Here is a 57,671-nt window from a genome sequence, read left to right on the forward strand (position 1 = left end):
CGCGCGTGTGGTGACCGCCCCTCCCGAGGCGGTCTTCCACGCGCTCGCCGAGGACGTGTCCGGCTGGAGCGAGTGGTTCTCGGCCGTGACGCTCGCCCGGCCGACCCAGGACGGCGCCGGGCGCGAGGTCCGGCTCAAGGGCGGCACACGCTTCGAGGAGACGGTCCTGGTGGCCAAAGCTTCCGAGGTGTACGCGTACCGGGTGGACGTCACGAACGCGCCCGGGGCCCGCGCTCTGGTCGAGGAGTGGCGGCTCACGCCCGACGGGACGGGCACGCGGGTGCAATGGACCTTCACCGCCGACGGGACGACCCTCTTCCGGGCGGCCCTCACACTCGGTCGGGCAGGATTGGGCCGCGCCTTCCGTGACGCGGTGACGGCGCTGGACCGACGACTGGCGTCGACGACGGCCTGAAGCCGGGCCGGGCCTTTGGCCATTGGCCTCCATTGGCCTCCATTGGCCTTTGGCCTTTTGGACGGGTGAACGGCGCCGTTCAGGCGTCCGACTCAGGACCACGCAACAGGCGGAGGCAGGGCCCTAGTCCGGCCACACCCCGGTCTCCAGCAGGGAGTTGATCGCCGCCGTGTACGGCGCGATGTCCAGGCCCTGTTCGGCCAGCCACGTGTCCGAGTAGTACTTGTCGAGATAGCGGTCCCCGGGGTCGCAGAGCAGCGTCACCACGCTTCCCGTACGCCCGTGGGCCACCATCTCGGCGACGATCTTCAGCGCGCTCCACAGGCCGGTGCCGGTCGAGCCGCCCGCCTTGCGGCCGATGGCCTGTTCCAGGGCGCGTACGGCGGCGACGCTCGCCGCGTCCGGCACCTTCATCATCCGGTCGATGGCGCCGGGTACGAAGCTCGGCTCCATGCGCGGTCGGCCGATGCCCTCGATGCGCGAGCCGCAGTCGCAGGTGACGTCCGGATCGCCGGTGGTCCAGCCCTCGAAGAAACAGGAATTCTCCGGGTCGGCGACACAGATGCGGGTGTCGTACTGCATGTAGTGGACGTAGCGCGCGAGCGTCGCCGAGGTGCCGCCGGTGCCGGCCGTGGCGACGATCCACGCGGGTTCCGGGAAACGCTCCAACTCCAGTTGGCGGAAGATGGATTCGGCGATGTTGTTGTTTCCGCGCCAGTCCGTGGCCCGTTCCGCGTAGGTGAACTGGTCCATGTAGTGGCCGCCCGTCTCGACCGCGAGGGCGGCGGACTCCTCGTACATCTTGCGCGAGTCGTCCACGAAGTGGCACTGCCCGCCGTGGAACTCGATCAGGCGGCACTTCTCGGCGCTCGTCGTGCGCGGCATGACCGCGATGAAGGGCACGCCGATGAGCCCCGCGAAGTAGGCCTCGGAGACTGCCGTCGAGCCGCTGGACGCCTCGATGACGGGGCGGCCCGGCCGGATCCAGCCATTGCACAGCCCGTACAGGAAGAGGGAGCGGGCGAGGCGGTGCTTGAGGCTGCCGGTGGGGTGGGTCGACTCGTCCTTCAGGTACAGGTCGATGCCCCACTTCTCGGGCAGCGGGAAGCGCAGCAGATGCGTGTCGGCCGAGCGGTTGGCGTCGGCCTGGACCTTGCGGACGGCTTCTTTGAGCCAGGCGCGGTACTCCGCGTCGCTGTGGTCGACGTCGAGGGTTTCGCCGGCCCGGGTCTGTTGAGGGGTGCTCACGGCGGGGCTCCTTACGCATCGCGCCGACGCCGGTTCACATGGTCGGACGCCTCGATCATAAACACCTTCCGCACGCTTCTCACCTGCATAAACACAGCTTTGAGCAGCCCAAAGGCAGCCCTGGGGGTCGGCTCGGCGAGGGGCCGGGGGGCGCATCCGGTCGTGTGCTCCCACCCGGGCCGCCACCTCGTCATGCGCACTGGTGCTCCTCGCTGCCTGCGGGCAGACTGCACCGCACAGGACGTGTCCCGCGTGCCGACCGCATCGCGATCGCACGGGAACGGCGGTCGGAACGGGTGCACACTGGATCACGGCCCGACGCGGGTTCACGACGGAGCACAGCCGAAGCGCACAAGGGGGCGGGGCATCATGGCGGAGCCGGAGTTCACGGCCACGGGCGTGCGGATCGGGAAGAGGCTGCGCTCGCTCACCCGGGCCGGACAGGTCCGGATCAGCGACGGCAGGCTGCAATTGCTCACCAGTTACGGCAGCGAGATCGACAGCGCGCCGGTGCAGGCGGTGCGCGCGTCGAAGCCCTGGTTCGCCCACGAGGACCGGGCGTTGGCGGACGTCAACGGCACGCGCTACTCCCTCACCCTCGGCGAACACGACCCCGCGCCCGGCAAACCAGGGCCGCCCTCGGCGCGCCGCTTCATCGAGGCGGTACGCAAGGCGGCGGGACGCGGTGCCTGAAGCCGTACGCGGGGCAGCGGGGCGCACCAGCTGAAGCGATACGGCCAGGCAGCAGGACGCGACAGCCGAAGCCATACGCCATGCAAGCGGGAGGCAACGGCTGAAGCCATCGCGAGGCAGCGGGGCGCAGCGGCGAAAGCACGGCCGCAGCGGCTGAAAGTGCCGCGAGTTGCAGGACCGCACCCCCTGCGTCACGCTGGTCTCACGTCACTCTGGGTTTACCGGCGATAACGCTGCGAACCAGCCCGCCGGCCACGACAGCAGGCGGCCGTTCCACTCAGCCACACTGCTGGATCCGATCTCCGTCTTCTTCCGGACCTCAATTCGGGGAGTCGCAGCCGTGATCAGCCAGCCAAGCAGGCATTGCACGGTGGAGCTCCAAGCCCTGCCGTCGCGGATCGGCCAGGTCCGCAGAATCGTCTCTGCGCAGTTGCGCTACTGGCATCTGGACCCCTTGATAGACCGGGCCGCGCTCGGCGTGACCGAGCTGCTGACCAACGTCCACCGGCACGCCCAGCCCGACAAGACGTGCACCGTGGAGATCGAGCTGCTGCTGGACCGACTCACGGTCTCGGTGCACGACCACGACCCCCGCCTTCCCGAGGTGCGGGACGCGGACCCCACCTCCACCGGCGGACGCGGCCTCGCGATGGTCGCCGCGGTGAGCGAGAGCTGGGGCGTGCGTCCCGACGGCGAGTCGGGCAAGGTCGTGTGGTTCACGCTTCCGGCGCCGACGAACGCGGTGACGGCGCCCGTCCTCCCGCCGTACGGCACGGCGCGCGAGACCACGCGCAGGCAACCCCTCGACGGCCGCGACGGCCTCCGGCCCGAACACGCTCCCGCCCGGTCCGCCGTTGCCGGCTGACCGGGCGGTGACCCCCACCTCGTACGCCATTCAATGGCGAAGGGCGTACGTCCCTCGGTGGCTCACTCGGTGGCGATGGCGCGCAGCACGTCCAGGCGCGCCGCCCGCCGGGCCGGGCGCAGGCCCGCGAGGCCCCCGGCCGCGAGGCCCACCAGCGCCACCACGACCAGCTGCACGGGCGGCACCGCGAAGGCGAAGGCGCTGTCCGACGCGCCGTCGGAGGCCTTGACGAGCACCCAGCCGAGGAAGGCGCCCAGGGCGAGGCCGCCCGCCGTGCCGAAGGCGGCCACGAGGACCGACTCCCAGCGGACCATGGCGCGCAGCTGCGCCCGGGTCTGTCCGACGGCCCGGAGCAGACCGAGCTCACGGGTGCGCTCGTGGATCGCGAGCGTGAGCGTGTTGGCGATGCCGAGCAGGGCGATGAGGACCGCGAGGGCGAGCAGCGCGTAGACCAGGGTCAGCATCATGTCGATGCCGCCGGCCGAGGACTGCGCGTATTCGTCGCGGGTCTGCACCTCGGGGTTGCCGTACTGTTCGGCGACCTTCCGCACCGCGGTCTTGCCGTCGGCGGTGCTCACACCGTCCTTGAAGGAGACGGCGACGAGCGTGTCGGAGTCCTGGGTGCGGTGCGGGGCCCAGGCGGCTCGGGTGATGACGTAGTCGCCCGCGAGTTCCGACTGACCGTAGACCGCGCGGACCGTGAAGCTCTCCTTCTTGCCGTCGGTGAAGGTGAGTTGAGCCGTGTCGCCGGTCTTGAGGTGCTGTTTGTCGGCCTCCTTCTTGGTGATGGCGATGCCGTTGGTGCCAAGGTCGTCCAGCGAGCCGTGTACCTCGCCGAGGTCGAAGACCTTGCCGAGGGTCACCGGGTCGGTGACGGTCAACGCGCGTCCCTTGCCGTCGACTTCGGCGACACCGCGGCCCAGGCCCACGGCGTTCTCGACGGACGGCTGCCGCGCGATCGCGGGGGCCAGCTTCGGGCTGAGCCCGCTGCCGCCCGCGCCGAACGAGGGGGTGCTGACGGCGACGTCGCCCGCGAAGGACCGGGACACCGTCTGGTCCATGGTGGCCTTGAGCGAGGCGCCGAAGACCGTGAACAGGGAGACGACGGCGACGCCGATCATCAGGGCGCTCGCGGTGGCGGCGGTCCGCTTCGGGCTGCGCAGCGCGTTGCGCCGGGCGAGCCCGCCCGTGACACCGCGCAGCTTGTCGAGAGGGCCGCCGAGGACGCGTACGGCTGTCGAGGAGGCGACGGGGCCGAGGACCACGAAGGCGGCGAGGGCGAGCACGGCGCCGAGCCCGGCGAGCCACAGGGACGGATTCGCCAGTACGCCGGTCAGGGTGATGCCGACCGCCAGTGCGGTCAGGCCGCAACCGACGATCGCACGCCCGCGCGAGGCCCCGGACTGGTCGACGGCCGTCTCGCGCAGCGCGGCCAGCGGTGCGGTGCGTCCGGCACGTACGGCGGGCAGCAGCGCGGAGCCGAGGCAGACCACGATGCCGACCGCGAGCGGCAGCAGCATGGACAGGCCGCTGATCACCAAGTTGCCCTCGGGGAACGGGAATCCGATGGCTGGGAAGAGCGCCTGCAGGCCGGCCGCGATGCCGATGCCGCCCGCGAGCCCCGCGGCCGAGGCGGTCACGGCGACCACGCTCGCCTCGACGAGGGTCGAGGCGGTGACCTGACGGCGGGAGGCGCCGAGGGCGCGCAACAGGGCGTTCTCTCGGGTGCGTTGGGCCACGACGATCGCGAAGGTGTTGTGGATGGAGAAGGTCGCGACCAACAGCGCGATTCCGGAGAACACGAGCAGGAAGGTCGTGAAGATGGTCAGGAACTGGCTGGAGATCATGTCGGTGTTCTCCTGGGCCGACTCCTGGCCAGTGATGGCCTCGACTCCCTTGGGCAGGACGGGAGTCAGAGCGGAGACGAGCTGCTGCTCACCGACACCGGGGCCGGCCCGCACGCGGATGCTCGCGGCCTCGCCGGGCTTCGCGGTGAGGTACTTCTCGGCGTCGGCCTGGGTCATTCCGGTGAACGTCACCTGTGCCATGCCGTCCTCGCCGCCGAAGGTCGCGAGGCCCACGATGGTCACCTTGACGGGATCGGGTGTGCGCAGGGTCGTCGTGTCGCCGATCTTCAGGTCGCCCTTCTTGGCGGCGCCCCGATTGACGATGACCTCGCCGGACTTCGACGGGACGCGGCCTTCGGCGAGTTGATACGCGTTGAGCTGGGGATCCTCGATCCAGTTGCCCGCGAGGGTGGGAGGGCCCTGGCCGCCGATGGGCTTGCCGTTGGCGCCGACGAGCTGGCCCGCGCCCTGGATGTCGGGCGCGGCGGCCGCGACTGAGGGGGTCTGCTCGATCGTCTTCACCAGGTCGGTGTCGACGGGCCGGCGCACGCCCTGGCTCTCGCCGGGCGTGGTGATGGTGTCGGCGCTGCGGACGACGGCGTCGGTGCCCTTCGTCGCGTTGCCGAACATCGTGTCGAAGCTGGCGCGCAGCGTGTCGCCCATGACCAGCGTTCCGGCCAGGAAGGCGACGCCGAGGAGCACCGCCAGGAACGTACCGGCGAAGCGTCGTTTGTGGGCGCGCAGGGAGGAGACGCTGATGCGAATCGAGGCGTTCATGACGGCCCTCCCTTTCCGTCGAAGGCCTTCATCCGGTCGAGGACCTTGTCGGCCGTCGGGGATTCCATCCGGTCGACAAGGCGTCCGTCGGCGAGGAAGACGACCTCGTCGGCGTGCGCGGCAGCCACCGGGTCGTGGGTGACCATGACGACCGTACGGTCCATCTGGCGCACCGCCCTGCCGAGGAGGTTCAGGACCTCCTCGCCGGAGCGGGAGTCGAGGTTGCCGGTGGGTTCGTCGGCGAAGACGACGTCGGGCTGCCCGGCGAACGCCCGTGCCACGGCGACGCGTTGCTGCTGTCCACCCGAGAGCTCGCTGGGACGGTGGTGGAGCCGGTCGCGCAGGCCGACGACGTCGACGAGGGCGTCGATCCAGTCGCGTGAGCCCTCGGATCCGGCGAGGTCCATCGGCAGGGTGATGTTCTCCGCGACGGTCAGCGTCGGGACCAGGTTGAACGCCTGGAAGACGAAGCCGATGCGGTCGCGGCGCAGCAGCGTCAGTCGACGGTCGTCGAGCGTGCCCAGTTCGGTGTCGCCGATGAACGCGGCTCCGGAGGTGAGCGTGTCGAGGCCCGCCGCGCAATGCATCAGGGTGGACTTGCCGGAGCCCGAGGGCCCCATGATCGCGGTGAAGCGACCGGCCGGAAAGCCGACGCTCACCCCGTCCAGGGCCCTCACGGCGGTGTCTCCGCTGCCGTACACCTTGACGGCGTCGGTGACACCCGCGGCATGACGCGTCGTGATCACGGTGGTCATGCCGCTCCCCCCTTGCCCGTACGCCCGAACTGCTCGTCCAGGACGGAGAGCCGGCGCCAGTACTCGTCCTCGTCGATCTCTCCGGAGGCGAAGCGGCGGCCGAGCACCGCGATCGGCGAGTCACCCGCCGGGCGGGTGTCGCCGCCGGGGCCGAAGCCGCCCATCGCGCGCCACGGACCGAGACGACCACGCCGGCCGGTGCGGCGCAGGACGGTCACGACGCCGATCACGACGACGGCCCAGATCAGCGGGAAGAAGAGGATCCACGGGCCGGGCCCGCCGTCCCAGTTCGCCAGGGTCTGCATCTCGAGTCATCTCCTCGGTGGGATCTGTTGCGATGCTTCGAGATTGGCTGCGAAAGGGGGTCCCGGTCGTCGTACGGCCAGCGGCCGTACGCGTACCTCCGTGGGAGTACGCGGAGCTTCCTGGGCTGCTCCTTGAAGACCTCGACTTCTGTACCTACTAGTATGTACATTGGCTTCATGAGCACTCCGGACCGGCTGATCGAGTCCACCCGCGAGCTGTTGTGGGAGCGCGGTTACGTGGGCACCAGCCCCAAGGCGATCCAGCAGCACGCCGGTGCGGGCCAGGGCAGCATGTACCACCACTTCAAGGGCAAGCCCGATCTGGCCCTCGCCGCGATCCGCCGCACCGCCGAGGAGCTGCGCGCTACCGCCGAGGGCGTACTGAGCGCGCCCGGATCGCCGTACGCGCGCATCGAGGCGTATCTGCGCCGCGAGCGCGACGTCCTGCGCGGCTGCCCTGTCGGGCGGCTGACGATGGACCCGGAGGTCATCGCGAGCGACGAGCTGCGCGCGCCCGTCGACGAGACGCTCGACTGGCTGCGCGAGCGCCTCGCCGGAATCGTCGAAGAGGGCAAGGAACAGGGTCAGTTCGCGCCCACGCTCGACGCGGAGGAGATCGCCGCGACGATCCTCGCGACCGTCCAGGGCGGTTATGTACTGGCCCGCGCGTCCGGCTCACCCGCCGCCTTCGACACGGGAGTTCGCGGACTGCTCGCCCTTCTCACGCCTCTCCGATAAGGGAGTTTCCGCCAGATGCACGCCATGCAGTACGAGCTCACCTTCCCCGCCGACTACGACATGGACATCATCCGCGGGCGTGTCTCCCGTATCGGGCACCTGCTCGACGACTGGGAGGGGCTCGGATTCAAGACATATCTCATGCGTGAGCGCGGGGTGGACGGTTCGCCGGTCAACCAGTACGCGCCGTTCTACCTGTGGAACACGTCGGAGGGCATGAACTCCTTCCTCTGGGGCGGCGCGTTCCAGGGGCTCGTCAACGACTTCGGGCGACCCGTGGTGCAGCACTGGACCGGTCTCGCCTACGAGGAGGGCGGCGCCGCCGGCTCGCCCGCCAAGGTCGCGGTACGGCGGCGGCAGCCCGTTCCCGATGGAATGGAGCTGTCCGAGGTGATGGAGGAGGCCGTGCGCGAGGCCGGGCGGCTGGCCGCGCTGGACGGCGCGGTCTGCGCGGCCGCAGCCGTCGATCCGCGGCACTGGGAGCTGGTGCACTTCTCGCTCTGGGACCACGACTCTCCCAAGGCTTCGGGCGAGGTCTTCCGGGTGCTGCACATGTCGGCGCCGGAACGCGACCGGCTGCCGCGGGGCCGGCAGTGGTGAACACGGTTCGTCGAACTCGCCCTGGGAAAGGACCTGGTGGAGCGCGTCTTCACCGAGAACCCCGCGCGCGCCTTCGCCGTGGACTGGCGTGAGTGAGCAGCGGCGCTGCCCAACCCACCGGAACCCGTTGACCATTTCTCCGAGGGGACAACACTGACATGCCCTTTGTCCGCATAGACGCGCTGGGGACCGATCGTGACCGGCTCGACGCGCTCGGCCGCGCCGTGCACGACGCCCTGGTGGAAACCATCGGCATCCCACCCGACGACCGGTTCCAGGTCCTGGTCGGCCACGACGGCTTCAGCAGCACGCTGCGTTACGACGACTATCTCGGCGTGCGCCGCGACGACGGCATCGTGTACGTCGCGATCACGCTGCGCTCCGGCCGCACGCCCGCGCAGAAGCGGGAGCTCTACCGGCGTATCGCCGAACTCGCCCACGCCTACGCCGGGACGGAGCCGCGCAACGTGTTCGTCACCCTGACCGAGAACGAGTCGATCGACTGGTCACTCGGCGACGGGGTGGCGCAGTACGCCCTGACCTCCGATGCAGCCGATCCGTCGTCGGCGGTTACCCGGAACTAAGCCACCGAGGTGTTCACCGACGGCCGGAGCTTCTCCGCCGCCGTGAGGGCCTCGTGCGCGTCGAAGGCCGCCAACAGCGCCTCGTCCGCAGGGTGTTCGCACGCGCGGAAGGCGATCTGCTCGTACTGCTGGCGCCCTTCCGGCGGCGCGTCCGCAAGTCCGCCTGGGTCTGCGGACGGGTGACGCGGCCGCCGCGCTGACCCGGCTCGACGAGCGCTCGTCGCTGCGCTGTGGAGTCTGACCGGTTCCTGACCTTCAGAACTCGGCCAGAGCCCCTCATACCTCGGCCAGCGCCGCCGGCGGGTCGTCGAGCACGGGCTGCCATGCCAACTCGGCCGCCCCCACGAGGCTGTTGTGGTCCAGCGTGCAGGCGAGGATCGGTACGCCGCCGCTCTGCCCCCACAGGCTGCGGTCGGCGACGACGGCGCGCAGCCGGTCCGGGTCGGCGTCGAGCAGGGTGCGGTGCAGCCCGCCGAGGATGATCCGGTCCGGGTTGAGGATGTTGACGAGACCGGCGAGTCCGAGGCCGAGCCGGTCGATCAGCGCCTCGGTGGCCATGCGGACGCCCGGGTCGGCGTACTGGCCGCGGATCAGGTCGTTGGCCTGCTGGAGCAGCGACACCTCGGGGCCGGGGTCGCGGCCCGCCGCGGTGAGGAAGGCCAGCGGGTCGGCCTCGACGTCGAGACAGCCGCGGCTGCCGCAGTAGCAGGGGCGGCCCTCGGGGTTGACGGTGAGGTGGCCGACTTCGAGGGCGAGCCCCGAACTGCCCGTGTGCAGACGCCCGTCGAGCACGAGCGCGCCACCGACGCCCCGGTGCCCCGTGGCCACGCACAGCAGGTCACGGGAGCCGCGGCCCGCGCCATGGCGGTGCTCGGCGAGGGCGGCGAGATTCACGTCGTTGGCCGCGAACGCGGGTCCCTGGATGCCGGCCGCGCGCACCCGCTCGGCGAAGATCTGCCGCACGGGGGCGCCCGCGGGCCAGGCCAGGTGCAACGGGTTGAGGGCGAGCCCCTCGGGTTCGGCGACGGCGGACGGCACGGCGAGTCCGGCGCCCACGCAGCGCCGCCCGGTCTCGCGGAGCAGCTCGGCGCCCGCCTCGACGACCGAGCCGAGCACCTTCGCAGGATCGGCGTCGACGGTCTCGCAACCGGGCGCCGTCGCGACGATCCGGCCGCCGAGGCCGACCAGTGCGGCACGGAACCCGTCGGCGTGCACCTGCGCGGCCAGCGCGACGGGCCCGTCCTCGGCGACCTCGAGGCGGTGCGAGGGTCGCCCCTGCGAACCGGCCGCCGCCCCGGGCCGCGCGTCGACCCGGATCAGCCCCAGCGCCTCCAGCTCCGCGGCCACCGCGCCCGCCGTCGCCCGGGTGACCCCCAGCTCGGCGGTGAGCACGGCACGCGTCGGAGCACGCCCGGTGTGCACGAGCTCCAGCGCCGGCCCGAGCGCTCCGCGCCCCCGGTCCAGCCGCGTCCGCGTGTTCCCTTCCCCCGCCGCCCGGGGGCCCGCCTTGCCGTTCATGAGGGGGAGTCTCCCATGATCCGCTCGTCCGGTGGCATGTCCGGTGGCCCAGCGCCTGATTCACCGCACGGACCCTGGAAGCCGCTCACCCGCAGAGTGACGTTGAGTCGGCCGGTGAGCCCCAACTCCGGCGGCGCCGTTCCCGCGTACACCCGCGGCACCCCGTGATAGGCGAGCCGCGACGCCCCGCCGAACACGAAGAGATCGCCGCTGCGCAGCTCGACATCCGTGTACGGCCGTGTGCGGGTCTCCGTGTTCCCGAACCGGAAGACGCAGGTGTCGCCGAGGCTCAGCGACACCACCGGCGCGTCCGACTTCTCGTCGCTGTCGCGGTGCATGCCCATGCGGGCGTCGGCGTCGTAGAAGTTGATCAGTGCGATGTCGTACGCGGCGGTCGCCGCACGGGCTCCGAGGGCGTCCGTGACCGCGCGTCGGCCGAGCTCGTCGAGCCATCGCGGGAAGGGTTTCACGGGGGCGCCGTCGGCGACCGTACGTGCGTACCGGTACGGGTACCAGTGCCAGCCCAGGCAGACCTGCCGGGAGGTCATCGTGCCACCACCGGGGGTGCGCACCGTGCGAAGGCCGGCCGGTGGGCGGGCCCAGGCGCGGCAGGCCTCCAGGAGCTCCCGCTGGCTGTCCGCGTCCAGCCAGTCCGGGACGTGCACCTCGTCGGGCGCGATCTCCGTCCGGCTCCGGGGGAACAGCTCGGCGTCCATGGACATGGCTCCATCCTCGCGCACCCGGCCCGACCGGGGCTGAGCTGCGGCTCGGTCGAGCGGCACCGGGGAGTGCGGGCGGCGTGGGGGCGTGCCCGGGCCTCCCCGGGGTCGCTTAGCCTTGACCCACGATGAACGACCGGATGAGCACACCCTGGGGCGAGTACACACTCGCCCGCTTCCCCGAGGACCCGCGCGAGCAGCTGCGTGCCTGGGACGCCGCCGACACGTATCTGCTGCGGCACCTCGCGGAGAGCGGGACCCCCCTGACCGGATCGGTCGTGATCGTCGGCGACCGCTGGGGCGCGCTCGCCACGGCGCTGGCGGCGCACCGGCCGACGCAGATCACCGACTCCTTCCTCGCACACGAGGCGACTCGGGCGAACCTGGCGCGGGCCGGTGCCGAGGAAGCCGCCGTACAGCTCCTCACCACGCAGGACACCCCTCCGGAGCGCATCGACGTGCTGCTCGTCCGGGTGCCGAAGAGCCTCGCCCTGCTGGAGGACCAGCTGCACCGGGTGGCGCCCGGTGTGCACGAGGGGACGGTCGTCGTCGGCACCGGAATGGTCAAGGAGATCCACACCTCGACGCTGAAGCTCTTCGAGCGGATCCTCGGCCCGACCCGCACCTCGCTGGCCGAGAAGAAGGCCCGGCTCATCTTCTGCACCCCGTACCCGGGCATCGCGCGGGACACCAACCCGTGGCCGTACAGCTACGAGCTCCCCGACGGCATCGGTCCGGTCTCCGGGCGCACGGTGGTCAATCACGCGGGCGTCTTCTGCGCCGACCGTCTCGACATCGGCACCCGATTCTTCCTCCAGCACCTTCCGCGCAGCCGCGGTGCCGAGCGGGTCGTGGACCTGGGCTGCGGAAACGGGGTCGTCGGTACGGCGATCGCGCTGGCCAATCCCGAGGCCGAGGTGTTGTTCGTCGACGAGTCCTACCAGGCCGTGGCCTCGGCCGAGGCGACCTACCGGGCGAATGCCGACGGGAGCGCGGAGTTCCGCGTCGATGACGGGCTGGCGGGTGTACCCGCCGCAAGCGTCGACCTCGTGCTCAACAATCCGCCGTTCCACTCGCATCAGGCGACGACGGACACGACGGCCTGGCGGATGTTCTCGGGGGCACGGCACGCGCTGCGGCCGGGCGGCGAGCTGTGGGTGATCGGCAATCGTCACCTCGGCTACCACCTGAAGCTGCGCCGCCTCTTCGGCAACAGTGAACTCGTCGCCGGCGACGCGAAGTTCGTGATCCTCAGGGCCGTCAAGAAGTAGCGCCGCGCAGTACGCGCGGTGAGGCTCCGAGTTCGCGACGGCACGCCTTGTTGAAGGCCTGCAGATCGGGGATGCCGACGGAGGCGGCCACGGCCGGGATGGAGAGCGTCGAGGCGCGCAGCAGGTGGTGGGCGCGCTCCAGTCTGCGGCGGCGGATGTAGGCCACGACCGTGGTGCCCGTCTCGGTGCGGAAGAGCCGGGTGAGGTGGTTGTGGGAGACCCCGGCGGCGCGGGCGATCTCGGGAATGGCGAGCGGGTCGGCGAGGTGGGCCTCGATATGGGCGATCGCCGTGCTGACCGCGGGGTGGGGGCCCGGGCCGGTGACGGCGGGCGGGGTCAGATGGGCGATGCGCCACAGCGCGGTCCAGATCTCCGCCCGGGTGCGCTCGGGTGCGCCGGGGGCCGCCGCGATCGCATGGAGCAACAGGTCGAAGAAGGTGGGGAGTTCGGGTCCCGCGTCCTGCATGACGGGGACGGTGCGGGGCGGGCCGACCGGGGCGATGCGCAGGTGGGCGTAGAGGTGTTCGGAACGGCCCTGGTAGCGGTAGCGGACCGTGGTGCCGGGCGGTACGAGGCTCACCCGGCCGGGGCGGATGAGGTGCGCCGTACCGTCGACGGTCAGCTCGGCGTCGTACTGGTAGAGGTGCAGCTGCCACAGCTCCGGCAGCCGGAAGACGTCCGTGGGGCTCGCGACGCCGTGCACGCCGACGCCGATGTTGACGACGGCGGGTGGCTCGCCCAGGTGCAGCTCGGTCTCCCGCATGGTGAAAAACTACCAGCAGTGGTGAGTGGGGCCAACGCGCCGACCTGGGGCGCCGCCCTACGTTGGGGCACATGACCAACACGTTGGAGCACACGACCGGCGGCCCGCTGTTGAGTTCCGTGCGGATGGCGCACTTCGTGGCCCACGGCTCACTGCGGCTGGACGCCGTGGTGCCGCCCGAGATGAATGCCGAGGGGATGGAGGTGCTGCGCGATGGCCTGCCCGAGGTGCCCTACGGCAGCCCTGTGCCGGACGCCTACCCGGAGGGGTCCTTCGCCCGCCGACTCCTCGAACTCCCCTTGGTGGCGGGAGCGTTGCGCAGTCTCGTCGGACCCGGCCCCGCCGTCGACCATCACGCCGTCCACATCCGCCGCCCCCGCGAGGGACGGGCGCAACCGCTGCACGGAGACGCGATCATCGATGTGCGCACCGACGCCTTCGACGTCCAGTTGATGTACTACCCGCAGGACGTCACCCTCGACATGGGCGGCACCCTGAGCGTGCCGGGCAGTCATCTGCGGCGCACCAACGAGTCGGACACCGGGCGCTACCAGAACCTGCGCGGGCAGAGCCGACTGGTCTGCCCGGCCGGTACCGTGGTGTTTCTGCACCATGGGCTGTGGCACGGCGGCCGGCGCAACGACAGCGACACGGTCCGCTATATGTTCAAGATCCGCTTCAATCCGACGGTGCGGCAGCGGCGGCTGTGGGACACCTCGGACCTCGGGGACCCTCGCGTCGCCGAGGAACTGTCCACCAGCTTCCCTTGGTACGAGCCGGCCACCGGCCGCCTCGAGATCTACAACCGCGTCCTGATGTGGCGCGCGCTCACCGGGGACGACTCCTTCGACCTCGACCATTGGGTGACCCGGGTCTCCAACCGCCCCCAGGGAGACCTCGCATGAGCATCCGTCAGCAAGTTCTGGTCCTCTACCTCGCCACCTCCGCGCTGGACTCGGACGTGGTGGGCTGGTCGGTCTACGACGGCACCGGCCGCACGTCGCCCACGACCGGGGACAGCGACGAACCCCCGTACACGTCAGGCGTGCACGCCCTGGAGGACGGCTGGCGGCTGTTCCAGGCGGCGCAGCTGATCCCGCCGTATCCAGGGCATGAGTACGACGTGTCGTTCCTCAAGCACGAGTTCTTCTTCGAGAAGCTGGTCGAGACCGGGGCCGGGGCCGGGACCGGAGCCGAGGCCCGGGCCGGGGCCGGGGCAGCCTGAGGTCAGCCCCGTAGGACGCCGATGAGCCGTGCCACCGCCCGCGCCATCGCCTCCCGCCCCACGCTGAGGTACTTCCGGGAGTCCACGGCCTCGGGGTGGGCGGCGAGGAACTCCCGGATGGCGCCGGTCATCGCGATGTTCAGCGCGGTGCCGACGTTGACCTTGGCGATGCCGCCCATGACGGCCGCTGCCAGCTCGTCGTCCGGCACTCCGGAGGAGCCGTGCAGGACGAGCGGCACGCCGAGCGTCGCCGTCAATCGCTTGAGGAGGCCGTGGTCGAGGGTGGCGGTGCGCGTGGTCATCGCGTGCGAGCTGCCGATCGCCACGGCCAGGGCGTCCACGCCGGAGTCGGCCACGAAGGCGCGGGCCTCGGCGGGGTCGGTACGGGCTCCGGGGGCGTGCGCGTCGAGCGGCGGCTCACCGTGCTTGCCACCGACCTCCCCCAACTCGGCCTCGATCCACAGGCCTTGTGCGTGTGCCCAGTCCGCGGCAGCCCGGGTGGCGGCAAGATTCTGCTCGTACGGCAGACGTGCCGCGTCGTACATCACGGAGCTGAACCCGGCGCCGGGCGCCTGCCTCAGCAGGTCGTCGCTCTGGACGTGGTCCAGGTGCAACGCGACGGGCACCGAGGCACGTTCGGCCGCAGCGGTCGCGGCGCGGGCCAGCGGAAGCAGCCGTCCGTAGCGGAACTTCACCGCGTTCTCGCTGACTTGGAGAACGACCGGAGCGTCGACGGACTCGGCTCCCGCGATGACAGCCTCGACGTGTTCGAGGGTGATGATGTTGAACGCGGCGACGGCGGTCCGCGCCTGGGCGGCCGCGACGACCAGGTCACCGGTTGCTGCGAGGGGCACAACTCCTCCTTCTCGGCGGGTGGTCGAGCCGGTTCAGTGGGCGGCCGGGCTGAGGATCACCGAGCGGGTGAGGTGGCGAGGCTGGTCGGGGTCGAGTCCGCGGGCCGCGGCGACGGCGACCGCCAGCCGCTGGGCGCGGACGAGTTCGGCGAGCGGGTCAAGAGCGCCGGCCACCCACAACCCGCCGGTCTCCCGTACCTGTTCGGCCAGCCCTTCGGGCGCCTTGCCGAGCATCCAGGTGGCGGTGCCCCGGGTAGTGATGCTGATGGGGCCGTGCCGGTACTCCATCGCCGGGTAGGCCTCGGTCCAGGCGAGCGAGGCCTCACGCATCTTGAGCCCGGCCTCGTTGGCGAGCCCGACGGTCCAGCCGCGACCGAGGAAGGTGAACTGCGTACAGTCGACCAGCCCTTCGGGCAGCGGAGTCTCCAGTGCGGTGCGCGCGTCGGCGACGACGGCGTCGGTGTGCAGCCCGAGGTGGGCCCGGAGCAGCGTGAGCGCGGTGGTCGCGAACCGCGTCTGCACCACGGACCGCTCGTCGGCGAAGTCGAGCACGACGATGTCGTCCGCGGACTCCATCACGGGGGTCTCGGGGTCGGCGGTGATGGCGGTCGTACGCGTACGTCCCCGAAGGTGCCCGAGGAGTTCGAGCACCTCGGTGGTGGTGCCGGAGCGGGTGAGGGCGACGACGCGGTCGTACGAGCGGCCGTGCGGGAACTCCGACGCAGCGAAGGCGTCCGTCTCGCCGTGCCCGGACTGCTCGCGCAGCGCGGCCACGGACTGCGCCATGAAGAACGAGGTGCCGCACCCCACGATCGCGACCCGCTCCCCCGCCGCGGGCAGCGCGGCTGCGTGCGCGACGGCCTGCTCGGCGGCGCGGTTCCAGCACTCGGGCTGACTGTTCAGCTCGTTCTCGACATGGGTCATGCCGTACCCCTCCCACATTTGCTTGTTCCTGCAAGATATAGCGAGCTTTCGAGCACAATCAAGCATTCTGCTGGGAATGGGGTGCGCTAAGGTCGCGGAAGATCGAGGAATGGAGAGTGCGGATGTCGCGCGACGCCCGCTGGAAGGCGCTGCTGGAACTGCTCGTGGAGCGGGGCCGGTTGGATGTCGAGGAGGCCGCGGCCCAGCTCGAGGTGTCGGCCGCGACGATCCGGCGCGACTTCGACCAGCTCGCCGAGCAGCAGATGCTCGTACGCACCCGGGGCGGCGCGGTCGTCCACGGCGTCTCGTACGAACTGCCCCTGCGCTACAAGACCGCCCGCCACGCCTCCGAGAAGCAGCGCATCGCGAAGGCGGTGGCCGACCTCATCGCCCCGGGCGAGGCGGTGGGCCTGACGGGCGGCACCACGACGACCGAGGTGGCCCGCGCCCTGGCCGTCCGCCCCGATCTGGCGTCCGGCTCCCCCGCGCTGACCGTCGTCACCAATGCGCTGAACATCGCCAACGAGCTGGCCGTGCGCCCCCAGTTCAAGATCGTGGTGACGGGTGGGGTGGCGCGCCCGCAGTCGTACGAGCTCATCGGTCCCCTCGCGGACGGCGTGCTCGGCCAGATCACCATCGACGTCGCCGTGCTCGGCGTGGTCGCCTTCGACGCCACGCACGGCGCTGCCGCCCATGACGAGGCGGAGGCCGCGATCAACCGCCTCCTGTGCGAGCGCGCCGAGCGCGTGATCGTCGCCGCCGACTCCAGCAAGCTGGGGCAGCGCGCGTTCGCCCGGATCTGCCCGGCGGAGTCGGTGGACACGCTGGTCACGGATGCGGCGGTGGGGTCGGAGATGGTGCGGCGGTTCGAGGAGGCGGGGGTGGGCGTTGTCGCCGTGTGACGGCTGACAACTCGGTTCACGGCTGAGCAGTTGACTGCCGGGTCACGACCTGAGGGGGACAACTCGGTTCAACAGCAGCCGTTGGCTGCCGGGGTCACAGCCTGAGCGGCGACAACTCGGTTCACAACCGGGGGCCTTCCCCTGGGCCGACAGCAGCCCCATGGCTGGGCACCCGCCCGGACCGACGGCCCGCGCCTGCCGGGCGCCGCCCGGCCTGCTCCCCGACCGTGCCGGGCCGACGACCGCGGGCCCGTGACGGCCGCGCGGACACCACCTCCCGCTGCCGCAATCATGAGAAAATGTGCGAAATCGGCAACGAGGTGGCGGCGCCATGACGGACGCGGGGATCGACTACGCGGCGGTGTTCCGAGCCCTGCCCGGCATGGTGGCCCTGCTGACGCCCCAGCTCGTGTACGCGGATGCCAACGAGGAGTTTCTGCGCATGTCCGGGCGCACAAGGGAGCAGCTGATCGGCCGCCACCTTTTCGACGTCTTCCCGGACAACCCGAACGACCCCACCGCGACGGGTATGCGCAACCTGGAGGCCTCGCTGACCCGGGTGCTGGCCACCGGCGAGCGCGACTCGATGGCCCTGCAGCGGTACGACGTCCAATCCGTCGAGCAGCCCGGGCAGTGGGAGCAGCGCTTCTGGAGCCCCATCAACGCGCCGGTGCACGACCCGGACGGGAAGGTGGTGCTGCTGGTGCACCGGGTCGAGGAGGTCACCGAGCTGATCCAGGCCCGCGGCGGCCCGAGCGGGAGCCGGTCCCGAGTGCTGGAGGCCGAGCTGTACACGCGCGCCCGCGAGCTGCAGGAGGTCAACGAACGTCTGCGCCTGGCGCACGCGCGCGAGCGCGAGGTGGGGCTGGCCCTGCAGAAGGCGATGCTTCCCGCGCCTCGCCAGCTGGAACACCGCCGTGTCGCCGTGCGCTACCGACCCGCGGTCGGCTCGCTGAACGTATGCGGCGACTGGTACGACCTGGTCGACCTGGTGGGCGGCAACCGCATCGGCGTGGCCGTGGGCGACGTGGTCGGCCACGGGCTGGAGGCCGCCGGTGTCATGGGCCAGCTGCGCAGCGCGCTCACCGCCGCCTCCCGTGTCGCCGAGGGCCCCGCTCAGGCCCTGGACGTGCTGGGACGTTATGCCCACGTGGTGGACGGCGCCGAATCGGCCACCGCGGTCACGACCTTCATCGACTTCGACCACCACACCATCGCCTACAGCAGCGCCGGCCATCCCCCGCCCGTGCTGGTCCACGCCGACGGTCGCGTGGAGTTCCTCGATCAGGCCACCGACCCGCCGCTCGACGCCCGCCCCGACCCGATCCCGAGGCCACAAGCCGGCACCACGTTCACCGACGGCGCCACCGTCGTGCTGTACACCGACGGCCTGATCGAACGGCGGGGTGAAGACATCGACACCGGGCTCGACCGCCTCGCCACTTCCCTGGTCCGCCACAAGGAGGCCGACCCCGAGACCCTCGCGGACGCCGTCCTCCACGAGCTGCTCCCGCCGGGGGGCGCCACCGACGACACCGCGCTGATCATCGTGAGGTTGTGACGCGTACGGGGGGTGGGCGTAGCCGACGTCGAATGGATGCATACCGGGCTGCTACGCCATGCGGGGGATCGGCCGGGACATACAGTAATCGGGTGGTGACGTCGAGGCATCCTGCCTGTTGAGTGGTGCCGACCTCCCTGCCGACTACGGCAATCAGACGCCCCGGCTACTGCTTTGGCCCGGCGCTTTCCCGCCCGCCGCAAGGGCATCGCGTGTCCGTCCCGACAGAACAGGAGCCCGGCATGCTCATCACCCACCTCGCCCTCGTGTCCGAGACCGACCAGATCACCCCGTCCCAGCTCACCCGGGTCGCCGCCGCACTGCAGAAACAGGCCACCCGGGACTTCGACCCGATCTGGAAGATCCCCGCCACCGTGGACGCCTTCGACAGGCTCAAAGACGTTCCGGTCGGCTACTGGCCCATGATCGTCCGGGACGACATCCAGCAGTCCGGAGCGGCCGGCGTCCACCTCGACAACAACGGCCAGCCGTTCTCACTGATCGAGTACAGCGACAGCTGGTCGCTGACCGCCAGCCACGAAATGCTGGAAATGCTCGGCGACCCCGGCGGCAATCGGCTGGTCGCGGGCCAGTCCCCCAAGGCTGACCAGGGCGTGGTGGAGTTCCTGGTGGAGGTCGCGGACCCGTCGGAGGCGCCGGAGAACGGCTACACCATCAACGGCCTGCTGATGTCGGACTTCTTCACCCCGCACTTCTACGACCCGGTCGCCGCCCCCGGTGTGCGCTACAGCTTCACCGGCAAACTGGACGGCCCCCGAAAGATCCTGCCCGGCGGCTACATCAGCTGGCACGACCCGGTCACCGACCACTGGTGGCAGCAGATCTGGTTCGACACCGACCAGCCTCGCTTCCGTAACCTGGGCCGTCTGACGGCCCGCGCGGGCAGCCTGCGCTCGGCCATCGACTCCCGGACGGGGACGATCAAGCGCATCGCCACCAGCGGCCCGCGGTCCGATCGCTTCGCCGCCGCCCGCACCCTGACCGCCGCGGTGAAGGAGTCCACCGCCTCCCGCGCCGACGCGTGGCGCATCCAGATCGACGAATTGCAGGCCGGCCCCGTCATCGAAGGCGCCTGGGAGGGCGGCGAGCACGACAATGAGTAGGACTAGCCCACTCGGACCGCCCGGGAAGGAGGTGCGCTGTGGCAGACGAGAAGAAGGGCAGCGAGGACCGCGCCGACCACCTGCATGCGGTGATCGATCGCCTCACGGCAGGACCAGCACCGGAATCGGCCGCCGTTGTCCCCAAGGGGCCCGGTGGTATGAGCCTGCGTGAGGCCATCCAACGCCGGATGCAAGAACTCGATGCCTCCGAAGGCGACTCCCCGCCCACGGAGCAGACGGCGAAGCCGGATGCCGAAACGTCCTGAGCCCACCGACCCCATCGACGCATGCCGTCTCGAGGCTGTGTCGGCGACACACCGGTCACGCACGCGGCGGTGGGGCTGGAGGCCGTCCGGTGCCCCGGCACCGGACGGGTGGCCGGGCACCTACGGGTGGCCCACGGGAGGTTCCCTGCCTCGGCAACACGGGCGGTGGATGCACGGGGCAGACGGCTTGGACAGCGGCCCGGTTGGACAGCGGCCCGGCGGCCGGGCGTCTCAGGGCCGGCCGGTCACGAACCAGTCGAGTGCCGAGGTCAGTTCCGCCGGCTTCTCCACCGGCAGTTCGTGGCCGGCGTCCACGATCCGCACCACGGCGTCCGGGTAGGCCTTCGCCATCCGCAGCATCTGTGAGATGGGCAGTTGGATGTCGTGGTAGCCGTGCACCAGCAGGGTGGGCGTGCGGATCTCGCCGACCCGGTCGAGGACGTCGAAGGCCCGCATGGCGCCGTAGAGCGTCATGACCACCTCCCGCGGTGTGTCCGCGGAGGCGCGCACGTACTCCCGGATCTCCTCGCGCGGATAGCCGGGGGCGAAGGCCCGCTGGATGTTGGCGGCGACGAACAGCTTGAAGGGCACCAGCGTGGATACCCCCATCAGCAGACCCCGCCCCCGGCTGTAGGTCATGCGGCTGATCGAGTTCACCAGCGCCATGCGCTCCACCCGCTCGGGGTGCGAGAGGGCGATGGTCTGCGAGATCATCCCGCCCATCGAGTGGCCGACCAGGACGAACCGCTCGACCTTCAGGTGGTCGAGGAGGGCGAGGACGTCCCTCGCCAGCTCCTCGATCGTGCGCACCCCCGCCCCGCTGCTCTCGCCGTGTCCGCGCAGGTCGAGGCGTATCACCCGGCGCTTCGGGGAGAAGTGCGCCAGCTGGTGGTCCCAGCGGTGCCGGTTCGCCGTCCAGCCGTGGATGAACACCAAGGGCACACCGTCGCCGTCGCGGGGGCCCTCGTCGTCGTACGTCAGTGCTGCGCCGTCGACTTCGAGCTGCGGCATGGTGCGCCTCCTGCGATGCGGTCCGGTTACTGCCCGGTACGGTAGCCGCCCGCCCGGGCCGCCGTCACCGTCGTTTGCCGAGGAAATCGAGGATGTGCCCGAATACGTCGAGGGCGGCGCCCCGGCCCAGGAACGTGTCCAGGTGGCCGTAGCCGGGAATCTCGGTGTACTCGACGTCCAATTGGGGCTGCCGGTGGGCGAGTACCTCGTGGCAGAGCTTCTGGGAGTTCAGCCACAGGCCGTTCTCACTGCCCGCGAGCAGCAGGACGGGGGTGTCGATGCGGGCGGCCGCGTCCAGGGCGTTGGGCGGCAGTGCCCGGTAGCGGTGGTCGGTGTCGTGCCAGCGAACCACGCTGCGGGCCAGTTCGATGCGGCGCAGATGCGGCAGGATCCACAGCGGCGCGGGGCCCAGCAGCTCCGCGAGCCGATTGTGGGTGGCCTCGGACAGATGCGCGTGCACGAACAGCGAAGCACCCGTGCCCCACGCCGAGTTGTGCAGGATCTGGCAGGTCGGATCGGGGCAGCTCGCCTTCCGGGAGGCCAGCGCGAACAGCGGTGTGTACTTGGACCAGAGGCCGACCTTGCGGAAGTCGACCGGGATGTGGTCGATCCGGGTCTTCAGCAGCTCCCCGGCCACCGACATCCGCAGTGACGTGCGACCGGCGAGCTTCGGCGTCAGGAACACGCCCTGGGACACCACGCCGGCGAGGCCCGGCACCAGCCCCGCCGCCATGCTCAGCGAGAGGGTGAGGGAGCCGATGCAGTGGGCGACCACGAACAGCGGCCGGTCGCCGATGCGCCCGCGGATGTGGGCGACGGCCTCGGGGATGTCGTACAGGGCGACGTCGTCGTACGTGTACTTCTGGCCGGTCTCGTTGTACGGCAGCCGGCAGCTGCCCCGCCAGTCGAGCAGCCACGGCTCGTAACCGTCGTCGAGCAGGACGTCGACCAGGTTGCGGGTCTCCGGCAGCAGGAACATGTCGGCGGACGCGGTGTGTCCGTGCAGGAGCAGCACGGCGGGCCGGTCCCTCTCGCCGCTGTCGACGCGGGTCAGGCCGAGCCGGACGCCGTCGCTCGCCCGGAAGGGGATCTCCTCGACGGCCGCGAGGCGGTGGTGGAGCGGGCGCAGGGCGGTGGTGGTCCTGACCCTGCGGAGCGCCGGCCTGGTCCGGGAGGGGGTGGTCGTCCTGAAGATCATCGGTTGTGCTCCGTGAGGGTGGGTGTGCGGCGCAGGTCGAGGAGGTCCGCGGCGGCCCGGGCGAAGGGGCCGAGCAGGCCGCGGCCCATCTCCAGGCCGAACCAGGCGAGCCAGGTCAGTTTGGCGGCCCGTTTCTCCTGGCCGGTCAGGCGTGGGTCGACCTTGATGCCGTCGATCTGGTCGCGTACGTAACTGTCGGCGGGCACGACGACCTCGCCCGCCAGGGTTGCCGGTTCGCCCTCGCGGCCGATCTCCACGGTCAGGGCGCGGGTCTGCCGCCACACATCGCGGCGGGCCCGGGCGTACTTGCGGCCCTCCAGCCACCAGAGCCCGCCGTCGGCGTCGCGCAACCGCAGCCGGTAGCAAAGGAGTTGGTGCCGCAGACCGTGCTGCTGCGGGATGCCCTCCTCGGGGCGTATCCAGACGTCGCCGCGCTCCACGACCAGGGGCTCGGGGTGCACCGCCGTGCACACCAGCTCGCCGCTGACGTCCACCCGGCGCTCCTTCACCAGTTGGTACATGCTCGCGATGGAGAGGGTGAGCGCCATCGAGCAGGGGGTGTCGGCGGGGGCACCGACCGGGCCCACGCCACCCTCGGTCGTCTCGGAGAACCACAGGTAGGGCTGGTCGTCCTTGTGCGGCAGCCGGGCCAGACCGTCCTGGGCGAGCCGCTCGAACGTCTTCAGCTGGGCCTGGGCGTCGTAGCGGGCCGCCGGCTGAAGCCCGAGCGCCTCGACGAGCGCGGCCGTGCGGTCGTCGTCGGCCGCAGGGCCCTTGAGCGTCGCCTCGCACAGCTTGAGGGCGGTGGGGCTCTGCAACACACGGGTCAGGAAGGCGAGTTCGGGCACGGGCTCGGCCTCCAGGCGGGCCAGGGCGTCGGTGCGCCACTCGTCCCAGTCCTGTACGCGTACGTGCATGCCGCCGAACGCCATGTCGCGTACGACGTCGTCGAGGGTGTTGGGCACGCCGGTCAGGTTGTAGTCGTAGCCCCAGGCGTCGGGTTCGCAGATGACGCCTACCGCCACCCGGCTCACCCAGTCCACCGGGGCCGCGTTCAGGTAGCGGAAGGCGGGCACGGTGCGGAAGCGGCCGAAGGCGGAGATGAGGCCGCTGCTGAGGTCCTGCGGGTTGTAGGCGCCGGTCTTGGTGTGACCGCCGATGCCGCCGGGGCGCATCGCCGTGACGATCAGACCGTGGTCGCGGGCCCGGCGGAGCGCGACTTCGGCGGCCCACTTGGTCTGGTCGTATCCGGCTATGAGGCGATCGACGTGGGCGAGCGGGTCGTCCTCGCCCATGGAAGGGATGCCGACCTCGTTGAAGACCGCGATGGAGGAGATGTGGTGCAGCGGCTTGGGCCGGCCGGTGGCCGCCAGTTCGGCGAGGGTCAGCGAGCCGATGACGTTGCTCTGCCGCAGCGACTGGTAGCCGCGCAGGAAGTCCACGGCCGCCGCCACGCCGACGACGCTGTCCAACTCGTGGGCGAGCGTGTTCCACAGGTCGTCGGGCAGGCCGAGGTGCGGGCGCCGGATGTCGCCGGGAAGCACGGTCACCCGGCGGCGGATCTCCGACGACCAGGGCAGCCGGTAGCTCTTCAGCGCCTCGCCGAGCCGGGCGACGGCTGCCTCCTGGTCGGCCGCGCGGACCAGGCAGTAGACGTGGGCATCGCTGTGCCGCAGCAGATCGAGGAGCATGTGGCTGCCGAGGAAGCCGGTGGCGCCGGTCAGCAGGAGCCGCCGGGGTGGCAGCGGCTCGGGCGAGGCGGTCCAGGGCAGACGGTCGGCGAGGGCGAGGTCGGCCAGGATCTGGTCGAGGTCCTCGCGGCGGGCCTTGGCGTACGGGGCGTCGTCGCTGCCGGGCTGGAGGGGGGTCGCCACCGCGGGTGGGGTCCGGGGGGACGGGATCGGGAGGGTGCTCGGGGCGGAGGCCGGGAGGGTGCCCGCGGCGGACAGCGGGAGGGTGCCCGGGGCCGGCGAGGTGCCGGTCGCGGTGTCCGCGTGGACCGAAGTGGGCCTGGGCGCCGGGGTTTCCGACGTGACGTGCGGCGCCGGGGTTCCCGACTCGGCCGTGGTCCAGGTCGCCGCGGGCGCGGGAGTTGCTGATGTACCCGTGACCGACGGGGCGGCCGTGCCCCCGGTCGTCGACAACCAACGCCGGGCGAGGCTGCGCGGCCGGGCGTCGGCGAACACGTCGTCCAGGGCGATCTCCATGCCCAGCGCGCGTTCCAGCTCCGCGACGAGTTCGACGGCGCCGACGGAGGAGCCGCCGGCGTCGAAGAAGTCGGTGTCGGGCGACAAGTGCCCCTCAGGCAGATAGGGCCCCGCCGCGGCGGCGATGACCGCGGAGAGGCCGTCCACGTCCTGGGGCACGGCGGTGCCGACACCCGAATCCGACGCGGTGCCCGTCGCTCGGTCTGTGGTGAAGTCCGCGTGAGCGCCGGTCGGTTGGGATCGGGCGAGGTCCATGGCCAGGCCGGCCGACTCGGGCGAGGCGGAGTCTGTGGCGACGGCGGCCGCCCCGGGCAGGGCCGAGTCCGCGACCGGGCCCCCCGACCCGGCCAAAGCAGCGTTCGCGACGTCGCCAGTCGAACCGAGCCAGGCGGATTCCGTACCGGTCACGGCCGGCGAGAGCATGGCGGAGTCCATACCGCTGCCCGCCGACTCGGACACGGCAGCGTCCGTGACGACGCCGGTCGCCTCGGACGAGGCAGAGTTCGCGACGACCCCAGCCACCCCCGGCGAGGCAGCCTCCGTGACGACGCTGGTCGCCCCGGCCGAGGCAGCGTCCGTACCGGTCACGGCCGGCCGCAGCGCGCCGGAGTCCATACCGCTGCCCGCCGACTCGGACACGGCCGACCCGAGCGAGGCAGCGTCCGAGACGACCCCAGCCGCCCCCGGTGAGGCAGCGTCCGTACCGGTCACGGGCCGCCCGAGTACGGCGGAGTCCGTCCCGACGCCCGCCGACCCGGCCGAGGCCGCCGACCTGACCCTGGCCAGCAGAGCGTCCACGCTGAGTCCGCCGCCGCCCCGCTCGATGGACTCGCCGGTCGCCCGCTGTCCGTCGGCGTACGCCGACGCGTCCTCGTTCACATCACGCATGAGAGCCCTTCACGTTGTGCCTCGTCCTCTCGCTCATTGCTGCCGACGGCCGAAGCCGCCCGGTCACCGGCGCTGCCAGGAACGGAATGCCCGCAGGTGTTCCGGTGTGGCCACGCTCTCCAGACGCTCGTCGTCCTGGTCCCCGCCGCCGAGCGCGGCGAGCAGACGACGAGCCGGTACGTTGCGCGGGGTGCGCTCCGCCGTCAGCCGGACCTTGGCGCAGCCCAGCTCGTCCGCGCGGACGGCCAGCCACTGCAACAGGCGTTCCTCGACGCCTCGGCCGAGCGCGCGGCAGCTCATCAGCCAGGCCAGCACGTCGAGTTGGTCGCCGTCCGGGCGGACGGCCAGCAGGCCGATCTGGCCGTAGTCGCCGAAGCGGTCCCGGGCCGCGACCGTCCACACTTCGCCGTTCTCCCGCCACCGGGCGAGATCGCCGCCGTCGGCCGACCGGGCGCGGAGGGTGAACTGGTTGGTACGGCGGACGAGTTGATCGGCCCGCTGGACATCGGCCTCGGACAGGGCCCGGATGTCGACCTCCAGCTCCAACTGGGCGAGGAACTCCTCGAAGCCGGCCTGTTCGCGCACGGCGTCCCGTTCCCGCTCCTGCTCGTAGAATTCCGCCCGCAGCGCGTCCTCGGCCGTCGCCGCCGCCGGGACCAGCGGCCACAACCGGCCCAGGAAATCCTCCAGTTCGGGCGCCGGCGGGCAGGTCACCGACAGTACTTGCGGCAACGCCGACCGCACTCCCCCGATCTCGACGGGGTTGTCGTCCAGGAACAGGAAGCTGTCCAGACCGAGGTTGAGCGTGCGCGCCGTCTCGGCCAGACGGCCCGACTTCGGGCCCCAGGTGGCGGAGAGCACGCTGAAGTGCTCCGCCTTCAGCAGGCTGTCGGGGCGCTCCAGAACGGCCCGGACCGTGTCCTCGTCGTTGTTGCTGACCAGCGCCAGCAGCGCGCCCGCGGCACGCCACTGCAACAGCCTCCGCGCCAGCAGGGCCCGGGGACCGGCCAGGTCCACCGCCTCCGTGCCGATCTCCCCGGCGACCCCGCCCCACAGGGTCTCGTCGCCGTCCACCGCGATCACCTTCGGCGCGGGCCGCCGCACCGCCCGTACGACCTCGGCCAGTCGCAGCGCCACCGCCGCCTGGAAGCGCGGGGTGAAGGGGAGGTGAGCCAGCCGCTCGGTCCGCTCGTCGAAGGGTTCCTCGACGGCGTGGTGGCGCGTCCAGTCGTCGGGGCGGAGCACCGCGATGCCGGGCAGCTCGGCCAGTTCGGCGGCCATCTCGCGCTCCCAGCGCGCGAGCCGCTCCTCCTCCCGTACGGACGGCAGGAAGCCGACGATCAGCGGCTTACGGGTCCGCTCGGACAGGGCCCGCAGCGCCGCCGGGTACTCGGTGCGCAGCTCGGCGAGCAGCGCGTCGTCCACCGGGCCGAACCGTTCCAGGTCCACCGCCCGCAACAGCACCACGCCCACCGCCGTGGTGGGGTCCGCGAAGACGCCGGACGGGTCGCGCAGGCCGGCAAGCACCTGGTGGTACGGGGCTTCCGCGACCGTCGGACCGCCGTCCCGCGTCCCCTCGTTGGCCGCGGCCTGGCACAGCAGCGGCAGATCGCCGAGCGCGAAGGTGGCGGCCAGGGCGAGCGAGGGGCGCGGGGAGGCAGCGGGCTCCTCGGCGGCCGTGGCTCCAGCCATGGCCCGAGTTTCAGCCACGACCGGGGCGACCTCGAGCGTGGTACCGACCGCTGCCATCGGATCCTCGACCACCGTACGGACCGCTGCCATCGGATCCTCGACCGCCGTACGGACCTGCGCCGCCGGAACCTCGACCGCCTCCGCGAGCAGCCGCACGAACTCCTCCCCCAGCCCGGTGGAGGTCGCCGCGTCCAGGATGTCGAGGTTGTGGTCGAGGCGGACCCGGCCCGCGTCGGGGGTCATGGTGATCATCAGGTCGAGGTCGGTGTAGCCCGTCCCGGCCGGCAGCACCTCAAGGTTGGTGAGGCGGCCCGCCGAGGATCGTACGTAGTTGAAGTACACCTCCACCAGCGGGGCATTGGCGCGGTACAGCCCCTGCTGGGCCAGCGTCGACAGCACGTCCGAGAACATGGCGCCCTTGGCGAGGACCCGGTCGAGGCGGCGGTCGGTGCGGCGCAGCACCTCCTCGATCCGCTCGCCCGGCCGGGCCTCGGCCGGGAACGGCACCGGCACTCCGAAGAAGCCCACCGCGTCGTACGCGTCGGCGTGGATGCGCGTGTCCACGGGCACGGCGAGCACGAACCGCTCCCGCTCCCGCTTGCGCGCCAGCAGCACGGTCAGGGTGCCGAGGCAGAAGGCGGCGGGCGTGATGGCGAGCCCGCTCGCGGCCGCCGACACCCGCTCCATGAGCCCATCGGGGATCGCCACGGTCACACTGCCGGCCCGGTACGAACGCGCCGCAGGGCGCGGCCGGGCCAGGGTCAGGTCAAGACGCGCGCTGCCGTGGAAGGCCTCGCGCCACTCGGCCGCGCCCGCGCCGGGGGCGTCGCCGCTCTGCTGGGCCTCGATCAGCAGATGGATGTCGCGGTTGGTGACGGCGTCGCCGAGCGAGGTACCGGACAGCTCGGCGTCGATCTCCCCCGCCACCAGCAGCAGCGACTGCAGATCGCTCACCGCGTGGTGCGCGCCGAACACCAGGACCTGGCCCCGCACACCGCCGTCGAGCAGCTCGAACCGCCACAGCGACGGGTTCGCCAGGTCGAACGGCGGCTCCAGCAGCCGGCGCAGACCGTCGACGGCGTCGAGTTCGCCCTCAGCGGTCGTCCAGCTCAGGACCGGCTGCGCCACATCGCGTACCACCCGCAACTGCCGTCCGCCTTCTGCACTGTTGACGACCGCCGTGCGCAGGGCGGCGTGCCGTCCGGCGAGCCGGGTGACGATGTCGGTGAGTGTCTCGCGGGTGGTCGGCGTGGCGAGCCGTACGGCCAGGCCGACGCCGTGCGCCGCGTCCGGCATGCCGGGCTGGGCACTGCGCAGCAGCCGTACGACATCGCGGGTCGCGGGCCGCAGTTCGCTCTCGGGCACCTCGACGGCGGCCTCGGCCTGCGGATCCTCCTCATGCGCCGCGGTGTTCCGCTCGGGGAGCGCCTCGCCCAGCGTCCGTGCGAGGCTGCGGACATCGGACGCCGAGAACACGGCGGCGGCGGGGAGCTCGACGCCCAGCTCGCGGGCGAAGGCGTTGCGCAGCCGCACGAGCATGAGGGAGTCCAGGCCCAGTTCCTTCAGGGCCGAGGTCGCGAAGACGTCCACGACACCTCCGGAGACCTCGCCGACCCTGGCCCGTACGTACGCTTCGAGCCACTCGGCGCGGTCCTGGTTTGTCGTCGCCGCGAACACCTTCTTGACGAGGCCGTCGGAGTCCGCCGTGCCCACCGGGACGGTGACGAGGTCGCCCAGGATCGGGCGGGTGCGCGCCGCGTCCGGGTCGAGCGCCAGCATCTCCCAGTCCAGGGCGATGGGCGCGAGCTGGCGGCGGGAGGTCGCCAGCACCCGGTCGAACAGTTCGCCGCCGTCCTGCGGGGAGAACGCGACCAGTCCCGACCGGCCGGCCTCGGCGGCCCGGGCACCGGACTCGGTGACCATGCCGACGCCCTCCCAGGTGCCCCAGTCCAGGCTCAGCGCCCGTCGGTCGGTCCGGGCGAGGTGGTGTGCCCAGGCGTCGAGGAAGGCGTTCGCCGCCGAGTACGGGCTCTGCCCGGCCGAGCCGAGGAGACCGGCCGCCGAGGCGAAGAGGACCAGGTTCCCGGCTTCCGGGATCAGCTCGGTGAGCAGGGCGGTGCCCAGGACCTTGGGGGCGAGGACGCGCAGGACGCGTTCGTCCGTCAGGTTCGCCACCGTGGCGTCGTCGAGGACACCGGCCGCGTGGACGACTGCGGCGATGGGGCCGGCTTCACGTCGTACGGCCTCCAGGGCGGCACTCAGGCCGTCGCGGTCCGCGACGTCGGCGCGGGCCAAGTGCACGGTCACGCCGCGCTCTTGGAGGCCCTTGATCCAGCCGGCGGTGTCCGCGTCGGGCGTGCCCCGGCTCATCAGCGCCAGTCGGCGGGCACCACCGCGGACCAGTCGTTCGGCGACGACGCGGCCGAGGCCGCCCAGACCGCCGGTGATCAGGTGGACGCCGTCCGGGGTGACCTCGGCGTGGCCGCCATCGTCAGGGCGGGTGCGGGCCAGGCGCGGCACCAGGCGGCCCGACTCCCGCAGCGCGACCAGGCGTTCGTCGTCGGCGTGCCGCAGCTGGGTCCACAGGGCGTCGGTGCCGTCGGTGCCCGGCAGGTCGATCAGCGTGGTCGACAGCTCCGGGTACTCCTGGGCCACCGCGAGCCCGAAGCCCCAGGCGAGGGCCTGCTGAGGGTGCGTCACCTGAGTGCTGTCGCCGGCCGCCTGACTGCCCCGTGCGACCACGAACAGCCGGGGGGCTCGGCCCTGCGGGCGGTCGGCGAGCGTCCGCACCAGGTGCAGGGTGCTCAGGCAGCACAGCCGTGCCGCCTCCTCGGCCGTACGGGCATCCCCGATCTCCGGCGCGTCGAGCGAGGACAGCTGGACCACGCGCTCGGGCGGCCCGTCCGTGAACGCCTCGTCGAACAGCCGGGCCAGGTGCTGAGGATCGGTCGGGTCGAGGATGTACCGGCCCGGGGCCTCCAGGCCGAACTCCTGGCCCCTGCGGGCGATCACATGCGGCACCGACGAGCCGAGACGCTCCGCGAGTTCGGCGGCCACCCCTGTCTCGTCCGCCAGGATCAGCCAACTGCCCTCGGCGGGCCGCTCGTGCGCGTCCGGGCGCGGCTGCCAGCTGGTCTCGAAGAGCGCGCCGTCCAGCGGTGAGAGCGCGGCCAGCTCGAACTCCTCGGCCTCCAGGACCAGTTGTTCGTTCTCGTCCCAGAGCCGCAGGTCCAAGGTCGCCGTGTCGCCGTCCACGGACCGCAGTGCGCAGGTCACCCACGTGGGGGTGGTGCGTAGTCCGGTGAACCGGAGCCGGCCGACCCCGGCGGGCACGAACGCCCGGCCCTCGGGCGCGTTGCCCGGCAGGGCCGCCACGTGGAAGGCGGCGTCGAGGACCGCGGGATGCAGCAGGTGGCCGGCAGCGGGCTTGTCGGCCAGCCGGCCGAGCGCCGCGGAGTCCGCGCGGCGACCCGCTTCCAGACCGCGGAAGGCGGGGCCGTAGTCGATGCCGAGTGTGGCGAGTCGGCCGTAGACGCCCGACAGGTCGACCTCTTGCGTGCAGTGCTCCCGCAGCGCGGCGAATCGTGCGTCGGCCACGGGTTCCATGGCGCCGACGGCGACCTGCCCGACGGCGTGCCGCTCCCACCGCGTACCCCGCTCCCCCGCAGCCGCCGAAGCGATGGTGAAGTCCCTGAAGCCGTCCTCGGCGGGCCGCAGGACGAGTTGCAGCCGTACGGGCCGGTCCGTGTCCAGCCGCAGCGGCTGGATGAACCTGACGTCGGCCAGCCGCACTTCGCCGCCGCCGTGGAGAGCGGAGGCGCCCTCCAACGCCATGCCGAGGAAGGCGGCGCCGGGCAGCCAGACCTCACCGGTCACCCGGTGGTCCGTGAGATAACCGAAACGGCTGTCGCGCAGGTCGATGTCGCTCTGGAAGATGTGCCGTTCGGGCTCGTCGCTGGCCTCGATGTGCGTGCCAAGGAGCGGCGACGCGCCCGACGCTGCGGCCGGGGCGGGCGCGAGCCAGTGGCGTTCGCGGGCGAAAGCGTACGTGGGCAGGTCGATCCGGCGGCCCTCCCGGAACACCACCGGCCAGTCGGGCGTGTGCCCGGCCTCGTACAACTCCCCCAGCCTGCGCAGCAGAACGTCGCGCCCGTCCTGCTGCCTGCGCAGCGAGCCGACGCCGACCGCGTCGATCCCGGCCTCGGCGGCGACCGCCTCGATCGACGGGATCAGCGAGGGGTGCGGGCTCAGTTCCACGAAGTAGCGGTAGCCGTCGTCCAGCATCCGTCGGATCGCGTCCGCGAAACGGACGGGTTGCCTGAGGTTGGCGAACCAGTACTCGGCGTCCAGTCGGTCACCGGGTACGGGTTCGGCCAGCACCGCCGAGTACAGCGGGGTCGGCGTCCGCGTGCCCCGGACGCCGGAGAAGCGGTCGAGGAGCTCCTCGCGGAGCGGGTCCATCAGCGGGGTGTGCGAGGCGAACGCCGTCGACAGCCGTCGGACGGGGATCGCCCGCTCCTCCAGGTGCTGCCGCAGCTCGGCCAGCGCGTCGGTCTCGCCGGAAACGGCCGTGGAATTCTGGCTGTTGACCGCCGCTACGAACAGCCGGTCCGCGTACGGGGCGAGCAGCTTCTCGACCTCGGCGCGCGGCAGCTCGACGGCCTGCATTCCGCCGTGCCCGACCAGTGGTACGACCGCCTGGGCGCGCCCGCTCACCACCGTCACGGCCTCGTCCAGGGTGAGGGCGCCCACGCTGTACGCGGCGGCGATCTCGCCGAGACTGTGCCCGACCACGGCGTCCGGGGTGACGCCGAGCGCACGCCACGCGGCGGCCAGCGCCGCGTTGACCGCGAACAGCACGGGCTGCAGGTACTCCGTCCGGTCGAGAGGGGAGAACTCCTCCGGCGCCCGCAGCACGTTGAGCACCGACCAGCCGACGTGCCGCCGTACCGCCTCGTCGACGCGGGCCAGCTCATCCCGGAACGCCTCCGAGTCGGCCATCGACTCCAGGCCCATGCCCGGCCATTGACCGCCGTGCCCGGCGAAGACGAAGGCCACTTTGCCCGTCTGCTCCTCGCGCGGTGGCGCCAGGGGTTTCCGTCCGGTCGCCAACGCGTCGAGCACGGTGCGCAGTTCGTTCGCGTCGCCCGCAACGATCGTGGCGCGCCGCTCGAAGTGGCTGCGGTGCCGCGCGAGGGTGTGGGCGATGTCCGGCAGGGCGACGGTGTCGTCCCTCAGGTGTTCGGCCAAACGTGCGGCCTGCCCCCGGACCGCGCTCTCACTCCGCCCGGAAAGGACGAAGAGCCGTTTCCCGGGAGGGAGTTCGCCCGTGGGCTCTGCCTCGACCGGCGGCGCCTCTTCCACGATCAGGTGCGCGTTGGTTCCGCTGATCCCGAAGGCGCTCACGCCGGCGCGCCGGACGCGCTCCTGCGACGACGGCCAGTCGACCGCCTCCTGCAGCAGCTGGAGCCCGCTGCCGTCCCAGTCGACGTGGCGACTGGGAGTGTCGGCGTGCAGGGTGCGCGGCAGGGTCTCTTGGCGCAGCGACTGCACCACCTTCATCAGCCCGAGCACACCCGAAGCCGCCTGCGCGTGCCCGATGTTGGACTTCAGCGATCCCAGGTACAGCGGGCGGCCGGGCGGACGCGAGTCGCCGAAGACCTCCGACAGGGCGTTCGCCTCGATCGGGTCGCCCAGCGTCGTGCCCGTCCCGTGCGCCTCGACGTAGTCGATGTCGGCCGGGCCGAGTCCCGACAGCTCCAACGCCCGCCGGATCACCTGCTCCTGAGCCGGACCGTTCGGCGCGGACAGCCCCTGGCTGCGGCCGTCCTGGTTGACGGCCGTGCCACGCAGCACGGCCAGCACCTCGTCACCGTCGCGCCGCGCATCGCTCAGCCGCTTCAGTACGACCATGCCCGCGCCCTCGGCCCAGATCGCGCCGTCGGCGCCGTCGGAGAAGGAGCGGCAGCGGCCGGTCGGGGACAATCCCCGCAGGCGGCTGAACTCCACGAAGGTCTGAGGCGTGACCATCAGCGTCACGCCGCCGGCGAGCGCCAGGTCGCACTCGCCCGACCGCAGCGCCTGCGCCGCCAGATGCAGCGCCACCAGCGACGACGAGCATGCCGTGTCCACCGTCAGCGCCGGGCCGCCCAGCCCCAGCACATACGCCAGCCGGCCGGAGGCCACGCTCAGCGCCGACCCCGTACCGACGTATCCGTCCAGCTGATCGAGCCGGGAGCCCGACAGGTAGTCGCTGCCGAACATGCCGACGTACACACCGGTGGTGCTTCCCGCCAGCGCCGCGGGCACGATACCGGCGCGCTCCAGCGCCTCCCACGCCGTCTCCAGCAGCAGGCGCTGCTGCGGGTCCATGGCTGCCGCTTCCTTCGGAGTGATCCCGAAGAACCCCGCGTCGAAGGACTCGAGGTCCTCCAGGAAGCCGCCTTCCCGGGCGTACGACTTGCCCAGGGCCTCCGGGTCGGGGTCGTACAGCGACTCCACGTCCCAGCGTCCCGCCGGGAACGGACCGACCGCGTCTCGGCCCTCCGCCACCAGACGCCACAAGCCGTCGGGATCGCTCACGCCGCCGGGCAGGCGGCATGCCATGGCGACCAGGGCCACCGGCTCGTCGGACGCCGACGCCGTCGTCCGGGCTGGCTGCGTGTCGGGTGCTGTCCGGCGGGTCGTACGGCTGCCGGTAGCGAGCGCGGTGGTCAGCAGGTACTCGGCGAGCCGGGCCGGGGTGGGGTGGTCGAACAGCAGGGTGGCCGGGAGCTTGGCGCCGATGCGGGTGCCGATGCGGTTTCGGAGGTCGACCGCCGTCACCGAGTCCATGCCGAGTTCGCGCAGCGGCTGGTCGGGGCGGACGGACTCCGCCGAGCGCAGGCAGAGGGCGCGCGAGGCCTCCTCACGGACCAGGGCAAGGACCCGTTCGGCGCGTTCGGCCTCCGGCAGCCGGGCCAGGCGGTCCGCCAGGCCGTCGCCGCCGTCCCGGCCGGTGCGGGGCGCGGGCAGCAGCGAGCGCCACAGACTCGCAGAAGTACCGCCGACGGTGGTCGAGTTGTCGCGCAGGCGGGGCAGGTCCAGGGCCCAGGCGACCAGATGCGGTGCGCCGCGCCGCAGGGAGAGTTCGACGAGGTCGCGGCCCTGGTCGGGGGTGAGGGCGCGGTGGCCGAGGCGGGCCATCCGCTCCAGGTCGGCGTGTTCGGCGGCGAGGCCCTCACCCGCCCAGGCGCCGAAGGACACCGACACGCCGGGCAGGCCCAAGGACCGCCGATGGTGGGCCAGTTGGTCGAGGAAGACGTTGGCCGCCGCGTAGTTGCTCTGGCCCGCGTTGCCTACGACGCCCGCGGCCGAGGAGACGAGCAGGAAGAGGTCGAGGGGCGCGTCGGCGGTGAGCCGGTGCAGGTGGGCGGCGCCGTCGACCTTGGGGCGCAGCACCTGTGCCAGGCGTTCGGGCGTCAGCTCGGCGACCACCCCATCGGCCAGGATGCCGGCGCAGTGCACGACGCCGCGCAGCGGCAACTCATCGCCGATACGGCCGAGTACGTCGGCCACGGCCGCCGCGTCCGCGATGTCGCACGCCGCCACCTCGACCTCGGCGCCGAGCGCGGTCAGTTCCACGGTGACCTCGGCGGCACGTGGGTCGTCGGGGCCCTGACGGGAAGTCAACAGCAGGCGTGGGACGCCATGTTCAGCCAGGAGCCGGGCGATGTGCCGGCCGACCGCGCCCAGGCCTCCGCTGATCAGCACCGTGCCGTCGGCGGGCACCAGGGTGGGGCGGCCGACCAGGTCGAGGACTACGGGGCCGCCGGACGCGATCCCCCGGCGTATCGCCTCGCGGGCAGCCGTGACGGGAAGGACCCGGGTGTGCGCGGGACGCGGCTGCCTGGCGGTGACGGCCTCGCGCAGGGCCGCACCGAGCTGTTCACGGTCCACCGTTTCAGTGAGGGCGAGGGGCAGGACGGCAGCGCCGGTGAACGGCAGGTCGTCCGGGAGCACCGCGACCAGCCGCGCGTCGGCGACCGCCTCGGAGCCGGGCGCACTGTCGGCGAGGGCGACGACCCGCAGGCCGGGGGCGAATTCCTCGACGTCGGCGCCGACCTCGGTGAGCACACCGGCGCACAGTGTCTCGTCACCGGGGAGGCGGGCCGAGTTGGGGTGCACGGCGAACGCGTGCACCTGGATCCTCACCTGGCCGGGGGCCAGGGAGGCCTGGGACGCCACCGCGCGAAGAGTCGGGTCCGCCGGTAGACCGGCCAGCTCGTAGTGGTCCCCGGCCGGGATCCGCAGTGTTTCCGGCGCGCGGGCGCGCACCAGCCGGGGTACGAGCAACGCGCCCGCGCGGAAGGCTAGTTCTGGCTCGTCGGTGTGTGCGGCGGTGGCCGGCAGGGCGACGCCCACGGGATCGGCGCCGTCGAGGTCGAGCAGGGTCAGGCCGAGGTCCGGGTGTTCGGTGCGGGCGCTTCGGGCCAGGCCCCACAGCACCGACTGGGCCAGGCCGGGCACCGTGTCCCCGTCGCCGGCCGCGACCGCGCCGCGGGTCACCCAGACGGTCCGAGTCGGCGCCTCGCCCTCCGGGAGGGCGATCAGGGCCTGCAGCTCGGCCAGTGCCGTGGCCGCCAACTCCTGTGCGGCGACGGCCGGTTCGGCGTCCGTCCCCGGGCGCGGCCAGAATCGTACGAGGACGTCGGCGCCCGTCTCGCGCACCTCGATCCCCGACGCCTCAAGGCCTCGCAAGGCTGCGACGACCTCCGGGTCCGAGCGGTCTCCGACGACGGCCCAGTCGGTACCCGGCGTCCCGGTGGGCTCCTCGGGCGCCGCTGTCCAGACCACCTCGTACAGGTGCCTGCCGCTCTCCGAGCCGCCGTTCAGGTCCGCCGGGTCCACGGCCCGCAGCCGTACGCCCTCCAGTCGGCCCGCCGGGAGACCGTCCGCGTCCCACAGCGTCACGTCCAGGGTGAGGTCTGTCCCGGAGCCGCCCGATCGGCGTACGCGCGCGGTGAGTTCGCTCGCGCCGCCGAGCGGCAGGACGCAGCGGCCCACCGCGACCGGCAGCAGCACGCGGCCCTCGGACGCGTCGAACGCGGCGGTCACGTGCAGCGCGGCGTCCAGCAGCGCCGGGTGGACCGGGTACGGGTCCGCCGCGTCGCGGACCACGGACGGCAGCGAGAGCCGGGCCAGCAGCTCGCCGTCACCGGTCGCGACCGCCGACCGTACGCCCTGGAAGGCCGGGCCGTAGCCGAGGCCGAGCCCGGTGAGCCGCTCGTACGTCTCCTCGCTCCAGGCCGGTTCGGCGGCCTGCGGCCACACCGGCGGCTGCCCCGCCGTCACCGGTGCGGGCTCGGCCGCCGACGCCGTGGCGTGCAGGGTCCAGCCCATGGCCTCCTGGCCGCGCGGACGGCTGTGCACGGTGATCTCCGGCACGGGACCGGCGGTGGACACCTCGACCGACACCTCGGCCGTGCCGGACTCGGGCAGGGTGAGGGGCGCGAGGAGGAACAAGTCGGTGACGTCACCCGGATCGTCCGGGCGGGCCACGGCGAGCGCGGCGCGGCACAGCTCCATCAGTGTGGTGCCCGACACCACGGTCCGCCCGAAGACGGTGTGGTCGGGCAGCCAGTCGGCGGTGGCCGTGGACCACTCGTTGCGGAAGGTCCAGCGGGTCTCGTCCGCGGACTGCAGCTGGATGCCGAGCAGCGGGTGCGCGGCACGGTCGAAGAGGCCCGGGGCGCCGGCGGCGGACTCGGGCTCGATCCAGTAGCGCTGCGGGTCCCAGGCGTACGTCGGCAGGTCCGCCGGTTCGGCGTCGGCGACCACGCGGCGCCAGTCGATGTGCCGTCCGTGGACGTGGAGTTCGGCGGCGGCGCGGTCCAGGCAGACGGGCCCGTCCTCGTCGCGACGGAGCGATCCGACGGCGACCAGGTCGTCGTGGCCGGCGTCCTCCGCGACGGTGCGCAGTGCGGTGAGCAGGGACGGGTGGGGGCCGAGTTCGACGAAGTGGCGGTATCCGTCGGCCGCCATGCGCTCCACGGTGGGCCCGAAGCGGACGGGTTCGCGGAGGTTGGTGTACCAGTAGTCCGCTTCCAGCTCCTCGGTGACCGGCTCGCCGGTGACCGTCGAGTACCAGGCGACGGAGGTCGGGTAGGTGATGACACCGTCGAGTTCGTCGAGGATCGTCGCGCGGACCGGCTCGACCTGGGCGCTGTGGGAGGCGTAGTCGACGTCGAGGCGGCGGGCGAACACCTGCGCGCGGTCGAAGTCGGCCAACAGCGCTTCCAGCGGCTCCACTTCACCGGCGATCACCGTCGAGCGTCCGCTGTTCACGGCGGCGACGGAGACCCGGCCGTCGAATTCGGCGAGGCGTGCCTCGACCTCGGTGTGCGGCAGGGCGACGACCGCCATGGTGCCGGAGCCGGACAGCTCGGTCAGGGCCTGGCTGCGCAGGGCGACGACCGCCGCCGCGTCGTTGAGGCTGAGCGCCCCGGCGACACAGGCCGCGGCCACCTCGCCCTGGCTGTGCCCGATCACTGCGTCCGGGCGTACGCCCCGAGCCCGCCACACGGCGGCCAGGGACACCATCACGGCGAAGAGGACCGGCTGGACGACGTCCACGCGGTCCAGGGGCGGGGCGCCCGCGTCACCGCGCAGGACGGCCGCCACCGACCAGGTGGTGAACGGGCGCAGGGCGGCGTCGCAGCGGTCCAGTTCGTCCACGAACACCGGGGAGCCGTCGAGCAGATCCCGGGCCATGCCGGCCCACTGGGAGCCCTGACCGGGGAAGACGAAGGCCAACTTGGCTGCGGGCAGGGCCTGTTGGGGGCCGACGGTCAGGTCGGCGTCGGGCTGCCCCTCGGCGAGACCGTGGAGCGCGGTGAGCAATTCGTCGCGGTGGGCGGCCTGGACGACGGCTCGGTGCTCGAAGTGCGTGCGGTGGTGGGTCAGCGTCGCGGCCGCACCGGACAACGGCAACTGCGGCTGCGCCGCCAGCGCTTCGGCCAGGCGGGCCGCCTGCCCCTGGAGGGCGGGGAGGGTACGGGCGGAGAGCGGGAAGAGGATCTTTGCGGGCAGTTCGACGGTAGGCTCTTCGAGGGGCGACGGTTCGGAGAGCTCCGGCTCGATCGTCTGCTCGTCGGCTCGGCTCGGCTCGGCGGGCTGTCCCGAGCGCCTCCCCTCGGCCGAATCGTCTTCGGCGGGCCTCGGCTCGGCAACCTGCCCTTTGACCCGGCTCCGCTCCGCGGGCAGCTGTTCCGAGCGGTTCCCCGCGGCCATCTGCTCTTCGACGTGCCTCGGCTCGGCAACCTGCGCCTCAGCCTGGCTCGGCTCGACGAGCAGCGGATCGGAGTGCTCCGCCTCGGCCGAATGGTCTTCGGCGGGCTTCGACTCGGAGGCCTGCCCTTTGACCCGGCTCCGCTCGGCGGGCAACTGTTCCGAGCACTTCCCCCCTGCCGCCTGCTCTTCGACGTGCCTCGGCTCGGGTACCTGCGCCTCGGCCTGGCTCGGCTCGGCGGACAGCTGTTCGGAGTGCTTCGCCTCGGCCGACTGCTCTTCGACGTGCCTCGGCGCGGCAACTTGGCTCGGCTCGACGGGCAGTGGATCGAAGTGCTCCGCCTCAGCCGAATGGTCTTCGGCGGGCTTCGACTCGGCCAACTGCTCCCCGACAGGCCTCGACTCGGCCAACTGCTCCTCGACGGACGGCCGTTCGGCGGCCTTCGGCCGTCGAGTCTGCTCTTCGGCAGGCCTCGGCTCGACGGGCAGCTGTTCGCCTGGATCAGGCTCAGCAGTCCGCTCTTCGACTCGCCTCGGCGGGGCGGCCGGCGCTTCGACCCGCCTCGGCCCGGCAGGCGGCTGCCCAGCGGTCAACCGCTGGGCGGGCCGTCGCTCGGCTGCCGGCCGTGCCAGGTCCTCCGGCGCCTCCTCCAGCACCACGTGCGCGTTCGTCCCGCTGATCCCGAACGCGCTCACCCCGGCCCGCCGCACCCGGTCGCCGCCTCGCGGCCACACCTGGGCGCTGCTGTGCACGCGGAGGCCGCTGTCCGGCCAGTCGACGTGCTCGGTCGGGTTCTCGGCGTGCAGCGAGGCCGGGAGCAGTTCGTGGCCGAATGCCAGCACCGTCTTGATGACGCCCCCGATGCCCGCCGCGGCCTGTGTGTGCCCGATGTTGGACTTCAGCGAGCCGACGCCGAGCGGCCGGCCGGCCGGACGGCCCGGTCCGAAGACGGCGGCCAGCGCCCGCCCCTCGATGGGGTCGCCCAGCCGTGTGCCCGTGCCGTGCGCCTCGACGTAGTCCAGGTCGTCCGGCCGGAGCCCGGCGGCGTCGAGCGCGGCGCGCAACACCCGCTCCTGGGCGGGGCCGTTGGGGGCGCTGAGGCCCTGACTGCGCCCGTCCTGGTTGATCGCGGACCCCTTGACGACCGCGAGGACCCGGTCGCCGTCCCGGCGCGCGTCCGCGAGCCGTTTGAGCAGCACCAGGCCGCAGCCCTCGGCCCACACCACGCCGTCCGCGTCGGTCGAGAACGGGCTGCACCGTCCGGACGGCGAGAGCCCGCGCAGTCGGCTGAACTCGACGTGCCCGCGCGGCGTCACAAGGAGCGTCGCGCCGCCCGCCAGCGCGAGGTCGCACTCGCCGCTGGCCAGCGCCCGCGCCGCCAGGTGCAGGGCGACGAGGGAGGAGGAGCAGGCGGTGTCGACGGTCACCGCCGGGCCCTGGAGGCCGAGGGTGTAGGCGATGCGCCCCGAGGCCACACTGGACGCCGAGCCCGTGCCGACGTGCCCGTCGAGCTGCCCCAGTCCGGCCGAGGCCAGGTACCCGCTGTCGTACAGGCCGAGGTAGACGCCCGTGGAGCTGCCGTTCAGCGTCTGAGGGACGATCCCGGCGCGCTCGATCGTCTCCCAGGTGGTCTGCAGCAGGAGCCGCTGCTGCGGGTCCATGGCCGCGGCCTCGCGCGGCGAGATCCCGAAGAAGGGCGCGTCGAAGCGGTCGATGTCGGAGAGGAACCCGCCGCGCAGGGTGTACGCCTTGCCGGTGGCCTCCGGGTCGGGGTCGTAGAGCCCCTGGGTGTCCCAACGGCCCGCGGGCACCTCGGTGATGGCGTCCTCGCCCGCGACCAGCAGCCTCCACAGCGCCTCGGGGTCGTCGGCGCCGCCGGGGAAGCGACAGGCCAGGGAGATGATCGCGATGTCGTCATCGGCCCGCGCGGCCGTGCTCGCCGACGTCGCGTCCGCCGCCGTCGCGACGGCAAGCCCGTCGTCGAGAACCGCCTCGGCGAGCGCCGCGATCGTGGGGTGGTTGAAGACGAGGGACGGCTCCAGGGACCGTCCGATCAGCGTGGACAGCTCCGCGGCCACTGTCACCAACTGACGTGATCCCAGGCCGAATTCGGCGATCGGACGCTCGGGGTCGAGGGTCAGCGGGTCGAGCCCGGCCTCCTCGGCGACGGCCGACACAAGCCAGGCCCGCACACCCTCGGAGTTCGTGACGGACGTCTTGGGGGTCTGCTTCGGGGAGTCGTTCGCAGGCATCTGGAAAAGGTGTCCTCATGAACTCGGGCTCAGGCGATTTCCGTACGAGCGGGACGGCTGGAATGCCCGGTGGGCGTACGGCTGAAGTGGCCGGCGCACGACGGATTCGGGCAGCGCGCGACCAGGGGTGGCCGGTGTGCGACCGGTACGACCGTGATGCCGCCGCCGACGCGGACATGCCCGTCGGCGGCGGGTGACGTCATCTCGTGGCGGGCTCGCCGACCACCGAGAGGGTGCCGTCGAGGTACGCCGCCCGGGAGGCACGGCGCTGGATCTTGCCGCTGGACGTCTTGGGGATGGTGCCGGGGTGGACCAGCACGACGTCGCGCAGCGACAGGCCGTGGGCCTCGCCGATCGCGCTGCGGATCAGGTCGGTGATCTTCTCGGTCTCGCCCGCCGCCTCCGGGGCCGTCTCGGCGACGACGACGGGCTGCTCGCCGAAGACTCCGCCGTCCACGGAGAAAGCCGCGGTGCAGCCGGGCCGCAGCGCCCAGTGGCACATCTCGGCGGACAGCTCCAGGTCCTGCGGGTAGTGGTTGCGCCCGTCGATGACCATCAGGTCCTTGAGGCGGCCGGTGACGAACAGTTCGCCGTCGCGCAGGAACCCGAGGTCGCCGGTCCGCAGGAAACGACCCTCGCGGTCCTTGAGGGTGGCCCGGAAGGTCTCGCGGGTGGCGAGGGCGTTGCGCCAGTAGCCCTTGGCGACGCTCGCGCCGCCGACCCAGATCTCGCCGACCTCGCCCTCGGGCAGCTCCTCCTGCCGCTCGGGGTCGGCGATCACCACGGTCGCGCCGGGACCGGGCCGCCCTGAGCTGACCGCCGCCGCGTCCGCCGCGCCGGCGTGCGGCCCGGTCTCGGCGGCCTCGATCAGGGTGGGCGGGGCCTGCACCGAGCTGCCGGTGACCATCAGGGTGGCCTCGGCCAGGCCGTAGCAGGGGTACAGGGCCTCGCGGCGGAAGCCGACCGCTCCGAAGGCTTCGGTGAATCGCCGAAGGGTGGCGGCCCGCACCGGTTCGGCGCCGTTGAAGGCGACCTTCCACCGGCTGAGGTCGAGTCCATCGAGGAGGTCGGGCGTGGCGTGCTTCAGGCACAGCTCGTACGCGAAGTTGGGGCCGCCGCTGGTGTGCGGGCGGTAGCGGCTGAGGGCGGTCAGCCAGCGCTGGGGCTGCTGCAGGAAGTGCAGCGGTGAGAAGAGCGTGGCGGTCACGCCGAGGTAGACCGTGTTCAGGACCGGGCCTATGAGACCCATGTCGTGGTACACGGGCAGCCAGCTGACGAACAGTTCGTGGTCGTACTCCGCGATCGTGTCCGGGGTGTGGCCCATCCGCTCCGTGATGACCCGCTCGTTGTCCAGCAGGTTCCCGTGGGTCACCATCACGCCGCGCGGGGCGGAGGTGGACCCGGAGGTGTACTGGAGGAAGGCGACCGAGTCGGCGGTGAGGTCGGGTTCGCGCCAGGAGTCGGCCGCCTGGTCGGGGATGTCCTCGGTGGCGACGCAGGTGATGCCGTCCAGTTCGGGCAGGTGTTCCGCCATGGCTCCGAGGGTGGCGATCACCTCGCGGCCGCCCAGGATCACCTTGACGTCCGCGTCGGCTATCAGGCGCTTCATGCGGATCAGGGCGCGGTGGTTCTGCGAGCGCCCCTGCGGGGGCACGCCCGGCACGGCGACGACTCCGGCCGACAGGCAGCCCAGGTAGCCGCAGATGAACTCGAGGCCGGGCGGATACAGCAGCATCGCACGGGAACCGGCCAGGCCGCGCTCCTGCAGCCAGGCGGCGACGGCTCGGGACCGGCCGGCCAGACGCCCGTAGGAGATGTCCTGGATCTCTCCGTCACAGTCACCTGTGACGAGATAGCGGTAGGCGGTCCGGTCGGGCTGTTGCGAGGCATGCGCGGTCAGCAATTCGACCAGGGAACGAGCCATATGACGAGTCTCACCTGTTCGGATAAATGAGCGAGGGAAACTGGAGTTCGAAGGCCGCGTAACGCGTACGCGCTGAAGCCGCGGACACCTGGCCCCCTTGCCAGACCGTCCGTCTCGGCCAACCCGCCCGAAGAGCAGCAGCGATGCGTGCGCCGGCTCCTCGTGACCCCCGTCAGCTTGCTACCAACGAGTAGCACGATAGCAAGTCTTATCCGCTACGCAGAGGTAACCCTGGGTATTCAAAGGGGAATTGGACAATCTGACGCCCCGTTATGGAAACGCGCCAGCGGCCCGCGGATGCCTCGCCACCCATGCGGCCTGCGGAACTGCTTCCGGCACCTGCCGGAAAGGCGGTCACTTCGTCGTATGGCCGTCCGTGCCGTAGTGGTAGAGCTCACTGATGCGGATGCAGTGCCTTCTTCTCCCCGCCGCCGCCGAGCACCGAACACCTCGCCCACACCCCCTTCGCACAGGCGCTGCGCGCCTTACCTCAGCTGCCCGGAGGCTCGGAAATAACGCAACCTTTCGGCCAACCCGGTTGTCTCAGCCAATATCAGTCACATAGCTGTCTTGGGGGACACAGTGAGACGAATCAGAAAAACATGGGTGACGCTGGCGCTCATGGGCGCTGCGCTGGGGATGGCGCCGGTACCGGCCGACGCCGCCACGCTCACCACCGCACAGACCACTGCCTGCCCCACCGGTTGGGGCAGCCTGGACAAAAAGGCCGCCTCCAGCACGACGGCGCCGCTGACGGACATCAGGACCGGCCGCCACGCCTGCTACGACCGGATGGTCTTCGACATCCCCGGCGGCGGCAGCGACGGCCTCGGCTACTGGGTCAGGTATGTCGACCACCTCTACCAGGACGGATCGGGTCGCCTCATACCTGTCGGCGGCGGAGCCGTCCTCGAGGTGCGCGTGGCCGCACCCGGCTACGACCCCGAGACCGGCGCACCCACCTACCCCGCGCGGGCAGGTCGCCCCCTGCCGGGCGTGGACCTCACCGGATACCGCACCTTCAGGGACACTCGGTTCGCGGGCAGCTTCGAGGGCGAGACGCAGGTCGGACTCGGAGTCCGCGCCCGACTGCCCTTCCGGGTAGTGCAGTTGACCGACCGTGTAGTGGTGGACGTCGCCCACAACTGGACGGGCGCACGCTGACAGCCGGCGGTTCGCCAGGCGGTACCGCCTCGAGCGGAGAGGCGGTACCGCCTGGCAGCGGGCTGCCCGTCGGCCGGAAGGCTTCTTCCAGCATTCACGACACCATCATGTCCAGGCTGTTGAGCACGTCCGGGATCGAACTAGCGTCTTCTGGTCCGCTCGAACCAACAGAAGTAAGGCTTTCCATGTCCTCAAGACATTTCCTCGCCTGCGTGGCGCTGGTGCCGGTATTCGCCTTTCCGGTGGCCGCTCATGCGACCACGGAATCCGGCTCCGGCACGCCGCCTCAGAAGACCCACTTCGACCTGCAGGCCCACCGCGGCGGTATCGGTATGACGACCGAGGAGTCCCTGGAGGGATTCGGCAAGGCGCTGCGCCTCGGAGTGTCCACCCTGGAGCTCGACACCCACATCACCAAGGACGAGAAGGTCGTCGTCAATCACGACCGGCAGATCAGCGCCCAGAAGTGCCGTGACACGGCGCCGGTCACGCCCGGCGACCCGATGTTCCCGTACGTCGGGAAGTACATCAAAGACCTCACGCTGGCCCAGATCAAGACCATGGACTGCGGTTACCAGCAGCTGCCCGGTTTCCCCGAGCAGGAGGTGGTCAAGGGTTTCCGGATGGTCGAGCTGAAGGACGTCCTGAACCTGGTCAAGAGCTACCGCGCCAAGCAGGTCACTCTCAACATCGAGACGAAGGTCGAGGCGGGCGCGCCCGAACAGACCGCGCCGCGTGAGCTGTTCGTGCGTCGCGTCTACGAAGAGATCCACGCGTCGGGCATCGAGGACCAGGTCACCATCCAGTCCTTCGACTGGGGCGCCCTGAAGGCGATGCACAAGCTGGCGCCGAAGTGGCCGCTGGTCGCGCTGACGAACTACGACTTCCTCCAGGTCGGCCGGCCCGGCTCCTCCCCCTGGCTGGGCGGGATCGACGCCGACGACTACGGCGGCGACTTCGTGAAGGCAGCCGCCACCATCCCCGGTGTCAAAGCCCTTTCCCCCAACTACGGCTTCCCGCAGAGCGGCAAGGTCGGCGACCCGGGCTTCCGTTTCTACCCCGACCCGACGATGATCTCCGAGGCACACGCCAGGGGTCTCAAGGTCGTCCCGTGGACCTGCGACGATCCGGCCACCGTCGAGGCGCTCATGGACATGGGTGTGGACGGCATCATCACCAACTACCCCAACCACGTACGGCAGATCATGGCCGACCGCGGCATGCGCCTCCCCAAGGCCTACCAGCCTCGCTGATCACAGGCGAGCGGCACAGGACGGCGCCCGGCCGGAACTCGCTCACGCCGCGGCGCGCCGCTTCGCCCGCCCCTTGTGCAGGAAGCGCCGCAACCGCGTCTGCGGCCAGGTGTTGATCACGTCGTCCTTGGTCAGCCAGCCGCGCTGCGCCGTCCCCACGCCGTAGCGCATGGCGGCCAGGTCGAGGATGGAGTGGGCGTCGCTGTCGATGGCGAACGTCACGCCGTGCCGCCTGGCCCGCAGGATGTCCTCGTCGCGCAGGTCGAGCCGGTGCGGATGGGCGTTGATCTCCAGGGCCGTGCCGGTACGCGCGCAGGCGGCGAAGACCGCGTCGAGGTCGACGTCGATGCCCGGCCGTTTGCCGAGGATGCGGGTGGTGGGGTGGCCGATGATGTTGACGTACGGGTTCTCGCAGGCCCGTACGATGCGGCGGGTCAGCTCAGCGCGCCCCTGGTTGAAGTGCGAGTGCACCGAGGCCACGCACAGGTCGAAGCCGGCCAGGAACTCCTCCGGCCAGTCCACCTCGCCGTCGGGGTCGATGTTCAGCTCCACGCCGTGCAGCAGCCGCATGCCGCCGCGACTGCCGTGTGTGTCGTACGTGCCGTCGAGTTCCTGTACTTGTTCGCGCTGGGCCAGCATCCGCTCGTCGGTCATCCGCTGCATGTACAGGTTCGGTCCATGGTCGGTGATCGCGTAGTACGCGTAGCCGCGCTCCGCGGCCGCGGCGATCATCTCCTCGAGCGAGGCGAGGCCGTCGGTGAGGTCGGTGTGCGTGTGCAGGTCGCCCCGGAGGTCCGCCTCGGTCACCAGGTCGGGCAACTCGCCCCGCAGCCCGGCCTCGATCTCTCCGCGGTCCTCGCGCAGTGGTGGCGGGATCCACGGCAGGCCGAGCCGTGCGTACACCGCCTCCTCCGTCTCGGAAACGATCTTCTCCCCGCTCTCGACGTCGAACAGTCCGTACTCGGAGAGCTTGAGCCCCTGGTGCACGGCCAGTTCCCGGGTGCGGATGTTGTGTGCCTTCGAGCCGGTGAAGTACTGCAGGGCCGCTCCCCAGGAGTCCGGCGGCACGACACGCAGATCGACGGCCAGGCCCTTGGTGGTGCGGATGGACGTCTTGGTCTCACCCCGCGCGATGACCTCCGTGACGTACGGCAGTTCGGTGAACGCCCGCATGATCGGCGCCGATTTGGTCGCCGCGGCCAGGATGTCGATGTCGCCGATCGTCTCGCGGACGCGGCGCAGCGACCCGGCGTACGTGCACCGCCGGCAGCCGGTCACGCCGGACAGTTCGGCGACGATGTCCTCGGCCAGGTCCATGGCGACATCGAGCAGGGCCCGGTCTCCGGAGGACTGCAGGAGAGCGATGCCGTGGAGGATGTTCTCCTCCGTCTTGGGCCCGAAGCCCTTCAGGTCGCGCAGCTTCTCTTCGTGGATGGCATCGGCCAGTTCCTCGATCGAGGAGATGCCCAGCTCCTCGTACAGCGTCATCGCCTTCTTCGGGCCGAGTGCGGGGATGGCTGTCAGCCCTCGGACACCCGCGGGGATTTTCGCCCGCAGTTTCTCGACGGCGGACACGCTGCCGCTGCGGAAGTACTCGACGACCTTCTCCGCGATCGACTTTCCGACGCCGGGGATCTCCTGGAGACCCTTGATGTCGAGCGTGGACACGTCTTCGTGATAGCCGCCGATCGACCGGGCAGCCTTCTCGTAGACACGTGCCTTGAACGCGTCGCCTCCGGTGATCGAGATCAGGTCCGCGTATTCGTGGAACAGCGCGGCGATCTCGTCGTTGGACCGAGCCACACCTCCAGAGTAGGCACGTTCACTCGAGGTGGTCCTCGCACCACTCCCTGGCCGCCTCGGCGACCTCCTCCAGTGCGCCGGGCTCCTCGAACAGGTGGGTGGCACCGGGCACCAGGCGCAGCGAGTGCGAGACCCGCAACCGCAGGGCCGCCTCCTGGTTCAGCCGCAGAACTTCCCGGTCCCGGCCGCCGACGATGAGCAGGACCGGGGCCTGTACGCGGGGCAGGGCATCGTCCGCCAGGTCCGGCCGACCGCCCCGCGACACCACGGTCAGAACGCGTTCCGGCCGCTCCGCCGCGGCCACCAGAGCCGCTGCCGCCCCGGTGCTGGCGCCGAAGAGGATCACCGGCAGTCCCTTGGTGTCGGACTGCGCCGCCAGCCAGTCGATCACGGCAGCCACGCGGCTTCCCAGCAGCGGGATGTCGAAGCGGTGCTCCCGCGTCCAGGCGTCCTCACGGTCCTCGCGTTCGGTGAGCAGGTCCATCAGCACGGTGCCGAGTCCGGCAGTGCGCAGGTGTTCGGCGACCATCCGGTTGCGGGGGCTGTGCCGGGAGCTGCCGCTGCCGTGCGCGAACAGCACCACCGCCCGGGCCGACGCCGGCACCACGACATCGCCCGCGAGCGACTCGCCGCCGACGGGCACCACGACCGACTGGGTGATCATGACCGTCGTCTTCTTCCTTGGGTCGTACGGTCCTGTGGCCGATGTTTTCGGTTCCTTCACTCCTTCTCACCGCGTACCCCATACGCTGGATACTGATCGCTCATGAGCGGAGCGAACACACCCTCGCCCGTCGCCGTATGGCCTGGCGCGTCACGGGGTACCCGTCCGCACGAGGCACCACGGCTCAGGGCCGCCGGAGGTGGTGGGCATGGTCGGTGACACGGACGACGACATCCGGCTGCGGCGCCAGGGCGGCAGCGGCCACCGGGCGCTGCCGCACACGGCCGACATGCGGATCGAAGCGTGGGGAGCGAGCCGTGAGCGCTGCCTGGTCGAGGCGGTGCTGGGGATGGTGGAGTGCTTCGCCGACGTCGCGGCGGCGCGGCCCACAGCCGTGGAGCACGTCCGGCTGGCGAAGGTCAGTGAGGACGACCTGCTCACCGCACTGCTGGACGAGGTCATCTTCCGTCTCGAGGTGGACGGCAGAGTGGCCGTCGACGTGGAGGCGGACACGGTCGACGGCTGCCTCGACGTACGACTGGCGCTGGCCGAACTGGCAGACGTGGAGATCATCGGTGCCGTGCCCAAGGCCGTCTCCTGGCACGAACTGCGTATCGGACCCGACCCGTACGGCTGGTCGTGCGCGGTGACCGTCGACGTCTGAGGCATCCCGCCCGCACTCAGTCGGGCGACGTGTGAGGCGCCCCGTCCCGCACTCCGTCCGGCGACGTGTGAGACGTGCGGTCGGGCGGACACGCGCGACCGGGCGGGAACGCACGACCGCGCCCGAAGCCTCAACCCTTCACCACGCCCAGCGGCACCAGCCGGGCGACCGTTCGGCACAGCCCCGCGCCCTCGCTCGCCGCCACCACCGCGCCGACGTCCTTGTACGCCTCCGGGGTCTCCTCCGACAGCCCGCGCAACGACCGGGGCCGCACCGCGATGCCCTGTGCCTCCAAACGGGCCCGCAGCTCCTTCCCGCTGGTCGCACGTGCGGCCTGGTGCCGGCTCATGACCCTGCCCGCGCCGTGGCAGGTGGAGAAGAACGCGTCACCACCGGGAACGCCGGTCAGGACGTACGAGGCCGTGCCCATGGTTCCGGGGATCAGCACCGGCTGGCCCACCTCGCGCAGGTCCTCCGGGAGGTCGGGATGTCCGGGCGGGAAGGCGCGGGTGGCGCCCTTGCGGTGGACGCACAGCAGGCGCGGCGCTCCGGCCACCGGATGGGTCTCCATCTTGGCGAGGTTGTGGGACACGTCGTACACCAGCGACAGCCGGGCGCCCGCGGCGCGGCGGAAGACCCGGCGGGCCGCGTCCGACAGCAACTGGCGGTTGGCGCGACCGTAGTTGGCCGCGGCGGCCATCGCACCCAGGTAGGCCTGCCCCTCGGGCGATTCGACCGGGGTGCAGGCCAGCTGCCGGTCGGGGACGGTGATCCCATAGCGGGACATGGCGCGGTCCATCGCCCGGACGTGATCGGTGCAGATCTGGTGGCCGAGGCCGCGCGAACCGCAGTGGATCATTACGCACACCTGGCCGGCGGTGAGCCCGAACGCGGCGGCGGCCGTCTCGTCGTACACCTCGTCGACCTGCTGCACCTCGAGAAAGTGATTGGCGGACCCCAGGCTGCCCACCTGCCCCAGGCCCCGCTCCCGTGCCCGCTCGCTCACCTGGCCCACATCGGCGTCGGCGACCGCCCCGCCGTCCTCGCACCGCCTCAGGTCGCGCTCCTCGCCGTACCCCTCCCCCACGGCGTACCGGGAGCCGCCCCGGAGGATCCGCTCCAGCTGTCCGGGACGGATGGACCGCCACACCCCGCCGGGTCCCGCGCCACGCGGGATCGCCCGGTCCAGTCCGTCCATGACCGCGGTCAGCGCCGGCTCGAGCGCCCGCCGGTCCAGGTCGACGGCGAGCAGCCGTACCCCGCAGGAGATGTCGAAGCCGACCCCTCCGGGCGAGACGACACCGCCGTCGTCCACGTCGGTCGCGGCCACCCCGCCGATCGGGAAGCCGTAGCCCCAGTGGATGTCCGGCATGGCGTACGACGCGGCGACGATGCCTGGCAGCGTGGCCACATGGACGACCTGCTCCAGCGATTTCTGGGCGTCCCTGAGCAGCGCCCGGGACGCGAATACCACCCCGGGTACCCGCATCTGCCCCTGCGGGTCGATGCGGAAGCGGTGGGGACGTTCCTCGACCAGTTCCACGGCAGCCTCCCGTGCCCGGCATCCCCACGTCCGGGGTACCCCACGAGACACTTCCCTACCGTCCCGACGCCCGGATCCTCGATGCGACGGACGGAACGTGGTCGGTAGGCAACGTCTCGATGCGGCGACGGCTCCTAGAGTGGAGGCATGGCCGGCGGGGCGGTGACGCTGTTCGTCTGCGGTGACGTGATGCTCGGGCGCGGTGTCGATCAGATCCTGGCGCGGCCCGGTGATCCCGCCCTGCGGGAGGATTACGTCCGGGACGCCCGGTCGTACGTGCGCGAGGCGGAGTCGGTCAACGGTCCGATTCCGGTCCCGGTGGATCCGTCCTGGCCGTGGGGTGACGCGCTGCGGTTGCTGGAGGCGGCCGCCCCGGACGTCCGGATCGTGAATCTGGAGACGGCCGTGACGCGCGGTGACGCGTTCGCGCCCGGCAAGGCGGTCCACTACCGCATGCACCCGGCCAACCTGCCCGCTCTCGCGGTGATCCGGCCCGACGTCTGCGTGCTGGCCAACAACCACGTCCTGGACTTCGGCCGCGCGGGCCTGGAGGAGACATTGGACTCGCTGGCCCGCGCGGGCGTGCCGACGGCGGGCGCGGGGCGGAACAGCGACGAGGCGTGGGCGCCCGTGGCGGTCCCCGTCCGCACCGGTGGCCGCGTGCTCGTCCTCGCCCTGGGGACGGTGTCCAGCGGCATCCCGCCCGGCTGGGCGGCGAGCGCCGACCTGCCCGGTGTCGCCTACGTTCCCGACCTGTCGGCCGGCGCGGCCGCGGCGGTGGTCCGGCGCGTGCGGCAGGCGAAGCGGGCGGACGACATCGCGGTCGTGTCCGTGCACTGGGGGTCCAACTGGGGCTACCGCGTTCCCCGGGAGCAGATCCGCTTCGCACACGCGCTGGTGGACGGCGGCGTCGACATCGTCCACGGGCATTCCTCGCACCACCCCCGCCCCCTCGAGGTGTACCGCGACCGGCTGATCCTCCATGGCTGCGGCGACTTCATCGACGACTACGAGGGCATCTGCGGCTACGAGGAGTTCCGCGACGACCTCCGGATCGCCTACCTCGTCACGGTGGAGGCGGACACGGGACGGCTGACCGGCCTGCGCATGGTGCCGCTGCGGGCCCGGCGCATGCGCTTGGAGCCCGCACCGGACGAGGACCGCGACTGGCTGCGCGCCACCCTCGACCGCATCAGCGACGGTGTGCACATCACCCTGGAGCCCGACGGCACGCTCTCGGCGGCGCCCTCAACCAGCGCAGACGCGACGGGAACCGGCCCGTGAACCAGTGACTGCGGCTCACGCCGCTCGGTGTCCCGGCGTGCCGCCGCCCGGGGCCGTTTCGCCCCCGCTCACCGACCGCCGTGCAGCGCCTCGAGCACATCGTCGTCCGTCAACTGCTCGAAGTCCTGGTACCACTCGCCGACGGCCATGAACGCGCTCGGCCGGTACAGGCATACCACGTCGTCGGCCTCCTCCCGCATGAGATCGGCCCCACGTGGCGAGCCGACGGGTACGGCCAGGATCACGCGTTCTGGCGCCTGACGGCGTACCGCACGCAGCGCGGCGCGTGCCGTCGAACCGGTCGCCAGCCCGTCGTCGACGAGAATCACGGTCCGGCCGCGCAGCGGTGGTGCCGGCCGGCCCTGCCGGTAGCGCTCCTCGCGGCGGCGCAGTTCGTTGCGTTCCCGCTCGACCACGTCTGCGAGGTCCGACTCGGTCAGCCCCAGCTGGTCCAGGGACCGCTTGTCGAAGAGGGGAGGGTCGTCGCCCGCGATCGCGCCGATGCCGAACTCCTCCTGGAACGGGGCGCCGATCTTGCGTACGACGAGCACGTCCAGCGGGGCTTCGAGCGCCCGCGCGACCTCCCGGGCGACCGCGACCCCGCCACGCGGCAGGGCGAGGACCACCGGATCCGGAAGGGTGCCCTTTTCCTGCAGGACGCGCAGATGTTCCCCCAGCTCCCGCCCTGCCTGCTCACGGTCACGGAACTGCATTGCCTCAGCTCCCTCGCATCACGGGGATGCCGGTCAGCACCGTTCTCCTCGTCTGTCCCGAGTACCCCACGAGGCACCGTCCACACCATTCGCCGAGAGCCCGCCCGTGGCGGTGCCGACGCGGTCTGCGCCGGTTCCGCACAGCGGCTGGTCTCCACCTGGTGGCGGCGGGAAATGGTGCACGTGCCCGGCCTGATCCGGTCGTCATGCGGACGAGAACGCTGGGCATCGGGGAAGCATCCAAGACGTCAGCGGACACAGGGAGATGTCGCGTTCCATACCTGGGGGCGCCGTCGACACCACCGCCGCCGTTCACGGCGCGCGGGCATGCAGCAGGCATGCGCTGCTGCTTCTCCGCTCCCCTCGCCGCCCTGTCGTCCCTGCCCGCTCCTTGCGAAATCCTCCGCTCCGGTGTCCTCCTCGCTCCCGCCCTGCTGCGGGCCGCGGCCGATGCTCTGCACGACCCGGCGCGCCGGAACCGCCCCGGTCACCCCGACTCCCTCGCGGCCGTCAATCTGGAACTGGTCACCCTCGCCGAGGACCACGCCGTCATCACCTGGTACACCGGAGTGCCCGGCACCGGGGACGGCCTCGGCCACATGCTCCCCGCGATCACGGAGGGTGAGGTTGTCTACGGCACCCACCCCGCCCGACTCAACCGCAGCGCGGCGGAGGACCGGTCCACCGCGCATCACCACGTGGAGCTCACGGACCTGGAGCCGGGGCAGACCTACTACTACCGGGCCCTTTCGCGGGGCGTGGCCGCGACGCCCACGCCGCTGCACCTGGTCCGCGGCAACGCCGTCGGGACCAACCACCATGGGCTGGGCTCAATTGGAGGTCCGTACTCCTTCACCACGCCGCCGCCTCCTCCTGGGCGGCATGTGCTGTCGATCGCGCTCTGCAATGACCTGCACCTCGGGGAGACCACCGCGGGCCTGATGGCAGGCGTGCCCCTGATGCGCGGGGTGTCGCAGGAGCCTGGGCGCGCGCCGTATCCGGAGGTCATGAGCCGGGCCCTGGTGGACGAGGCCCGCCGGCGCGGAGCCGACCTGCTGCTGGCCGCGGGAGACATCTCGGCCGGGGGTTCACCGCGCGACTTGGCCGAGGCCAAGCGGATCCTGGACGGTTTCGGTGCCCATGGCCGGGACTATTTCGTCGTCCGCGGAAACCACGACCGGCCAGGGCACGGCAACTTCGGTTCCCGCGCGGGCAGTTGCGGGGATGCCTTCAGCGAGGAGTTCCTCGGCGGCGACGGTCCCGCTTACTTCGCCCGCGACCTCGGCGGGCTGCGGATCATCGGGCTGGACACCTACAAGAAGGACGGCAACGGCGCCGACTCGGGCGGACTGGGTGCCGAGCAACTCTCCTGGTTCCGGGCCCGGTTGAAGGAACACAAGGACCAGCCGACGCTGGTGTTCGGCCACCATCCGCTGGCCGTACGGGACTCCGTGTTCCCCGTGACCGGCGGACAGCGCCTCGACCGCCGCGAGGCCCGCTCCATCCTCGACGCCTACGCCGGTGCCCCTGGCGTCTTCCTCCACCACGCGGGCCACACCCACCGCAACAAGCGCACGGTCCTGGCGCAGGCCCCGCACGTCACGATGCAGGAGGTCGGCGCCGCCAAGGAATACCCCGGCGGCTTCTGCCTGCTCCGGATCCACTCCGGTGGATTCGCCCTCAACCACTTCAAGTCCAGCGGCGTCCCGGCCCGCGAATGGGGTGAGCGCACTCGCCGCGTGGCGGCGGGGCTGTGGCCGCACCACGCCCTCGGCCGCTCTGTGGGCGACCGCAACAGCGTGGGCGCACACGACCTGTCCGGCATCGTCCGCCCGGCCGAGAGGCCTCACGTGTTCGCCGGTCGGTGAGCCCTGACCGGGTGTGGGACGCCATCCAGGCGGCGCGGAGGCCCCACACACCCGGTCGGGGCGCGTCATGCAGAGGAGCTGTGCGGGGGGTTCGAGGGGCGGCCCGCGATGCGCGCGCGGCTGATCAGCCGTTCCCGCTCACCCGTTCGGCTGACGATCTCTCAGCCGAAGGCCCTGACGGCCTGGTAGTACGTCCACGCCGTACTGTCGCAGGCGGTCTTCGTCCCGCCGCTGTAGTTGGTGCAGACGCGCTTGAGGTCCTCGTAGAAGGCGCTGTCGAGGCGGGACTTATTGGCGCTGAAGGAGCCCGCGGCCTTGTAGTTGCGGTAGCCGAAGTCGTGGCGGGCGCAGGACACGGCGAAGGGGAAGCCGAACGGGTTGTCCGGCGAGGAGGAGCAGTAGTCGGTGGACCAGTCGAACTCGTATGTGGACCAGGCGGCCTGGTTCGCGCGTGCGGCGGCCCAGAGGTTGTAACTCGACGCGCTGGTCTGGGTCCAGCTCGAGAGGACCTGGGGTTTGTCGGCGGGAACAGCGTCGGCGGCTGTGGCGGTGGCGGTGACGGTGATGAGCGCCAGGGCTGAGGCGGCAAGTCCGGTGGCGAGTCTGCGGTGCATCCCACACCTCCATGAGGCTGCGATCCGTCCGTCGGACCGCAGGTTCATGACAAGATGATCGGCACCTCGACAACCCCTTCACACCGCTTGTGTCCTAATGGCCCATTAACTCTTGGATATGCCAGGAGATCTGAGCATGAACCGGACCGGAGATCCGGACAGCGAACCGCTCCGCCGGGTCGGCGGCGACCGTGGGTCGGCGCCTTTCACGGGTATAGCTGTCGTGCCAGAAGCAGCAGCCGACGCCATGGACAGCGGCCGCTCGACACCCAGGGACAGGAGCAATCAATCGTGGACATGAGACTCGAGGTCGTGGTGGTACCGGTCACCGACGTCGACCGAGCCAAGGACTTCTACTCAAAGCTGGGATGGCGGCTCGACGCCGACTTCGCCAATGGTGAGGGCTTCAGGGTCGTGCAGTTGACTCCGCCCGGCTCGCCCGCCTCGGTCATCTTCGGCACCGGGGTCACCTCGGCCGCACCAGGATCGGTTGAGGGCCTGCACCTCGTCGTCTCCGACATCGAGGCGGCCCGGGCCGAGCTCGCCGACCGCGGCGTCGAGGTGAGCGAGGTGTTCCACGACGCGGACGGAGTGTTCCACCGCGCCGGGACCGAAGGACGGGTGCCCGGCCCGGACCCGGAACGCCGCAGCTACACCTCGTTCGCTTCGTTCAGCGACCCGGACGGCAACGGCTGGGTGTTCCAGGAGATCACGACACGACTGCCGGGCCGGTGACGGAATCCCCGGCCTGCCGTCTCGACCATTCGGTCGCAAGCAAACTTCCGGCCCGCGATCGGTATCCGGACCGGCAAGCCTTGTGAGGGCCGGGCCTTACCCGCTTGGCGAATGGCGAATGGGCGTCTGCGCCGCCTTCCACGCGGCGCAGACGCCCATTCGCCATTCGCCAAGCGGGGAGTCCCTGCATCGCAGGCCACCGACACCCACCGCCGAGCGACATGGCGCCGTGGCCCATAGGCTGGCTTCAGGTCGCAGCGCCGCGCAATTCGCCGACGCTCCCGTCACCGCACGTCGCCGTCCCCCGCGGCACGTGCATTCACTACATTGCGCACCACCGCCGTCTCGGCGGACGGGCGATTGGGGAGGATCTCATGATCGCAGCGGTGGACCCGGACCGCTCGGAGTGGGACGTGATCGTGCTCGGCGGCGCTGCCGCCGGTGAGAACGCCGCCCAGTACGCGAGCCAGTTCTCCGGCCTGTCCTCGGTGCTCGTGGAGAACAGTCTGCTCGGCGGCGAGTGCTCGTACTGGGCATGCATGCCCAGCAAGGCGTTGCTCCGGCCAGTGGAGGTGGTGGACGCGGCCGCCCATCTGTCAGGAGTGTCGACGCGGCTGGACCCCGCCGGGGTACTCGCCCGGCGCGACAGTGTGATCAACGGGCTGGACGACACCTCCCAGGTGACATGGGCTCTGAACACCGGGATCGACGTGGTGCGCGGCTACGGGCGGCTGGCCGGTGAACGCACGGTCGTGGTGAGCCTGCCAAACGGTTCGACCAGGACGCTGACGGCCAGGCATGCCGTGGTCATCGACACCGGTTCCTCGCCGGCCGTACCGGATGTCCCGGGATTGCGCGACGCGCTCGCGTGGACCTCACGTGATGTGACCACGATGGGTGAAGTGCCACGTCGGGTGGTCGTCCTGGGCGGCGGAGTAGTCGCCTGCGAGGCCGCCACCTGGCTGAACGGGCTGGGAGCCGAGGTGACGATCGTCCATCGCGGCGAGCGGCTGCTGGCCCGGTACGAACCGTTCGCGGGGACGCTCGTCGGCGAGGAGCTGAAGGACGTAGGTGTGCGGCTGTGCACGGGACGCAGCCTGTCCCACGTGCAGCGGTCCGACGCTCGTGACACCGGCCAAGGCCGCGTACACGGCGGCGAGGTGAGTGTGACCCTCGACGACGGCACGGTCATCGTGGCCGACGAGGTCGTCGTGGCCACCGGGCGCACCCCGAACACCGACGACATCGGCTTGGAAACTGTCGGCCTGTCCCCCGGTGGGTATATCGACGTCGACGACCACCAGTGTGTGCGGGGAGCGACAGGCAGCTGGCTGTACGCCATCGGCGACGTGTGCGGCCGCGCGCTCCTCACCCACATGGGCAAATACCAGGCACGTATCGCCGGAGAGGTCATCGCGGCACGAGCCGACGGATCGGCCGACCTGCCGTCCGCCGCTGCGGGACACATCGGGTTGCCCCAAGTCGTCTTCACCACCCCCGAGGTCGGCAGCGCGGGCGCAACCGAGCAGCAGGCGCGGGAGGCGGGGATCGATGTCGAGGTCGTCGAGTACGACCTCGGCGCGCTCGCCGGAACCTACGTCATGCGCTCCGACTACCGCGGCCGGGCCAAACTCGTGATCGACCGTGCGGGCGATCTGGTGGTGGGGGCGACGTTCGTCGGCGCCGGCATCGCCGAACTCGTGCACTCGGCGACCACCGCGATCGTGGGACGCATCCCTCTGGCCACCCTGTGGCACGTCGTGCCCAGCTATCCCACAGCCAGCGAGATCTGGCTACGCCTCCTGGAGACGCTGCGCTCGCAGCGCCATGCGGCACCCGGCGCGTGAGACGCCCCCGGTCCGCGAGGCTCCATCCCTGTCGACCACCGGCTTCCCGATCGGCTTCACGGGACAAGTACCTGCCAAGTGAGGGAAACGGCAGTTGAGAGAACGGTCGGATCACTACTATTCGATCAGTTTCGACTCCTGCCCTGTTTTCGGGCGGACAACTCTTCTCTACGGGGACATATGTTCATACGTTCTGCCGCTGTCGTCCTGTCGGGCGCTCTGGCCCTGTCCGCCCTCGCCGTTACGACGGCCGACGCCGATGCCGGCCAAGGGGACACCCAGGTCATCCAGGTCGTCGTCAACAACGGCAAGTCGGTGGTGGTCGGCGCCACCGCGACGAAGACGATCACGCTCAGCATCACCGCCGATGACAACTCGGGGATCAAAGACGCCTACGGATGGCTCTACCACGGCCCGTTCGACAACCCCGACGGCTTCGCCGGGCCCGGTTCCGACACTCCGCTGACCTGCGCCCCTGTCCCCGGAAGCGTCACCGCCTCCACCTGCACCGCCAGCATCACCATCGACCCCAATGCGACCCTCATCAACTCCAACGCCGGTACCTGGCACGTCTGGACCTCCGTCGACGCCAATGACTTCGACTTCGTCCAGAAGGACAGCGCGGGAACCTTCCTGATGAAGCGTGCCGCCAAGCTGACCGCCGATGCCTCCCCCGAGCCGGTGGCCGCGGGCAAGACCATCACCATCAAGGGTGCTCTGACCCGCGCCAACTGGAACAACGGCACCTACGGCGGCTACACCGGCCAGTCGGTGAAGCTGCAGTTCCGCAAAGCCGGCACCACCACCTACAGCACCGTAAAGACGGTGACCAGCGGTGTCGGCGGCGCTGTCACGGCCACCGCGACCGCCTCCGTGGACGGCTACTGGCGCTGGAGCTTCGCCGGGACCAGCACGACGGGGGCGGCCAACGCCTCGGGTGACTACGTCGACGTGACAGCGGGCTGACCTGGCGGGCACCGAACCGGGAAGGTGGCCGATGGCTTCCTGACCGGCCCGGAGGTACGGAGAACCCGGTGCACCGCCCCGGGGCCGGCATCGGCCTCGGGGCGGCCCGCCTGCTCGTCGCTCAGCGTGCCTGCCGCCGTGGTCAGCGCGCCGGAAGC

At 71.5% G+C, this 57,671-nt stretch carries 42 protein-coding genes and 1 pseudogene (2 of these 43 only partly in view); 22 read left to right on the forward strand and 21 right to left on the reverse strand.

The window, feature by feature from the left end:
- Positions 1 to 415 carry the 3' portion of an SRPBCC family protein gene (locus AB5J53_RS06100; protein ID WP_369244579.1) on the forward strand. The gene continues 65 nt to the left of window position 1, outside the view, so 415 of the gene's 480 nt are visible here — the last part of the coding sequence; its start codon lies beyond the left edge, outside the window; it ends in the stop codon at positions 413 to 415.
- 123 nt (positions 416 to 538) lie between these two features.
- On the opposite strand, the gene AB5J53_RS06105 is transcribed toward AB5J53_RS06100, so the two are convergent.
- Positions 539 to 1,663 (reverse strand): PLP-dependent cysteine synthase family protein, encoded by a 1,125-nt coding sequence (locus AB5J53_RS06105; RefSeq protein ID WP_369244580.1) that lies wholly within the window; start codon positions 1,661 to 1,663, stop codon positions 539 to 541.
- A gap of 369 nt (positions 1,664 to 2,032) precedes the next feature.
- On the opposite strand from AB5J53_RS06105, the gene AB5J53_RS06110 reads away from it, so the two are divergent.
- Together AB5J53_RS06110 and AB5J53_RS06115 are read left to right on the forward strand one after the other, a co-directional pair.
- Complete coding sequence (locus tag AB5J53_RS06110; RefSeq protein WP_189184013.1) at positions 2,033 to 2,356, forward strand: hypothetical protein; 324 nt, start codon at positions 2,033 to 2,035, stop codon at positions 2,354 to 2,356.
- Between the two features lie 340 nt (positions 2,357 to 2,696).
- Positions 2,697 to 3,221 (forward strand): ATP-binding protein, encoded by a 525-nt coding sequence (locus AB5J53_RS06115; protein WP_369244581.1) that lies wholly within the window; start codon positions 2,697 to 2,699, stop codon positions 3,219 to 3,221.
- 62 nt (positions 3,222 to 3,283) lie between these two features.
- Here the strand turns inward: AB5J53_RS06115 and AB5J53_RS06120 are convergent, their stop codons facing one another.
- From AB5J53_RS06120 to AB5J53_RS06130, 3 genes are read right to left on the reverse strand one after another with little or no spacing between them, the layout of a single operon-like run.
- On the reverse strand, positions 3,284 to 5,845 hold the full coding sequence (locus AB5J53_RS06120) for an ABC transporter permease (RefSeq protein WP_369244582.1): 2,562 nt from the start codon (positions 5,843 to 5,845) through the stop codon (positions 3,284 to 3,286).
- The gene (locus tag AB5J53_RS06125) at positions 5,842 to 6,600 is read right to left on the reverse strand and encodes an ABC transporter ATP-binding protein (RefSeq protein WP_369244583.1); all 759 of its coding nucleotides are present in this window, start codon (positions 6,598 to 6,600) and stop codon (positions 5,842 to 5,844) included. Before AB5J53_RS06125 ends, AB5J53_RS06120 begins: the two co-directional genes overlap by 4 nt.
- On the reverse strand, positions 6,597 to 6,905 hold the full coding sequence (locus AB5J53_RS06130; protein WP_369244584.1) for an SHOCT domain-containing protein: 309 nt from the start codon (positions 6,903 to 6,905) through the stop codon (positions 6,597 to 6,599). Before AB5J53_RS06130 ends, AB5J53_RS06125 begins: the two co-directional genes overlap by 4 nt.
- Positions 6,906 to 7,082: 177 nt before the next feature.
- Between AB5J53_RS06130 and AB5J53_RS06135 the strand changes: the two genes are divergently transcribed.
- From AB5J53_RS06135 to AB5J53_RS06150, 4 genes and pseudogenes are all read left to right on the forward strand, one after another.
- On the forward strand, positions 7,083 to 7,643 hold the full coding sequence (locus AB5J53_RS06135; protein WP_369244585.1) for a TetR/AcrR family transcriptional regulator: 561 nt from the start codon (positions 7,083 to 7,085) through the stop codon (positions 7,641 to 7,643).
- Between the two features lie 15 nt (positions 7,644 to 7,658).
- A complete protein-coding gene (locus tag AB5J53_RS06140) occupies positions 7,659 to 8,243 on the forward strand; it encodes a DUF4865 family protein (RefSeq protein WP_369244586.1) in 585 nt (194 codons plus the stop codon).
- A gap of 158 nt (positions 8,244 to 8,401) precedes the next feature.
- Complete coding sequence (locus AB5J53_RS06145) at positions 8,402 to 8,827, forward strand: tautomerase family protein (RefSeq protein WP_369244587.1); 426 nt, start codon at positions 8,402 to 8,404, stop codon at positions 8,825 to 8,827.
- A 125-nt stretch (positions 8,828 to 8,952) separates the two neighbouring features.
- Positions 8,953 to 9,041, forward strand: a pseudogene (locus AB5J53_RS06150) (transcriptional regulator); the annotation flags it as partial.
- A gap of 62 nt (positions 9,042 to 9,103) precedes the next feature.
- Here the strand turns inward: AB5J53_RS06150 and AB5J53_RS06155 are convergent.
- Positions 9,104 to 10,345: an ROK family protein gene (locus tag AB5J53_RS06155; RefSeq protein WP_369244588.1), complete on the reverse strand. Its 1,242-nt coding sequence runs from the start codon at positions 10,343 to 10,345 to the stop codon at positions 9,104 to 9,106.
- A complete protein-coding gene (locus AB5J53_RS06160) occupies positions 10,342 to 11,061 on the reverse strand; it encodes an alpha-ketoglutarate-dependent dioxygenase AlkB (RefSeq protein WP_369252080.1) in 720 nt (239 codons plus the stop codon). The genes AB5J53_RS06155 and AB5J53_RS06160 overlap by 4 nt, the downstream gene beginning before the upstream one ends.
- Before the next feature lie 131 nt (positions 11,062 to 11,192).
- Between AB5J53_RS06160 and AB5J53_RS06165 the strand changes: the two genes are divergently transcribed.
- The gene (locus AB5J53_RS06165; protein ID WP_369244589.1) at positions 11,193 to 12,335 is read left to right on the forward strand and encodes a methyltransferase; all 1,143 of its coding nucleotides are present in this window, start codon (positions 11,193 to 11,195) and stop codon (positions 12,333 to 12,335) included.
- Here the strand turns inward: AB5J53_RS06165 and AB5J53_RS06170 are convergent.
- The gene (locus AB5J53_RS06170; protein WP_369244590.1) at positions 12,325 to 13,098 is read right to left on the reverse strand and encodes a helix-turn-helix domain-containing protein; all 774 of its coding nucleotides are present in this window, start codon (positions 13,096 to 13,098) and stop codon (positions 12,325 to 12,327) included. The genes AB5J53_RS06165 and AB5J53_RS06170 overlap by 11 nt on opposite strands.
- Positions 13,099 to 13,169: 71 nt before the next feature.
- Here AB5J53_RS06170 and AB5J53_RS06175 point away from each other — a divergent pair, with 71 nt between their 5' ends.
- Together AB5J53_RS06175 and AB5J53_RS06180 are read left to right on the forward strand one after the other, a co-directional pair.
- On the forward strand, positions 13,170 to 14,003 hold the full coding sequence (locus tag AB5J53_RS06175) for a phytanoyl-CoA dioxygenase family protein (protein WP_369244591.1): 834 nt from the start codon (positions 13,170 to 13,172) through the stop codon (positions 14,001 to 14,003).
- On the forward strand, positions 14,000 to 14,323 hold the full coding sequence (locus AB5J53_RS06180; RefSeq protein WP_369244592.1) for a hypothetical protein: 324 nt from the start codon (positions 14,000 to 14,002) through the stop codon (positions 14,321 to 14,323). Before AB5J53_RS06175 ends, AB5J53_RS06180 begins: the two co-directional genes overlap by 4 nt.
- Positions 14,324 to 14,325: 2 nt before the next feature.
- Here the strand turns inward: AB5J53_RS06180 and AB5J53_RS06185 are convergent, their stop codons facing one another.
- Together AB5J53_RS06185 and AB5J53_RS06190 are read right to left on the reverse strand one after the other, a co-directional pair.
- Positions 14,326 to 15,177 (reverse strand): ketose-bisphosphate aldolase, encoded by an 852-nt coding sequence (locus tag AB5J53_RS06185; RefSeq protein ID WP_369244593.1) that lies wholly within the window; start codon positions 15,175 to 15,177, stop codon positions 14,326 to 14,328.
- 33 nt (positions 15,178 to 15,210) lie between these two features.
- Positions 15,211 to 16,101 carry an SIS domain-containing protein gene (locus tag AB5J53_RS06190; RefSeq protein WP_369244594.1) on the reverse strand — a complete coding sequence of 297 codons (891 nt, stop codon included), beginning with the start codon at positions 16,099 to 16,101 and terminating at the stop codon, positions 15,211 to 15,213.
- A 122-nt stretch (positions 16,102 to 16,223) separates the two neighbouring features.
- Here AB5J53_RS06190 and AB5J53_RS06195 point away from each other — a divergent pair, with 122 nt between their 5' ends.
- The 4 genes from AB5J53_RS06195 (at position 16,224) to AB5J53_RS06210 (ending at position 19,954) form a co-directional block, all read left to right on the forward strand.
- Positions 16,224 to 17,003 (forward strand): DeoR/GlpR family DNA-binding transcription regulator, encoded by a 780-nt coding sequence (locus AB5J53_RS06195; RefSeq protein WP_369244595.1) that lies wholly within the window; start codon positions 16,224 to 16,226, stop codon positions 17,001 to 17,003.
- Between the two features lie 331 nt (positions 17,004 to 17,334).
- On the forward strand, positions 17,335 to 18,564 hold the full coding sequence (locus AB5J53_RS06200) for a PP2C family protein-serine/threonine phosphatase (protein ID WP_369244596.1): 1,230 nt from the start codon (positions 17,335 to 17,337) through the stop codon (positions 18,562 to 18,564).
- Between the two features lie 242 nt (positions 18,565 to 18,806).
- On the forward strand, positions 18,807 to 19,688 hold the full coding sequence (locus AB5J53_RS06205) for a hypothetical protein (RefSeq protein ID WP_369244597.1): 882 nt from the start codon (positions 18,807 to 18,809) through the stop codon (positions 19,686 to 19,688).
- A 38-nt stretch (positions 19,689 to 19,726) separates the two neighbouring features.
- Complete coding sequence (locus AB5J53_RS06210; RefSeq protein ID WP_369244598.1) at positions 19,727 to 19,954, forward strand: hypothetical protein; 228 nt, start codon at positions 19,727 to 19,729, stop codon at positions 19,952 to 19,954.
- 231 nt (positions 19,955 to 20,185) lie between these two features.
- Here the strand turns inward: AB5J53_RS06210 and AB5J53_RS06215 are convergent, their stop codons facing one another.
- From AB5J53_RS06215 to AB5J53_RS06240, 6 genes are all read right to left on the reverse strand, one after another.
- Positions 20,186 to 20,965 carry an alpha/beta fold hydrolase gene (locus tag AB5J53_RS06215; RefSeq protein ID WP_369244599.1) on the reverse strand — a complete coding sequence of 260 codons (780 nt, stop codon included), beginning with the start codon at positions 20,963 to 20,965 and terminating at the stop codon, positions 20,186 to 20,188.
- 64 nt (positions 20,966 to 21,029) lie between these two features.
- The gene (locus AB5J53_RS06220; protein WP_369244600.1) at positions 21,030 to 22,163 is read right to left on the reverse strand and encodes an alpha/beta hydrolase; all 1,134 of its coding nucleotides are present in this window, start codon (positions 22,161 to 22,163) and stop codon (positions 21,030 to 21,032) included.
- Positions 22,160 to 25,258, reverse strand: a complete 3,099-nt coding sequence (locus AB5J53_RS06225; RefSeq protein WP_369244601.1) for a thioester reductase domain-containing protein — start codon at positions 25,256 to 25,258, stop codon at positions 22,160 to 22,162. Before AB5J53_RS06225 ends, AB5J53_RS06220 begins: the two co-directional genes overlap by 4 nt.
- 63 nt (positions 25,259 to 25,321) lie before the next feature.
- Positions 25,322 to 40,471 (reverse strand): SDR family NAD(P)-dependent oxidoreductase, encoded by a 15,150-nt coding sequence (locus tag AB5J53_RS06230; protein WP_369244602.1) that lies wholly within the window; start codon positions 40,469 to 40,471, stop codon positions 25,322 to 25,324.
- Between the two features lie 29 nt (positions 40,472 to 40,500).
- A complete protein-coding gene (locus AB5J53_RS06235) occupies positions 40,501 to 40,674 on the reverse strand; it encodes a hypothetical protein (protein WP_369244603.1) in 174 nt (57 codons plus the stop codon).
- Positions 40,671 to 42,395: a fatty acyl-AMP ligase gene (locus tag AB5J53_RS06240; RefSeq protein ID WP_369244604.1), complete on the reverse strand. Its 1,725-nt coding sequence runs from the start codon at positions 42,393 to 42,395 to the stop codon at positions 40,671 to 40,673. The genes AB5J53_RS06235 and AB5J53_RS06240 overlap by 4 nt, the downstream gene beginning before the upstream one ends.
- 621 nt (positions 42,396 to 43,016) lie before the next feature.
- Here AB5J53_RS06240 and AB5J53_RS06245 point away from each other — a divergent pair.
- Both AB5J53_RS06245 and AB5J53_RS06250 read left to right on the forward strand, forming a co-directional pair.
- Positions 43,017 to 43,559, forward strand: coding sequence for a hypothetical protein (locus tag AB5J53_RS06245; RefSeq protein ID WP_369244605.1), 543 nt, complete (start codon positions 43,017 to 43,019; stop codon positions 43,557 to 43,559).
- Between the two features lie 185 nt (positions 43,560 to 43,744).
- The gene (locus AB5J53_RS06250; RefSeq protein ID WP_369244606.1) at positions 43,745 to 44,812 is read left to right on the forward strand and encodes a glycerophosphodiester phosphodiesterase family protein; all 1,068 of its coding nucleotides are present in this window, start codon (positions 43,745 to 43,747) and stop codon (positions 44,810 to 44,812) included.
- A 42-nt stretch (positions 44,813 to 44,854) separates the two neighbouring features.
- Here AB5J53_RS06250 and polX read toward each other — a convergent pair whose 3' ends face one another.
- Both polX and AB5J53_RS06260 read right to left on the reverse strand, forming a co-directional pair.
- Positions 44,855 to 46,615 carry a DNA polymerase/3'-5' exonuclease PolX gene (gene polX / locus AB5J53_RS06255; protein ID WP_369244607.1) on the reverse strand — a complete coding sequence of 587 codons (1,761 nt, stop codon included), beginning with the start codon at positions 46,613 to 46,615 and terminating at the stop codon, positions 44,855 to 44,857.
- A gap of 19 nt (positions 46,616 to 46,634) precedes the next feature.
- Positions 46,635 to 47,279, reverse strand: a complete 645-nt coding sequence (locus tag AB5J53_RS06260; protein ID WP_369244608.1) for a dienelactone hydrolase family protein — start codon at positions 47,277 to 47,279, stop codon at positions 46,635 to 46,637.
- Between the two features lie 208 nt (positions 47,280 to 47,487).
- On the opposite strand from AB5J53_RS06260, the gene AB5J53_RS06265 reads away from it, so the two are divergent.
- A complete protein-coding gene (locus AB5J53_RS06265; protein WP_369244609.1) occupies positions 47,488 to 47,943 on the forward strand; it encodes an archease in 456 nt (151 codons plus the stop codon).
- Between the two features lie 130 nt (positions 47,944 to 48,073).
- On the opposite strand, the gene AB5J53_RS06270 is transcribed toward AB5J53_RS06265, so the two are convergent.
- Positions 48,074 to 49,486, reverse strand: a complete 1,413-nt coding sequence (locus AB5J53_RS06270; protein ID WP_369244610.1) for an RtcB family protein — start codon at positions 49,484 to 49,486, stop codon at positions 48,074 to 48,076.
- Between the two features lie 147 nt (positions 49,487 to 49,633).
- On the opposite strand from AB5J53_RS06270, the gene AB5J53_RS06275 reads away from it, so the two are divergent.
- Positions 49,634 to 50,770, forward strand: a complete 1,137-nt coding sequence (locus tag AB5J53_RS06275; RefSeq protein WP_369244611.1) for a CapA family protein — start codon at positions 49,634 to 49,636, stop codon at positions 50,768 to 50,770.
- Between the two features lie 68 nt (positions 50,771 to 50,838).
- On the opposite strand, the gene AB5J53_RS06280 is transcribed toward AB5J53_RS06275, so the two are convergent.
- Positions 50,839 to 51,483, reverse strand: a complete 645-nt coding sequence (locus tag AB5J53_RS06280; protein WP_369244612.1) for a phosphoribosyltransferase — start codon at positions 51,481 to 51,483, stop codon at positions 50,839 to 50,841.
- Between the two features lie 338 nt (positions 51,484 to 51,821).
- Here AB5J53_RS06280 and AB5J53_RS06285 point away from each other — a divergent pair, with 338 nt between their 5' ends.
- Positions 51,822 to 53,351, forward strand: a complete 1,530-nt coding sequence (locus tag AB5J53_RS06285) for a metallophosphoesterase (protein ID WP_369244613.1) — start codon at positions 51,822 to 51,824, stop codon at positions 53,349 to 53,351.
- 161 nt (positions 53,352 to 53,512) lie between these two features.
- Here AB5J53_RS06285 and AB5J53_RS06290 read toward each other — a convergent pair whose 3' ends face one another.
- Positions 53,513 to 53,965, reverse strand: coding sequence for a phospholipase (locus AB5J53_RS06290; protein WP_369244614.1), 453 nt, complete (start codon positions 53,963 to 53,965; stop codon positions 53,513 to 53,515).
- A gap of 291 nt (positions 53,966 to 54,256) precedes the next feature.
- Here AB5J53_RS06290 and AB5J53_RS06295 point away from each other — a divergent pair, with 291 nt between their 5' ends.
- The 3 genes from AB5J53_RS06295 to AB5J53_RS06305 all read left to right on the forward strand — a co-directional run bounded on the left by AB5J53_RS06295 (position 54,257) and on the right by AB5J53_RS06305 (position 57,513).
- Positions 54,257 to 54,700: a VOC family protein gene (locus AB5J53_RS06295; protein WP_369244615.1), complete on the forward strand. Its 444-nt coding sequence runs from the start codon at positions 54,257 to 54,259 to the stop codon at positions 54,698 to 54,700.
- Between the two features lie 374 nt (positions 54,701 to 55,074).
- A complete protein-coding gene (locus AB5J53_RS06300; RefSeq protein ID WP_369244616.1) occupies positions 55,075 to 56,547 on the forward strand; it encodes an NAD(P)/FAD-dependent oxidoreductase in 1,473 nt (490 codons plus the stop codon).
- 180 nt (positions 56,548 to 56,727) lie between these two features.
- Positions 56,728 to 57,513 carry a calcium-binding protein gene (locus AB5J53_RS06305; RefSeq protein ID WP_369244617.1) on the forward strand — a complete coding sequence of 262 codons (786 nt, stop codon included), beginning with the start codon at positions 56,728 to 56,730 and terminating at the stop codon, positions 57,511 to 57,513.
- 142 nt (positions 57,514 to 57,655) lie between these two features.
- On the opposite strand, the gene AB5J53_RS06310 is transcribed toward AB5J53_RS06305, so the two are convergent.
- A protein-coding gene (locus AB5J53_RS06310; RefSeq protein ID WP_369244618.1) for an alkaline phosphatase family protein crosses the window boundary here: on the reverse strand, positions 57,656 to 57,671 show its final stretch. The gene runs 1,655 nt beyond the window's last position; only the last 16 of its 1,671 coding nucleotides appear in the window; its start codon lies off the right edge, out of view; it ends in the stop codon at positions 57,656 to 57,658.

The organism is Streptomyces sp. R41 (assembly GCF_041053055.1).
Taxonomy (GTDB): Bacteria; Actinomycetota; Actinomycetes; order Streptomycetales; family Streptomycetaceae; genus Streptomyces.

What these genes read in the sequence shown, in the direction of transcription:
- AB5J53_RS06110 (WP_189184013.1), top strand. Translation starts at nt 2,033, where the DNA reads ATGGCGGAGCCGGAGTTCACGGCCACGGGCGTGCGGATCGGGAAGAGG.
- AB5J53_RS06120 (WP_369244582.1), bottom strand. Translation starts at nt 5,845, where the DNA reads ATGAACGCCTCGATTCGCATCAGCGTCTCCTCCCTGCGCGCCCACAAA.
- AB5J53_RS06125 (WP_369244583.1), bottom strand. Translation starts at nt 6,600, where the DNA reads ATGACCACCGTGATCACGACGCGTCATGCCGCGGGTGTCACCGACGCC.
- AB5J53_RS06130 (WP_369244584.1), bottom strand. Translation starts at nt 6,905, where the DNA reads ATGCAGACCCTGGCGAACTGGGACGGCGGGCCCGGCCCGTGGATCCTC.
- AB5J53_RS06135 (WP_369244585.1), top strand. Translation starts at nt 7,083, where the DNA reads ATGAGCACTCCGGACCGGCTGATCGAGTCCACCCGCGAGCTGTTGTGG.
- AB5J53_RS06140 (WP_369244586.1), top strand. Translation starts at nt 7,659, where the DNA reads ATGCACGCCATGCAGTACGAGCTCACCTTCCCCGCCGACTACGACATG.
- AB5J53_RS06145 (WP_369244587.1), top strand. Translation starts at nt 8,402, where the DNA reads ATGCCCTTTGTCCGCATAGACGCGCTGGGGACCGATCGTGACCGGCTC.
- AB5J53_RS06155 (WP_369244588.1), bottom strand. Translation starts at nt 10,345, where the DNA reads ATGAACGGCAAGGCGGGCCCCCGGGCGGCGGGGGAAGGGAACACGCGG.
- AB5J53_RS06160 (WP_369252080.1), bottom strand. Translation starts at nt 11,061, where the DNA reads ATGGACGCCGAGCTGTTCCCCCGGAGCCGGACGGAGATCGCGCCCGAC.
- AB5J53_RS06165 (WP_369244589.1), top strand. Translation starts at nt 11,193, where the DNA reads ATGAACGACCGGATGAGCACACCCTGGGGCGAGTACACACTCGCCCGC.
- AB5J53_RS06170 (WP_369244590.1), bottom strand. Translation starts at nt 13,098, where the DNA reads ATGCGGGAGACCGAGCTGCACCTGGGCGAGCCACCCGCCGTCGTCAAC.
- AB5J53_RS06175 (WP_369244591.1), top strand. Translation starts at nt 13,170, where the DNA reads ATGACCAACACGTTGGAGCACACGACCGGCGGCCCGCTGTTGAGTTCC.
- AB5J53_RS06180 (WP_369244592.1), top strand. Translation starts at nt 14,000, where the DNA reads ATGAGCATCCGTCAGCAAGTTCTGGTCCTCTACCTCGCCACCTCCGCG.
- AB5J53_RS06190 (WP_369244594.1), bottom strand. Translation starts at nt 16,101, where the DNA reads ATGACCCATGTCGAGAACGAGCTGAACAGTCAGCCCGAGTGCTGGAAC.
- AB5J53_RS06195 (WP_369244595.1), top strand. Translation starts at nt 16,224, where the DNA reads ATGTCGCGCGACGCCCGCTGGAAGGCGCTGCTGGAACTGCTCGTGGAG.
- AB5J53_RS06200 (WP_369244596.1), top strand. Translation starts at nt 17,335, where the DNA reads ATGACGGACGCGGGGATCGACTACGCGGCGGTGTTCCGAGCCCTGCCC.
- AB5J53_RS06205 (WP_369244597.1), top strand. Translation starts at nt 18,807, where the DNA reads ATGCTCATCACCCACCTCGCCCTCGTGTCCGAGACCGACCAGATCACC.
- AB5J53_RS06215 (WP_369244599.1), bottom strand. Translation starts at nt 20,965, where the DNA reads ATGCCGCAGCTCGAAGTCGACGGCGCAGCACTGACGTACGACGACGAG.
- AB5J53_RS06220 (WP_369244600.1), bottom strand. Translation starts at nt 22,163, where the DNA reads ATGATCTTCAGGACGACCACCCCCTCCCGGACCAGGCCGGCGCTCCGC.
- AB5J53_RS06225 (WP_369244601.1), bottom strand. Translation starts at nt 25,258, where the DNA reads ATGCGTGATGTGAACGAGGACGCGTCGGCGTACGCCGACGGACAGCGG.
- AB5J53_RS06230 (WP_369244602.1), bottom strand. Translation starts at nt 40,471, where the DNA reads ATGCCTGCGAACGACTCCCCGAAGCAGACCCCCAAGACGTCCGTCACG.
- AB5J53_RS06235 (WP_369244603.1), bottom strand. Translation starts at nt 40,674, where the DNA reads ATGACGTCACCCGCCGCCGACGGGCATGTCCGCGTCGGCGGCGGCATC.
- AB5J53_RS06240 (WP_369244604.1), bottom strand. Translation starts at nt 42,395, where the DNA reads ATGGCTCGTTCCCTGGTCGAATTGCTGACCGCGCATGCCTCGCAACAG.
- AB5J53_RS06245 (WP_369244605.1), top strand. Translation starts at nt 43,017, where the DNA reads ATGGGCGCTGCGCTGGGGATGGCGCCGGTACCGGCCGACGCCGCCACG.
- AB5J53_RS06250 (WP_369244606.1), top strand. Translation starts at nt 43,745, where the DNA reads ATGTCCTCAAGACATTTCCTCGCCTGCGTGGCGCTGGTGCCGGTATTC.
- AB5J53_RS06260 (WP_369244608.1), bottom strand. Translation starts at nt 47,279, where the DNA reads ATGATCACCCAGTCGGTCGTGGTGCCCGTCGGCGGCGAGTCGCTCGCG.
- AB5J53_RS06265 (WP_369244609.1), top strand. Translation starts at nt 47,488, where the DNA reads ATGGTCGGTGACACGGACGACGACATCCGGCTGCGGCGCCAGGGCGGC.
- AB5J53_RS06275 (WP_369244611.1), top strand. Translation starts at nt 49,634, where the DNA reads ATGGCCGGCGGGGCGGTGACGCTGTTCGTCTGCGGTGACGTGATGCTC.
- AB5J53_RS06280 (WP_369244612.1), bottom strand. Translation starts at nt 51,483, where the DNA reads ATGCAGTTCCGTGACCGTGAGCAGGCAGGGCGGGAGCTGGGGGAACAT.
- AB5J53_RS06285 (WP_369244613.1), top strand. Translation starts at nt 51,822, where the DNA reads ATGCGCTGCTGCTTCTCCGCTCCCCTCGCCGCCCTGTCGTCCCTGCCC.
- AB5J53_RS06290 (WP_369244614.1), bottom strand. Translation starts at nt 53,965, where the DNA reads ATGCACCGCAGACTCGCCACCGGACTTGCCGCCTCAGCCCTGGCGCTC.
- AB5J53_RS06300 (WP_369244616.1), top strand. Translation starts at nt 55,075, where the DNA reads ATGATCGCAGCGGTGGACCCGGACCGCTCGGAGTGGGACGTGATCGTG.
- AB5J53_RS06305 (WP_369244617.1), top strand. Translation starts at nt 56,728, where the DNA reads ATGTTCATACGTTCTGCCGCTGTCGTCCTGTCGGGCGCTCTGGCCCTG.